This is a genomic window from Mycolicibacterium gilvum (assembly GCF_900454025.1).
In the GTDB taxonomy this organism is placed as follows: domain Bacteria; phylum Actinomycetota; class Actinomycetes; order Mycobacteriales; family Mycobacteriaceae; genus Mycobacterium; species Mycobacterium gilvum.
Window position 1 is genome coordinate 1,555,074 of record NZ_UGQM01000001.1, and the last position, 56,986, is coordinate 1,612,059.

At 68.1% G+C, this 56,986-nt stretch carries 57 protein-coding genes (1 of these 57 running past the window's edge); 38 read left to right on the forward strand and 19 right to left on the reverse strand.

Features of this window, described 5'->3' with window-relative positions:
* Nucleotides 1–273: 273 nt before the first annotated feature.
* The 3 genes from DYE23_RS07360 to DYE23_RS07370 all read right to left on the reverse strand — a co-directional run bounded on the left by DYE23_RS07360 (nt 274) and on the right by DYE23_RS07370 (nt 2,913).
* Nucleotides 274–597 carry a hypothetical protein gene (locus tag DYE23_RS07360; protein ID WP_115326890.1) on the reverse strand — a complete coding sequence of 108 codons (324 nt, stop codon included), beginning with the start codon at nt 595–597 and terminating at the stop codon, nt 274–276.
* 122 nt (nt 598–719) lie between these two features.
* Nucleotides 720–1,430 carry a TIGR03089 family protein gene (locus DYE23_RS07365; protein WP_172527726.1) on the reverse strand — a complete coding sequence of 237 codons (711 nt, stop codon included), beginning with the start codon at nt 1,428–1,430 and terminating at the stop codon, nt 720–722.
* Nucleotide 1,431: 1 nt separating this feature from the next.
* Nucleotides 1,432–2,913 carry an LCP family protein gene (locus DYE23_RS07370; protein ID WP_115326892.1) on the reverse strand — a complete coding sequence of 494 codons (1,482 nt, stop codon included), beginning with the start codon at nt 2,911–2,913 and terminating at the stop codon, nt 1,432–1,434.
* A gap of 66 nt (nt 2,914–2,979) precedes the next feature.
* On the opposite strand from DYE23_RS07370, the gene rfbD reads away from it, so the two are divergent.
* From rfbD to manB, 3 genes are read left to right on the forward strand one after another with little or no spacing between them, the layout of a single operon-like run.
* Nucleotides 2,980–3,840 (forward strand): dTDP-4-dehydrorhamnose reductase, encoded by an 861-nt coding sequence (gene rfbD, locus DYE23_RS07375; RefSeq protein ID WP_115326893.1) that lies wholly within the window; start codon nt 2,980–2,982, stop codon nt 3,838–3,840.
* A 19-nt stretch (nt 3,841–3,859) separates the two neighbouring features.
* On the forward strand, nt 3,860–4,735 hold the full coding sequence (locus DYE23_RS07380) for a glycosyltransferase family 2 protein (protein ID WP_115326894.1): 876 nt from the start codon (nt 3,860–3,862) through the stop codon (nt 4,733–4,735).
* Nucleotides 4,736–4,750: 15 nt separating this feature from the next.
* Nucleotides 4,751–5,830 (forward strand): mannose-1-phosphate guanylyltransferase ManB, encoded by a 1,080-nt coding sequence (manB, locus tag DYE23_RS07385; RefSeq protein ID WP_115326895.1) that lies wholly within the window; start codon nt 4,751–4,753, stop codon nt 5,828–5,830.
* A 34-nt stretch (nt 5,831–5,864) separates the two neighbouring features.
* Here manB and DYE23_RS07390 read toward each other — a convergent pair whose 3' ends face one another.
* From DYE23_RS07390 to cofD, 4 genes are all read right to left on the reverse strand, one after another.
* Entirely contained in the window at nt 5,865–6,734 is an 870-nt protein-coding gene (locus tag DYE23_RS07390; RefSeq protein ID WP_115326896.1) for a hypothetical protein, read from the reverse strand.
* A 69-nt stretch (nt 6,735–6,803) separates the two neighbouring features.
* Entirely contained in the window at nt 6,804–7,370 is a 567-nt protein-coding gene (locus DYE23_RS07395; RefSeq protein ID WP_115326897.1) for an NUDIX hydrolase, read from the reverse strand.
* Nucleotides 7,367–8,707, reverse strand: coding sequence for a coenzyme F420-0:L-glutamate ligase (locus tag DYE23_RS07400; RefSeq protein ID WP_115326898.1), 1,341 nt, complete (start codon nt 8,705–8,707; stop codon nt 7,367–7,369). Before DYE23_RS07400 ends, DYE23_RS07395 begins: the two co-directional genes overlap by 4 nt.
* Nucleotides 8,704–9,690 carry a 2-phospho-L-lactate transferase gene (gene cofD, locus DYE23_RS07405; protein WP_172527727.1) on the reverse strand — a complete coding sequence of 329 codons (987 nt, stop codon included), beginning with the start codon at nt 9,688–9,690 and terminating at the stop codon, nt 8,704–8,706. Before cofD ends, DYE23_RS07400 begins: the two co-directional genes overlap by 4 nt.
* Before the next feature lie 422 nt (nt 9,691–10,112).
* On the opposite strand from cofD, the gene DYE23_RS07410 reads away from it, so the two are divergent.
* A complete protein-coding gene (locus DYE23_RS07410) occupies nt 10,113–10,382 on the forward strand; it encodes a WhiB family transcriptional regulator (protein WP_172527893.1) in 270 nt (89 codons plus the stop codon).
* Nucleotides 10,383–10,406: 24 nt separating this feature from the next.
* Here DYE23_RS07410 and DYE23_RS07415 read toward each other — a convergent pair whose 3' ends face one another.
* Nucleotides 10,407–10,829, reverse strand: a complete 423-nt coding sequence (locus DYE23_RS07415; RefSeq protein WP_011895563.1) for a metallopeptidase family protein — start codon at nt 10,827–10,829, stop codon at nt 10,407–10,409.
* Nucleotides 10,830–10,961: 132 nt separating this feature from the next.
* Here DYE23_RS07415 and DYE23_RS07420 point away from each other — a divergent pair, with 132 nt between their 5' ends.
* The 4 genes from DYE23_RS07420 (at nt 10,962) to manA (ending at nt 15,227) form a co-directional block, all read left to right on the forward strand.
* Entirely contained in the window at nt 10,962–11,393 is a 432-nt protein-coding gene (locus DYE23_RS07420) for a DUF3499 domain-containing protein (RefSeq protein WP_115328893.1), read from the forward strand.
* 98 nt (nt 11,394–11,491) lie between these two features.
* A complete protein-coding gene (locus DYE23_RS07425) occupies nt 11,492–12,889 on the forward strand; it encodes a phosphomannomutase/phosphoglucomutase (RefSeq protein ID WP_115326900.1) in 1,398 nt (465 codons plus the stop codon).
* The gene (locus DYE23_RS07430) at nt 12,886–13,995 is read left to right on the forward strand and encodes a TobH protein (protein WP_115326901.1); all 1,110 of its coding nucleotides are present in this window, start codon (nt 12,886–12,888) and stop codon (nt 13,993–13,995) included. The genes DYE23_RS07425 and DYE23_RS07430 overlap by 4 nt, the downstream gene beginning before the upstream one ends.
* Nucleotides 13,996–14,000: 5 nt before the next feature.
* A complete protein-coding gene (gene manA, locus DYE23_RS07435) occupies nt 14,001–15,227 on the forward strand; it encodes a mannose-6-phosphate isomerase, class I (RefSeq protein ID WP_115326902.1) in 1,227 nt (408 codons plus the stop codon).
* Here the strand turns inward: manA and DYE23_RS07440 are convergent.
* Entirely contained in the window at nt 15,205–16,527 is a 1,323-nt protein-coding gene (locus tag DYE23_RS07440) for an FAD-dependent oxidoreductase (protein WP_115326903.1), read from the reverse strand. The genes manA and DYE23_RS07440 overlap by 23 nt on opposite strands.
* Nucleotides 16,528–16,585: 58 nt before the next feature.
* On the opposite strand from DYE23_RS07440, the gene DYE23_RS07445 reads away from it, so the two are divergent.
* From DYE23_RS07445 to DYE23_RS07475, 7 genes are all read left to right on the forward strand, one after another.
* Complete coding sequence (locus tag DYE23_RS07445; RefSeq protein WP_115326904.1) at nt 16,586–18,097, forward strand: APC family permease; 1,512 nt, start codon at nt 16,586–16,588, stop codon at nt 18,095–18,097.
* 178 nt (nt 18,098–18,275) lie between these two features.
* Nucleotides 18,276–19,493, forward strand: coding sequence for an alkane 1-monooxygenase (locus tag DYE23_RS07450; RefSeq protein ID WP_115328894.1), 1,218 nt, complete (start codon nt 18,276–18,278; stop codon nt 19,491–19,493).
* Nucleotides 19,490–19,663, forward strand: coding sequence for a rubredoxin (locus DYE23_RS07455; protein ID WP_011895555.1), 174 nt, complete (start codon nt 19,490–19,492; stop codon nt 19,661–19,663). The genes DYE23_RS07450 and DYE23_RS07455 overlap by 4 nt, the downstream gene beginning before the upstream one ends.
* A complete protein-coding gene (locus tag DYE23_RS07460) occupies nt 19,663–19,845 on the forward strand; it encodes a rubredoxin (RefSeq protein ID WP_011895554.1) in 183 nt (60 codons plus the stop codon). The genes DYE23_RS07455 and DYE23_RS07460 overlap by 1 nt, the downstream gene beginning before the upstream one ends.
* A 122-nt stretch (nt 19,846–19,967) precedes the next feature.
* Nucleotides 19,968–20,624 (forward strand): TetR family transcriptional regulator AlkX, encoded by a 657-nt coding sequence (gene alkX, locus DYE23_RS07465; RefSeq protein ID WP_115326905.1) that lies wholly within the window; start codon nt 19,968–19,970, stop codon nt 20,622–20,624.
* A gap of 168 nt (nt 20,625–20,792) precedes the next feature.
* Nucleotides 20,793–22,253 (forward strand): adenosylhomocysteinase, encoded by a 1,461-nt coding sequence (gene ahcY, locus DYE23_RS07470; protein ID WP_115326906.1) that lies wholly within the window; start codon nt 20,793–20,795, stop codon nt 22,251–22,253.
* Nucleotide 22,254: 1 nt separating this feature from the next.
* On the forward strand, nt 22,255–22,749 hold the full coding sequence (locus DYE23_RS07475) for a hypothetical protein (protein WP_115326907.1): 495 nt from the start codon (nt 22,255–22,257) through the stop codon (nt 22,747–22,749).
* Between the two features lie 13 nt (nt 22,750–22,762).
* Here the strand turns inward: DYE23_RS07475 and DYE23_RS31295 are convergent, their stop codons facing one another.
* Both DYE23_RS31295 and DYE23_RS31300 read right to left on the reverse strand, forming a co-directional pair.
* Nucleotides 22,763–23,584 carry an alpha/beta hydrolase fold domain-containing protein gene (locus tag DYE23_RS31295; RefSeq protein ID WP_235660347.1) on the reverse strand — a complete coding sequence of 274 codons (822 nt, stop codon included), beginning with the start codon at nt 23,582–23,584 and terminating at the stop codon, nt 22,763–22,765.
* Nucleotides 23,585–23,677: 93 nt separating this feature from the next.
* Nucleotides 23,678–25,156, reverse strand: coding sequence for an alpha/beta hydrolase fold domain-containing protein (locus tag DYE23_RS31300; protein WP_235660348.1), 1,479 nt, complete (start codon nt 25,154–25,156; stop codon nt 23,678–23,680).
* 82 nt (nt 25,157–25,238) lie between these two features.
* Here DYE23_RS31300 and DYE23_RS07485 point away from each other — a divergent pair, with 82 nt between their 5' ends.
* The 11 genes from DYE23_RS07485 to secA all read left to right on the forward strand — a co-directional run bounded on the left by DYE23_RS07485 (nt 25,239) and on the right by secA (nt 38,371).
* Complete coding sequence (locus tag DYE23_RS07485) at nt 25,239–25,868, forward strand: dTMP kinase (RefSeq protein ID WP_115326908.1); 630 nt, start codon at nt 25,239–25,241, stop codon at nt 25,866–25,868.
* A gap of 119 nt (nt 25,869–25,987) precedes the next feature.
* Nucleotides 25,988–26,647 (forward strand): hypothetical protein, encoded by a 660-nt coding sequence (locus DYE23_RS07490; RefSeq protein WP_115326909.1) that lies wholly within the window; start codon nt 25,988–25,990, stop codon nt 26,645–26,647.
* Between the two features lie 76 nt (nt 26,648–26,723).
* Nucleotides 26,724–27,410 carry a two-component system response regulator MtrA gene (gene mtrA / locus DYE23_RS07495; protein WP_011895547.1) on the forward strand — a complete coding sequence of 229 codons (687 nt, stop codon included), beginning with the start codon at nt 26,724–26,726 and terminating at the stop codon, nt 27,408–27,410.
* A 49-nt stretch (nt 27,411–27,459) separates the two neighbouring features.
* Nucleotides 27,460–29,115 (forward strand): MtrAB system histidine kinase MtrB, encoded by a 1,656-nt coding sequence (mtrB, locus tag DYE23_RS07500; RefSeq protein WP_115326910.1) that lies wholly within the window; start codon nt 27,460–27,462, stop codon nt 29,113–29,115.
* A complete protein-coding gene (gene lpqB / locus DYE23_RS07505) occupies nt 29,112–30,872 on the forward strand; it encodes an MtrAB system accessory lipoprotein LpqB (protein ID WP_115326911.1) in 1,761 nt (586 codons plus the stop codon). Before mtrB ends, lpqB begins: the two co-directional genes overlap by 4 nt.
* Before the next feature lie 60 nt (nt 30,873–30,932).
* Nucleotides 30,933–31,334, forward strand: a complete 402-nt coding sequence (locus DYE23_RS07510; protein ID WP_099961087.1) for a QcrA and Rieske domain-containing protein — start codon at nt 30,933–30,935, stop codon at nt 31,332–31,334.
* Between the two features lie 110 nt (nt 31,335–31,444).
* Nucleotides 31,445–32,350, forward strand: coding sequence for a type IV toxin-antitoxin system AbiEi family antitoxin (locus DYE23_RS07515; RefSeq protein ID WP_099961088.1), 906 nt, complete (start codon nt 31,445–31,447; stop codon nt 32,348–32,350).
* A 4-nt stretch (nt 32,351–32,354) separates the two neighbouring features.
* Complete coding sequence (locus DYE23_RS07520) at nt 32,355–32,981, forward strand: ComF family protein (protein WP_115326912.1); 627 nt, start codon at nt 32,355–32,357, stop codon at nt 32,979–32,981.
* Between the two features lie 290 nt (nt 32,982–33,271).
* The gene (gene hpf, locus DYE23_RS07525; protein WP_013472476.1) at nt 33,272–33,955 is read left to right on the forward strand and encodes a ribosome hibernation-promoting factor, HPF/YfiA family; all 684 of its coding nucleotides are present in this window, start codon (nt 33,272–33,274) and stop codon (nt 33,953–33,955) included.
* 76 nt (nt 33,956–34,031) lie between these two features.
* Nucleotides 34,032–35,360 carry an IS701 family transposase gene (locus tag DYE23_RS07530; RefSeq protein WP_435404778.1) on the forward strand — a complete coding sequence of 443 codons (1,329 nt, stop codon included), beginning with the start codon at nt 34,032–34,034 and terminating at the stop codon, nt 35,358–35,360.
* A 209-nt stretch (nt 35,361–35,569) separates the two neighbouring features.
* A complete protein-coding gene (gene secA, locus DYE23_RS07535; RefSeq protein WP_013472475.1) occupies nt 35,570–38,371 on the forward strand; it encodes a preprotein translocase subunit SecA in 2,802 nt (933 codons plus the stop codon).
* Between the two features lies 1 nt (nt 38,372).
* On the opposite strand, the gene DYE23_RS07540 is transcribed toward secA, so the two are convergent.
* The gene (locus DYE23_RS07540) at nt 38,373–38,894 is read right to left on the reverse strand and encodes an Rv3235 family protein (RefSeq protein ID WP_011895539.1); all 522 of its coding nucleotides are present in this window, start codon (nt 38,892–38,894) and stop codon (nt 38,373–38,375) included.
* Between the two features lie 168 nt (nt 38,895–39,062).
* Between DYE23_RS07540 and DYE23_RS07545 the strand changes: the two genes are divergently transcribed.
* From DYE23_RS07545 to DYE23_RS07570, 6 genes are all read left to right on the forward strand, one after another.
* A complete protein-coding gene (locus DYE23_RS07545; protein ID WP_099961091.1) occupies nt 39,063–40,472 on the forward strand; it encodes a WS/DGAT/MGAT family O-acyltransferase in 1,410 nt (469 codons plus the stop codon).
* A gap of 60 nt (nt 40,473–40,532) precedes the next feature.
* Nucleotides 40,533–42,284: a BCCT family transporter gene (locus DYE23_RS07550; protein WP_115326913.1), complete on the forward strand. Its 1,752-nt coding sequence runs from the start codon at nt 40,533–40,535 to the stop codon at nt 42,282–42,284.
* Nucleotides 42,259–43,149 (forward strand): polyphosphate kinase 2, encoded by an 891-nt coding sequence (gene ppk2, locus DYE23_RS07555; protein WP_235660350.1) that lies wholly within the window; start codon nt 42,259–42,261, stop codon nt 43,147–43,149. Before DYE23_RS07550 ends, ppk2 begins: the two co-directional genes overlap by 26 nt.
* A gap of 19 nt (nt 43,150–43,168) precedes the next feature.
* Nucleotides 43,169–43,681 carry a DUF6912 family protein gene (locus DYE23_RS07560; protein ID WP_372516207.1) on the forward strand — a complete coding sequence of 171 codons (513 nt, stop codon included), beginning with the start codon at nt 43,169–43,171 and terminating at the stop codon, nt 43,679–43,681.
* Nucleotides 43,682–43,778: 97 nt separating this feature from the next.
* Entirely contained in the window at nt 43,779–44,936 is a 1,158-nt protein-coding gene (locus tag DYE23_RS07565) for a ferredoxin reductase (protein ID WP_115326914.1), read from the forward strand.
* Between the two features lie 78 nt (nt 44,937–45,014).
* Nucleotides 45,015–46,271, forward strand: coding sequence for a fatty acid desaturase family protein (locus DYE23_RS07570; protein ID WP_011895533.1), 1,257 nt, complete (start codon nt 45,015–45,017; stop codon nt 46,269–46,271).
* Nucleotides 46,272–46,406: 135 nt separating this feature from the next.
* On the opposite strand, the gene DYE23_RS07575 is transcribed toward DYE23_RS07570, so the two are convergent.
* The 3 genes from DYE23_RS07575 to aroA form a co-directional block, all read right to left on the reverse strand.
* Nucleotides 46,407–47,255: an aldo/keto reductase gene (locus DYE23_RS07575; protein ID WP_011895532.1), complete on the reverse strand. Its 849-nt coding sequence runs from the start codon at nt 47,253–47,255 to the stop codon at nt 46,407–46,409.
* A 71-nt stretch (nt 47,256–47,326) separates the two neighbouring features.
* Nucleotides 47,327–48,307, reverse strand: coding sequence for a ribosome small subunit-dependent GTPase A (rsgA, locus tag DYE23_RS07580; protein ID WP_011895531.1), 981 nt, complete (start codon nt 48,305–48,307; stop codon nt 47,327–47,329).
* Nucleotides 48,304–49,644, reverse strand: a complete 1,341-nt coding sequence (gene aroA / locus DYE23_RS07585; protein ID WP_115326915.1) for a 3-phosphoshikimate 1-carboxyvinyltransferase — start codon at nt 49,642–49,644, stop codon at nt 48,304–48,306. Before aroA ends, rsgA begins: the two co-directional genes overlap by 4 nt.
* 36 nt (nt 49,645–49,680) lie before the next feature.
* Between aroA and DYE23_RS07590 the strand changes: the two genes are divergently transcribed.
* Nucleotides 49,681–50,466 (forward strand): SOS response-associated peptidase, encoded by a 786-nt coding sequence (locus tag DYE23_RS07590; protein ID WP_099962643.1) that lies wholly within the window; start codon nt 49,681–49,683, stop codon nt 50,464–50,466.
* A gap of 47 nt (nt 50,467–50,513) precedes the next feature.
* Nucleotides 50,514–51,971, forward strand: a complete 1,458-nt coding sequence (locus DYE23_RS07595) for a DUF7782 domain-containing protein (RefSeq protein ID WP_276051470.1) — start codon at nt 50,514–50,516, stop codon at nt 51,969–51,971.
* Nucleotides 51,972–51,975: 4 nt separating this feature from the next.
* Here the strand turns inward: DYE23_RS07595 and DYE23_RS07600 are convergent, their stop codons facing one another.
* From DYE23_RS07600 to DYE23_RS07610, 3 genes are read right to left on the reverse strand one after another with little or no spacing between them, the layout of a single operon-like run.
* Complete coding sequence (locus tag DYE23_RS07600) at nt 51,976–52,755, reverse strand: class I SAM-dependent methyltransferase (protein ID WP_115326917.1); 780 nt, start codon at nt 52,753–52,755, stop codon at nt 51,976–51,978.
* 33 nt (nt 52,756–52,788) lie between these two features.
* Nucleotides 52,789–53,634, reverse strand: coding sequence for an SDR family oxidoreductase (locus DYE23_RS07605; protein ID WP_115326918.1), 846 nt, complete (start codon nt 53,632–53,634; stop codon nt 52,789–52,791).
* Between the two features lie 9 nt (nt 53,635–53,643).
* Nucleotides 53,644–54,135: a YbaK/EbsC family protein gene (locus DYE23_RS07610; RefSeq protein WP_115326919.1), complete on the reverse strand. Its 492-nt coding sequence runs from the start codon at nt 54,133–54,135 to the stop codon at nt 53,644–53,646.
* A gap of 229 nt (nt 54,136–54,364) precedes the next feature.
* Here DYE23_RS07610 and DYE23_RS07615 point away from each other — a divergent pair, with 229 nt between their 5' ends.
* Both DYE23_RS07615 and rsrA read left to right on the forward strand, forming a co-directional pair.
* Nucleotides 54,365–55,027 carry a sigma-70 family RNA polymerase sigma factor gene (locus tag DYE23_RS07615; protein WP_085978071.1) on the forward strand — a complete coding sequence of 221 codons (663 nt, stop codon included), beginning with the start codon at nt 54,365–54,367 and terminating at the stop codon, nt 55,025–55,027.
* Nucleotides 55,024–55,353 carry a mycothiol system anti-sigma-R factor gene (rsrA, locus tag DYE23_RS07620; RefSeq protein WP_115326920.1) on the forward strand — a complete coding sequence of 110 codons (330 nt, stop codon included), beginning with the start codon at nt 55,024–55,026 and terminating at the stop codon, nt 55,351–55,353. Before DYE23_RS07615 ends, rsrA begins: the two co-directional genes overlap by 4 nt.
* A 66-nt stretch (nt 55,354–55,419) precedes the next feature.
* Here rsrA and DYE23_RS32010 read toward each other — a convergent pair whose 3' ends face one another.
* The gene (locus DYE23_RS32010) at nt 55,420–55,515 is read right to left on the reverse strand and encodes a 50S ribosomal protein bL37 (RefSeq protein WP_006245863.1); all 96 of its coding nucleotides are present in this window, start codon (nt 55,513–55,515) and stop codon (nt 55,420–55,422) included.
* Nucleotides 55,516–55,690: 175 nt separating this feature from the next.
* Here DYE23_RS32010 and DYE23_RS07630 point away from each other — a divergent pair, with 175 nt between their 5' ends.
* Both DYE23_RS07630 and DYE23_RS07635 read left to right on the forward strand, forming a co-directional pair.
* Nucleotides 55,691–55,906, forward strand: a complete 216-nt coding sequence (locus DYE23_RS07630; RefSeq protein ID WP_006245864.1) for a biotin/lipoyl-binding carrier protein — start codon at nt 55,691–55,693, stop codon at nt 55,904–55,906.
* A 53-nt stretch (nt 55,907–55,959) separates the two neighbouring features.
* Nucleotides 55,960–56,986: the 5' portion of a two-component system sensor histidine kinase PdtaS gene (locus DYE23_RS07635; protein WP_115326921.1), read on the forward strand. Its footprint extends 464 nt past the window's final position; the window shows 1,027 of its 1,491 coding nt (coding positions 1–1,027); the start codon lies at nt 55,960–55,962; the stop codon falls past the right edge of the window.

Here is a 56,986-nt window from a genome sequence, read left to right on the forward strand (position 1 = left end):
AAGAACAGGCCCCGGACGCCTGGTTGTCAGGAGCTCTGCTTTGCCAAACCTTAATCAGATGTGGCGCTGAACGAAGTCCGCGGCATCAGAACAATGGTTAGACTTCGCAAAGCATAAGGTCAGCGTGACTTTCTCGTCAACATTTGGAAAAACGTGCGTGGCGATGCTTGCAGCTTCACAAATTCGCTGAGAAGTCAATTGTGAGAGTGCTTTGCCAGACGGACTGCTGTGACGGTTGGGGAAACCTGTGTGGTTCGTGGGGGAGTTGAGAACTCAGGAGCGCAGAGCGCCCGTTGCGGGTCCGATCGTCTCCAGGGCAACCGAGCGGGCGGCGTGTTCGACGGTCACGCGGCGAAGCGCCGCGAACCCGGCCGCCAAGCATGCCGCGGCAGCCAGCGCCCATCCGACGCCGAGCATCCACTCCCAGCCCGTCGATGCCGTCGTCAGCCAGTACGCCGCAACGGCTGAGGCCGGATAACCGAGGAGCATCAGGAAACGTCCCCGCGCGCTCGCGGTCCATCCCGCGTGCCGGCGGACGCGCACGTGCACCGCGCACAACCCGATGATGACGGCGATGGCAACGATGGTCGACGACATCGGCGGACCTCCTCAGGCTGAGCCCCGGGTGCGGGCCCAGGTTCGCCACCACGGCGATCACCTGTTCAGTCCAGTGTGACCGCGTTTCCTTAAATGAGCGTGAGGCCACGGAAACAAAATGGTCACGGTGTCGAGCGGGTGATCTTCTCCGTCTCGGTCCGGCGTGCCATCGAGGCCGGATCAGGATTTGCCACCTGTACCAGGGATGCACCGACGACGTACAACGCCACCAGGCGGTCGACGATGTCGTCGGCCGTGTCCCACGCCGTCGTCGACAGCACCCGGTCGGTGCCCGAGAGGCCCTGCGCGGCCGCCGATGCCCGTGCCGCGGCAAGCACATCGTCGGCCGAGCGGCCTTCCAGTGCCGGACCGGGGGAGCGCTCCGGCACGATCTGATCGCCGTGAACCCGCACTGCCGTCGCGTAGTCCGTCAGCCCGACGGGCAGATCCGCCACCGGCTTGCCGAACGGATCCAGCGACAGCACCGCGACCTCTCCCACACCCACGGCAGCATCGGCCTCGTCGATCCGGTCGGCCGTACACAGCGCGATGTCGGCGTCGCCGGACAGCACGACTTCCGCACCGATCCACCAGATGCCGAACAGCACTGCCGCCGTCTGCCAGTGCGCGGGCAGCAGCACACCCACCCGACTGCCCGGCGTCGCACCGAGTTCATCACGCAGCAGGTTGCCGGTCTTGGCCGCCCAGTTGGCCAGCGTCGCCGTCGACAACTCGATGCGCTCACCGGTCGCATCGTCGTAATAGGTGATCCGCGGACCCGCAGGGTTGGCGGCCATCAACGGATCGAGGACCGCCGAGCTGACGTTCGTCACCTCAGTTGACGCACTTCGGGTCATCCGAACCGGCGGTGATGATCGGCGACGGCGCCGGCACGGCCGCGCCGGTGTCCGACACGACACCCGACGTCGACGGGTCGGCGCCCATCAGCGTCACGTCCGAACCGTCCAGTCCCGCACCGGGTCCGGTGTAGTCGTCGGCGAGCACCACACGCACCGTGTCCGGCGGCACCGACGAATCTTCGACCACCTCAAGACCGCCCAGATCCAGCGCGACGGCCTGCGCGCCCATGTCATCGACCTTCGCGGCGCGGACCTGGCTACCGGTGACCTTCGGGCCCTCGTTGTTGCCGACGTTGCCCTGCGTGAACCCCTTGCCGGCCAACACATGTGCGACCGCCGCCGCCAGACCGTTGACGTCGGAGTCGTTGTAGACCTCGACGGTGGTCTTGTCGTTGCTGTAGGCCAGTTCCTCGGTCTTGCCCTGATCCTGGTCGTTCAGCAGGCTGGTCACCCAGTCCTTGACCTCTTTCGGGTCCACCCGCACGACGCTCTGCATGCCGTCGTCGCTCCAGCCGGCTTCCTCGAGGATCGGGATGGTCGCGAACGCGACATTGCCGGCCGCCAGCTTCTGCAGCTGCTCGACGAAATCCATGATGTCCCAACCCTCGGAGAGCACCACCGAACGCTGCACCGCGGACTCCAGAGCACTCAACGTCGACGGGCTCGACAACGTCTTGCTCGAAATCACCTCGTGGGCCATCGACGCCATCGCCGCCTGCTGGCGCGCCACCCGGTCCAGGTCGCCGCGCGGCAGATCATGGCGCTGACGCACGAAGCTCAACGCCTGCGTGCCGTTGAGCTTCTGCCAGCCCGCCGGGAAATCGGCACCCGAAAGCGGTTCGTACACAGGCGCGTTGAGACACACATCGACCCCACCGAGCGCATCGGTGATCAACGCGAAACCGAGCAGTCCGATCTCGGCGTAATGGTCGACCGTGACACCGGTCAGGTTGGCGACGGTCTTGATCAGCTCCTCGCGGCCGGCGGCCTGCGCCTCGGGCTCGGCCTCCGCGGGTTCGACGCCCTGCTGCTCGACGAGTTCCTTCATCTCCTCGAGATGCACCGAGCCGTACACACCGTTGATCTTCATCTTCCCGATACCCGGCGCCTCGACGTAGCTGTCGCGGGGAATCGAGATGGCTGTCGCCGACTCCCCGTTGTTCGGGATGCGGATCAGGATGATCGTGTCCGTGTTGGTCGACACCTCGTCGCCGGCGCGCAGCATCGCGCGCTCCTGGTCACTCAGCGGGTTGCCGTGCGCGTCGGTGCGACTGTCGGAGCCGACCAGCAGAATGTCGATCGCGCCGTCCTCGCCCTCGCCGCCGAGTGCGATCGGGTTGATGTGGTTGATGCCCGCCTCGAACGAGCGGATCTTGCCCCACGCAACCCCGGTGCCGATGACGATGGCCACCGCCAACGCCACGGAAACGGCGCGGAGCATGTGAGCAGCAGGCATCGCCCAAGGCTACTGGCGAGCGGCCCGCAATCCGAGGAGCCCGGACCGGCGTGCCAAACTCGTGATGTGAGCGGCCGAATCGTCATAGCCGGGGCCGGTGGCCTGGTCGGACGTGTGTTGGCAGGTCAGGCCCGCAGCCGGGGCCGCGACGTGGTGGCGCTCACATCGAAGGACTGGGACATCACCGAACAGGGGTCCGAACCGCGCCTCGCGGCCGGCGACATCGTCGTCAACTGCGCCGCCATCACCAACGTCGACCTGGCCGAAGCCGTGCCCGAGCGCTCGCACGCCGTCAACGCCGTCGGCGCAGGCAACGTCGCACTGGCCTGTGCGCGGGCCGGCGCGACGCTGATCCACCTCTCCACCGACTACGTGTTCAGCGGTTCGGCGTCTGAGCCCTACGACATCGACGACGAGCCCGCACCGCTGTCCGTATACGGGCGGACCAAGCTGGCCGGCGAACACGCCGTGCTCGAGGCACTGCCCGACGCCTATGTCGTCCGCACCTCCTGGATCTTCGAAGGTGGCAACGGCACCGACTTCGCCGCGGTGATGCGTCGCGCCGCCGCCGAACCCGGAGACGTCGAGATGGTCGCCGACCAGATCGGGTCGCCGACCTACGTCGGCGACCTGTGCGGGACACTGCTTCAGATCGCCGACGGTGGGGTGCGCGGGCCGCTGCTGCACGCCGCCAACGCCGGTTCGGCCAGCCGGTTCGACCAGGCGCAGGCCGTATTCGCCGAGCTCGGAGCCGACCCCCGACGGGTGCATCCGATCAGCGGCGACCGTCATCGCCGGCCGGCTCCGCGGCCGGCGTATTCGGCACTGGCGGCAACGAAATCCACCGCGGCCGGCCTGACACCGCTGCGGCCGTGGCGCGAAGCACTGGCTGAGGCGCTCGCCACAATGGGCGGGTCGCTACTCTGATCGCCGTGGTGATGCCGGCGTGAACGACGAGTTGTTTGTCGTGACGGTGACGTACTCGCCGGGCCCGCACCTGGAACGTTTCCTCGCCACCCTCACGCACGCGACCGAGCGGCCGGTGACCGTGATCATCGCCGACAACGGGTCCACCGACGGCGCCCCCGAAGAGGCCGTCGAGCGTCACCCGAACGCCAAGCTGTTCCGCACCGGAGGCAACCTCGGGTACGGCACCGCCGTCAACCGCGCCGTCGCCGAATACGGGCTGGCGTCGTCCACCGACTACTTCATCGTCGCCAACCCGGACGTGCAATGGGGACCGCACAGCATCGACCTGCTGCTGGAAGCCACCCGGCGGTGGCCGCAGGCCGGATCGCTCGGGCCGCTGATCCGTGACCCCGACGGCGCGATCTACCCGTCGGCGCGTCATCAGCCGTCGATCATCCGCGGCGGCATGCACGCCGTCGTCGCGCCGGTGTGGCCGTCCAACCCGTGGACCGCCGCGTACCGCCAGGACCGCGCCGAGCCCAGCGAACGCACCGTCGGCTGGCTGTCGGGCTCCTGCCTGCTGCTGCGGAGCGCCGCGTTCACGCAGATCGCCGGGTTCAACGAGCGCTACTTCATGTACATGGAGGACGTCGACCTCGGAGATCGTCTTGAAACAGCGGGCTGGCAGAACGTCTACGTCCCGTCGGCAGAGGTCCTGCACGCCAAAGGCCATGCCACCGGTCGCGACCCGGCCCGCAACCTCGCTGCCCATCACGTGAGCACCTACACTTTCCTCGCAGATCGGTATCCCAAGTGGTGGCAGGCGCCGCTACGCTGGGCTTTCCGGGGAGCATTGGGGGCGCGGGCGAGCCTGGTGGTTCGTAGTTCCCGTCGCAAATCTCGTCAGAGCTAGGCGAAAGGGACAACGATGGTCAATCCGGCTCAGGTGGACGCGGTCGTTCTGGTCGGCGGGATGGGCACGCGGCTGCGACCGCTGACTTTGTCGGCGCCCAAGCCGATGCTGCCGACCGCCGGTCTGCCGTTCCTGACCCACCTGCTGTCGCGCATCGCCGAGGCGGGCATCGAACACGTCGTGATGGGCACGTCCTACAAGGCGGCGGTGTTCGAGTCGGAGTTCGGTGACGGTTCCAAACTCGGTCTGCAGATCGACTACGTCGTCGAGGACGAGGCGCTGGGCACCGGCGGCGGCATCGCGAACGTCGCGTCCAAGCTGCGTCACGACACCGCGGTGGTGTTCAACGGCGACGTGCTGTCGGGATGCGACCTGCGGGCACTGCTGGACTCGCACGAGGAGCGTGACGCGGACGTCACCCTGCACCTGGTCCGCGTCGGCGACCCGCGCGCATTCGGCTGTGTGCCAACGGATTCCGACGGCGTGGTGACGGCGTTCCTGGAGAAGACGCAGGACCCACCGACCGATCAGATCAATGCTGGCTGTTATGTGTTCAAGCGGTCGATCATCGACGACATCCCCAAGGGCCGAGCGCTTTCGGTCGAACGCGAGGTTTTCCCGCAGCTGCTCTCCGACGGTAAGCGGGTGTGCGGCTATGTCGACGCGACCTACTGGCGCGACATGGGAACGCCCGAGGACTTCGTCCGCGGCTCGGCCGACCTGGTGCGCGGCATCGCCCCATCGCCGGCGCTGACGCATCAGCGCGGCGAGAAACTGGTGCACGACGGGGCCTCCGTCGCGCCCGGTGCGCTGCTGATCGGCGGCACGGTGGTCGGTCGCGGGGCCGAGGTCTCCGGCGGTGCGCGCCTCGACGGCGCGGTGATCTTCGACGGCGTGAAAATCGGTGCGGGAGCGGTGATCGAGCGGTCGATCATCGGCTTCGGGGCACATATCGGGCCACGCGCCCTGATCCGCGACGGCGTCATCGGCGACGGCGCCGACATCGGCGCGCGCTGCGAATTGCTGCGCGGCGCCCGCGTCTGGCCGGGCATCACGATCCCCGACGGCGGCATCCGCTTCTCGACGGACATCTAGGGCCGGGGTCTCGCGAAATATCATTCCGGGCTGTTCACGCCGGGACTTTCGCGACCATGGCTTCACTCTCGCGAGTCTGGAAGGCGCGTTTCACCCACGCCGCGATCTCGTAGGGTTTGTCACCCTTCATCACCCGAATGACGATCCAGTCGAGTGCCTCGAGCCGCCGTAGACGGTTCGCGTCCCAGCGATACTGCGCATCACTGGTGCGGTGATGCTCTCCGTCGTATTCCACGGCGATCTTGAGTTTCTCCCAACCCATATCGAGATAGGCGAACGCGTAGCCGGCGTCGTCCATCACCGGGATCTGGGTTTCGGGCCGGGGAAACCCACTGTCGATGAGTGACAATCGCAGCTTCGTTTCTTGCGGCGATTGAGCGCCGGCGTCCATCAGCCCGACAGCTTCTCGGCATCGGCGCACGCCCTTGGTTCCTCGGTACCGCTCGGTGAGCTCGAGGATGGCAGGTGCCTCTACACCTGTGGCGCGCGACAATGCGTCGAGATGCGCTACGGCCTGGCCGCGGGGCAACCTGCGACCGAGGTCGAGTGCGGTGCGAGGTGGTGTCGTGACGAACATTCCGCCGATGCGTGTGATTTCACCGGCGGGAATGCGCTCTCGCCGCGACAGGATGCCGTTCGGAGGATTGCTGTTCGACCACAGGATCTCAACAGGTGCACCGTCGTCGACCCACAGCGCGCCGTGAAGCGCCGCCGCCGCACGACCGGTGATGACTCCACGTCTGTGCGACCACAGCCATGCAGACTCGGCGCGGAGGGCCAGCGTCGGCTCCAGGTGCTTCGGCAGGTAGATGCCGGGATACACGGAGCGGTAGTTCCACCGAAGCTGACCCCGGGTCAGGAAACCCGACCGCAGAGCCTCCGAACCAACAATTGCCTCCCCCATGGGAAGAGCATGCCGATGAAGTCCGGTGGTCTCGCGAGTGTTAATCCAGGGCTGTGGATAACCCCTAGATCACGGCCCGGAATGATATTTCGCGGGCGTCGCGAGGCGGCGTGCGGCGGCGGCGAGTTGGGTGAGGCCGAAGTCGACGTCCTCGGGCAGTTTGTCGAGCGGCCACCACCTCAGATCGAGTGACTCGTCACTGCGCACGAACTCGGCTCCCTCGGGTGCGCGCACCACGAACTGCACGTCGAGGTGGCGGGTCGGCACGCCGAGCGAGCAGGTCACCGGATGCACGTGCAGCGCTGCCGGTTCCGGGTCGATCGTCAGACCCGAGATCCCCGACTCCTCGGTCGCTTCCCGCAGCGCCGCCGCGACGATCGTCTCGTCGGACGGCTCGCAGTGCCCTCCGAGCTGCAGCCACCGGCCGACGCGGGGGTGCAGAGTCAGCAGAGCCTGCTCGCCGCGATGGTCGACCACCAACGCCGATCCGGTGATGTGGCCCGGTGCACACTCCCTCAGACACGCGTCCTCGCGTGCCGCCAGAAAAGCCAGCACCCCGTGGCGCAGCGAATCCTGGGCAGGGTCAGGCGGATTCCATGCCGTCAGGACGTCGACCGTTGATTGATGCAAGCTCATCGTCTGACCAGCAGGCCGTCCGTCGGCACCGGCTCGCGCGGGGCCACCGGGTCGGCCCCGTACCCGATCGCGATGGCGCCCAACGGCTCCCAGTCGTCGGGTAGATCGAGCATCGAGCGCACCAATTCCGGCGCGAAGATCGTCGACCCGATCCAGCAGCTGCCCACCCCGCGCACCGCGAGCCCGACCAGCAGACCCTGCACGGCCGCACCCGCCGCGACCGTGAACATCGTGTGCTCGGCGGCGGTTCGCCGCTCGTCGGGGTAGGTGTGGGCGCCGTCGGGAACCATGAACGGGATGACGAGTTCGGGAGCGTCGTAGAGGATCTGCCCGCGCGAGACCCGGCGCTCGACCGACTCGGCGTCGCGGCCGTCGGCGAGAAGGTCGCTGCGCCACCGCTCCTTCATCGCGTCGAGCAGGCCGACCCGCAGCGCTCCGTCCTGCACCCACACGAACCGCACCGGGCGGGTGTGGTGCGGCGCCGGGGCGGTCAGCGCCTCGCCGACCGCTGCCTCGATCAAAGCCCCGTCCACCGGCTCGGGGCCGAAGTGCCGGACCGATCTGCGCAGCAGTTGCGCCTGCGAGCGTCCCAGTGCCAGCGCCTCTTCGGTGCCGAGCCAGAACAGGTCCTCCTCGCCGGCCCGCACCAGGTTGCGCGCCGAGGATCCGTCGTCGCGCACCGGCAGGCCGCGCACCACCGCGACGGGGACGGCGGTCAGCTTGCCCTTCACCAGATCGGCTGCCGCGGCGATCTCGTCGGCCACCGCGATCTCGGTGACGATCAACTCGTTGCCGTGCTGATCGTGTTCACCGGCGTAGGCGTGCAACACCGCGAGCCCGGCCGCACCGATCGCGACGTCGGTCTGCCCGGTGCGCCACGCGCGTCCCATCGTGTCGGTGACGACGACGGCGACCCGCACCCCGAGCCGTTCCCGCAGTGCGTCGACCAACGCGGCCGCGCTGCCGTCGGGATCGACCGGCAGCAACGCCAATTCGTCGGAGTCGACGTTCGAGCCGTCGACCCCGGCCGCCGCCTGCACGAGGCCCAGCGCGTTCTCGGTGATCAACGTCCGGCCCTTGCGCGCCAGCACCCGCACAGCCTCGCCGTCGATCAGCCTCCGTCGCAGCGCGTCCCGCTCGTCGGGGTCGGTCGGCGCGGCCACCATGCGTCCCTCGGTCTTGGACAACACCTTGCTCGTCACGACGACCACGTCATCGTCGCGCAGCCACGGCGCCGCGTCGGCGATCGCCGACGCGAGATCGTCGCCCGGCCGGAACTCCGGCAGCCCCGGCACCGGCAGCACTTCCACCCGTGCCGACGTGCCGTGGTCGGTCACGGCGCGACCCCGGCCAGTTCCAATCCGGCGCGCACCATCTGCGCGGTCACCGACGGTTCGGACATCAGCAGCGGGACGGCTTTCACGTTCACGCCCTCGATGTCGGCGTGGTCACCCTCGTGGATGAGCCAGCCGTCGAGGATGCCGGTCGCCGAGCGCGCACCGTAGTGGCGGCCGACCGCTTCGGAGGTGCTGTCCACCCCGATCACGGACAGGCACGCATCCGCCATGCCGCGCAACGGCTTTCCGGCGATGATCGGGGAGTAGCCGATCACCGGCGCTTTCGTCGAGCGCAGCGCGCCACGGATGCCGCCGACATTGAGGATCGCGCCGACGCTCACGACCGGGTTCGACGGGGCGATGAGCACCACGTCGGCGCCCTCGATCGCGTCGACGACACCCGGTGCGGCGGTGGCGTTGTCGGCGCCGACGAACGCGAAGCTGTCGGTGGGGACCTGCGCGCGGTGCCGGACCCACCACTCCTGGAAGTGGACGGCGCGCTTCTCGCCGTCATCGGGATCGGTGATCACGACGTGGGTTTCGCACCGGTCGTCGGAGGCGGGCAGCAGTCGCAGTCCGGGGGACCAGCGCCGGCACAGCGCCTCGGTCACGTCCGACAGGGGATAGCCGGCGCGCAGCATCTGGGTGCGGACCAGATGGGTGGCGAGGTCGCGGTCGCCGAGGCCGAACCAGTCGGGCTGCACACCGTAGGCCGCGAGTTCCTCTTTGGCATTCCAGGTTTCGTTCTTGTGCCCCCACCCGCGTTCGGGATCGATGCCGCCGCCGAGGGTGTACATGCAGGTGTCGAGGTCGGGGCAGATGCGCACCCCGAACATCCAGGCATCATCACCAACATTCACCACAGCGGTCACTTCATTCTCATTGGTATCGTCAGTGCCGTACTGCCCCAAGCCCAAGAGATGTTGGACACCGAGCAGGAACCGCGCACCGCCGACTCCGCCGACCAGAACCGTGACCTTCACATCGAACGAGAGTAGGCGGTGGACCAAGCGATCGGGACGGCCGGTCGGAGCGTGATAGACACGCCACAGCGCGACGCGCCGAATTGAAGTCACGGAATGGTATGAATTCCTGTTCTAGCGCTTGACCAGGGCCCCCCGCGCGTGTGTAATCACACCAGTGTCATTTCGCGGTTCTTCGGCCGGTTCCGGTGTCGCAGACCGAGATTCGATCACTTGTTCGAATTGGGATGGTCTCGCGGTCTTTTCGCGAGGCTGGCAGATACGGAACTACGAGACCTGGAGGAGGGGAAATGGCATTTGAACAGGCTGATTTCGGTGATTCCATTCGGTTCGACAGCAGGCTCCTCGGCTCGGTGGGAAGTGCGCCGCACATCCAGACCGGACCGGCACCGAGTGGAACAAATGGACGGCCCCAGCTGAGCCTGGTGCCCGAACGCATCGATTCTTTCGGCGACGACTCCGGCGTCCTCGACGAGGATCAGTGGCAGGAGCGCGCGCTGTGCGCTCAGACCGATCCCGAGGCGTTCTTCCCCGAGAAGGGCGGCTCGACTCGTGAGGCCAAGCGGATCTGCCTGGGCTGCGAGGTCAAGGACGCCTGCCTGGAGTACGCCCTCGCCAACGACGAGCGCTTCGGAATCTGGGGCGGCCTGTCGGAGCGCGAGCGCCGGCGCCTCAAGCGCGGGATCATCTGACCCGCGCGCTCGCACACGCGAACCTCAGTCGTCGTCCAGGGTCGGGTCGATCACTGAAGGTTCCACGCCCAGATACGTGGCTACCTGAGCCACCAGTAATTCGTGGAGCAGCTCGGTCAGCTCGTCGGTGTCCTTAGCCCGACGTTCGATCGGCTTGCGGAACAACACAATTCGCGCGCGCGTCGAGTTTCCCCGAACATCCACCCCCGCCGGGATCAACCGCGCCAGCGCAATGGGGCCGTCCGCCACCACCTCCGGCGGCCACTGCACACTCTCGGGGTCCTTCGGCGCCAGCCGCGGAATCTCGTCCACCGCCACATCGAGTGTGGCCACCCGCTCGTGCCAGCGCCGCTCGATCGGCTCGTAGGCTTCCAGCACCGCCATGTCGAATCGTTCCGCGCGGCTGCGCCACCCCGGAACCGTCGGCGGAAGTAGCGGTCCGCGCATGTCCCGGCCCCGCCGCGACCCCCGATGCCGGCGTCTGGTCACGGACAAGATCGTAACGGTTGGGCTTCGGCCGCCCCGTGGCTGCGCGTGTCCGGCGTGATGCAGGCGATCGTGCACGCTAACCTCCTGCTTGTGAATGTTCCCCGTCGCTGCTGCCGGCCTGGGTGCCCGCACTATGCGGTCGCGACGCTCACCTTCGTCTATGCGGACTCGACGGCTGTCGTCGGCCCGCTGGCCACTGTGTCCGAGCCACATTCGTGGGACCTGTGCGTCATGCACGCCGGTCGCATCACCGCTCCCCGCGGTTGGGAGCTCGTCCGCCACGCCGGCCCGCTGCCGTCGCACCCCGATGACGACGACTTGGTGGCGTTGGCAGACGCAGTACGAGAAGGTCGCGAAAATGCCGTCCCCGGCACCGGCGTCACTGCCGGCTTCACCACGGGGTTCACCGACCCGGTCTCCGGAGCGCACGGCGGCGCGCTGATGGCTCCGCCTGCCCGCCGGCCCGAGACCAACGGCCGGCGCCGCGGACACCTGCGCGTCCTGCCCGACCCCGCCGAATAGCACTGACGAACGGGCGCCACCCCCGCCCCGAGTTCGCGTGCAGACCCCGCGCGACGGCTAGGCTGAACATCACACAGTCTCTTCGTCCAAGGAGTCCCATGTCTCGTCCCGCCGAGGCGGTCCAGCGCGTCATCAAGGCCTATGACGTGCGCGGACTCGTCGGCGAGGAAATCGACGAGGCGTTCGTCGCCGACGTCGGCGCCGCGTTCGCCCGCCTGGTGCGCGACAGCCCCGACCAGCCCGCCACCCAGGTCGTCATCGGCCACGACATGCGGGCCAGCTCGCCCGCACTGTCCAAGGCGTTCGCCGACGGAGTCCTCGCGCAGGGCCTCGACGTCGTGCACATCGGCCTCGCATCGACCGATCAGCTGTACTTCGCCTCCGGCATGCTCGACTGCCCCGGCGCGATGTTCACCGCGAGTCACAACCCGGCCGCCTACAACGGCATCAAACTCTGCCGCGCCGGCGCCAAGCCCGTCGGGCGCGAAACGGGTCTGGCAACGGTCGCTCAAGAGGTGATCGCCGGCGTTCCGGCCTACGACGGTCCGCGCGGCTCGGTGTCCGAACGCGACGTGCTCGCCGACTACGGCGACTTCCTGCGGTCGCTGGTCGACATCGGCGGCGCGCGTCCGCTGCGGGTGGCTGTCGACGCCGGCAACGGCATGGCCGGGCACACCACCCCCGCGGTGCTGGGGCCGATCCCGTCGATCACCCTGTCGCCGCTGTACTTCGAGCTCGACGGCAACTTCCCCAACCATGAAGCCAACCCACTCGACCCGGCCAACCTCGTCGACCTGCAGGCCTACGTGCTGGAGACCGGCGCAGACATCGGGCTGGCCTTCGACGGCGACGCCGACCGCTGCTTCGTCGTCGACGAACGGGGCCAGGCCGTCTCCCCGTCGGCGGTCACCGCGCTGGTCGCCGCCCGCGAACTCACCCGCGAGATCGGCGCGACGATCATCCACAACCTGATCACGTCGCGCGCCGTGCCGGAACTGGTCGGCGAGCGCGGCGGCACCGCGGTGCGCTCGCGCGTCGGCCACTCCTACATCAAAGGCCTGATGGCCGAGACCGGGGCGATTTTCGGCGGTGAGCACTCCGCGCACTACTACTTCCGCGACTTCTGGGGCGCCGACTCCGGCATGCTCGCCGCGCTGCACGTGCTGGCCGCCCTCGGAGAACAGGACCGCCCGCTCTCGGAGATGATGGCCGACTACCAGCGCTACGAGGCGTCCGGCGAGATCAACTACACCGTCACCGATGCTCCCGCGATCGTCGACTCGGTGCTGGCCTCCCTCGGCAGCCGCATCCACGCGATCGACCACCTCGACGGCGTCACCGTCGACCTCGGCGACGGTCGCTGGTTCAACATCCGCATGTCGAACACCGAACCGCTGCTGCGGCTCAACGTGGAGGCGCGCACCGCCGAAGAGGTCACCGAGATCGTCGACGAGATCGGGGGCCACATCACCTCCGGTGCCAGGGCATCCACGTGACCAGCCCACCGTCGGCTGCCGAAGTCGACCTCGACGACGCCGACGGCCTGCTGGCCGCCGACCGTCACGGGCTGCTGCGGGCGGCGTCGATGGCCGGCGCGCAGGTGCGAGCCACCGCGGCCGCGCTGGCCGAAGGCGACCTCGAGTCCGTCCGGTCCGATGCCCCGCCGCGCACCATTGTGTGGGTGGCCGGGCCCGGCAACGCCGAGGCGGCCGGGACGATGCTCGCCGCGCTGCTCGGCGGCTCGATCGGCACGCCCATCGTGGTCGCCGCCGACGCACCGCCGTGGATCGGTGCGCTCGACGTGGTGGTGCTCGCCGGCGACGACCCCGCCCAGCCGGCGTTGGTCAACACCGCGGCGACCGCGGTGCGCCGCGGGGCGCGGATCGTCGTGGTGGCCCCGTACGAAGGCCCGCTGCGGGACGCGACCGCGGGACGTTCGGTGTCACTACCGCCGCGCATGCCCGTCCCTGACGACTTCACCCTGGCGCGCTATCTGGCCGCCGGCCTGGCGGTGCTGGACGTCGTCGTACCCGGATTCTCCGTCGACCTGGCGACACTGGCCGACGACCTCGACGCGGAGGCCGTCCGAAACAGCGCCGGCCGTGACCTTTTCACCAACCCGGCCAAGGTGCTCGCCGACCGCATGCGTGACCGCGACGTCGTCCTCGCCGGTGACTCGGCGGCGACGGTCGCGCTGGCGCGCCACGCGTGCGCGGTGATGTTGCGGGTCGGTCATCACGTGATGGCGCCGGTCGGGCTGTCCGATGCGCTGGTCGCGATCGGTACCGGATGGGGACGCCCCGGCGGTGGCACGTCGTCGATATTCCACGACGAGGAACTCGACGGACCGCTGCCGCAGCAGGGCCGCACCATCGTGCTGACCACCGACGCCGAACGGCACACCGTGTCCGCGCGGCTGCGCGGATTCGACGACGTGTACGTTGTCAACGCCAACGACGTCCCCGACGTCGCGGCACCAGGGGGGAACAGCGAGCCGGGCTCAGCCACGACGCCCGGATCTGCGCGTCCCGAACAACAATTGGCGCTGTTGGCCGTTCGCCTGGAGATGGCGGCGGTCTACCGGCGGCTGGTTCGAGGTTGAGACGAGTGCATCTGCTCAGAGGCGCGGTGCGGACCTACGCATGGGGTTCGCGCACCGCAATCGCCGAATTCGTCGGCGCGCCGAGTCCCACACCGCATCCCGAGGCCGAGCTGTGGTTCGGTGCGCATCCCGGTGACCCGGCATGGTTGCAGACCGAAGACGGGGAGCGCTCCCTGCTCGACGCGCTGCGCGCCGACCCGGAGGGTGAACTCGGATCCGCGGTCCGCGGGCGGTTCGGCGACACGCTGCCGTTCCTGGTCAAGGTGCTCGCCGCCGACGAGCCACTCTCGCTGCAGGCGCACCCGAGCACCGAACAGGCCGTCGAGGGTTTCGCGCGCGAGGACAGGATGGGCATCCCGGTCACCGCCCCCGACCGCAACTACCGCGACCCCAGCCACAAGCCCGAGATCATCGTGGCGCTCAGCCGGTTCGAGGCACTCGCCGGATTCCGTCCCGCCGCGCGCTCGGTCGAGCTGATGCAGGCCCTCGGTGTCGCCGACCTCGACCAGTACATCGGCCTGCTGTCCGGTCAGCGCGACGAGGACGGTCTGCGGGCCCTGTTCACCACGTGGATCACCTGTCCGCAGCCCGACCTCGACGTGCTGGTGCCCGCTGTCATCGACGGCGCGATCAACTACGTGCGTTCGGGGCAGCAGGAATTCGCCCGTGAGGCCAAGACCATCCTCGAACTGGGTGAGCGCTACCCCGGAGACGCCGGCGTGCTCGCGTCGATGCTGCTCAACCGGCTGTCGCTGGCGCCGGGGGAGGCGCTGTACCTGCCTGCCGGAAACCTGCACGCCTACCTGGAGGGTGTCGGCGTCGAGGTGATGGCCAACTCCGACAATGTGCTTCGCGGCGGTCTGACCCCAAAGCACGTCGACGTGCCGGAACTGCTGCGGGTGCTGGACTTCACCCCCGCCGAGGACGTCCTCGTGGTTCCGGAGACGATCCGCGGCGGAGCCGAGATCGTCTACCCGACGCCGGCGCCCGAGTTCGCGGTGTCGATCCTGCACCTCGACGGTGACTCCCTCGGGCACGAGATCGACGCGCCGACCCAGCACGACGGTCCGCAGATCCTGCTCTGCACCCAGGGTGCAGCGACGGTGCAGGCCAAGGGATCCGCGGTGGCGCTCAAGCGTGGCGCCGCAGCGTGGGTCGGGGCCGACGACGGCCCGATCAGGCTCAGCGCTCAGGAGCCGACGCGGCTCTTTAGGGTGACCGTCGGGATCTAGCCCACAGCGTCATGTTGTGCGCGACGGTGCGTCCGACCAGCCGCGCCGACGGCACCATGTAGAGGCTGTCGAGCAGGCTGAAGCGACGCAGAAACCATTCCGCCAGAACAGGATCGGTTTCCGCGGCGCCGAGGAACTGATCGAAGAGCGCCCCCACCGGCCGATACCACCACGGCGCGGGTCCGTCGGCGCCGTGCATGGTCAGATCCCCGATCGCGTTCATCGTCCAGACCGGCCAGGTCGTCTTCGTCGTCGCCTTCAGGAACGTCGACTCGGGTTCCGGCTCCTGCAGTGCCCGTCGAAGGTGACCGGCCTGCAGCGACGTCATCGTCATGCCCTGCCCGAACGTCGGGTTGAAGCTCGCCACCGCGTCGCCGAACGGCAGGATGCCGCGCGGATACCGGTCGAGCTGATCGAACCGCCGCCACCGGCTGGTCGGATACTTGTGCAGCGCGATGTCACCCAACGGCTGCGCCTGATACAGCGCTGCGCTGATGTGCGGGGGCAGGATCTCCTCGGCGAGCGCGCGCATCTCGGTGAAATCTGTTGGCGGAGAAACCTTTCCGACACCGAAGGTGGTGAGTCCCCAGGTGCCGTCCTCGTAGTGGAGCATGCCGAGTCCGCGCGGCTGGGTGCGCGAGGCGCCGACCACGATGACCTTCTCGTCGACGAGTCCGTCGGGAATGCGGAGCTGATGCGTCGCATACGAGATGCCCACGTCGACGGTCTCTTCCCGGGGGCGCTCGAACCCCCACTGCGACAACCACGTCGGCAACCGGGTACCCCGCCCGGTCGCGTCCACGACGAGGTCGGCCTCGACCATCGCACCGTCGGCTGTCCGCACCCCGGTGACCCGGTGGCCGTCGAAGACGGGTTCGTCCACACCGTGGTTGACCAGCGCCACATGGTCGAGAGCGAGGACGCGGCGCCGGATCTGCCACTCCAGGTGCGGTCTGCTCGGCACATACGCGGTGAACTCGTCCTGCAACCGGTGCTGCGTGCCGAGCAGGTGACCGGCGGCGCCGAAATGGATGCAGTCAGGCCGGTTCTCCAACATCTTGACTCCGCAGGCGACCATGTCGTCGAGCAGGCCGGGAAACAGCGTCTCGAATTCGGCGGCGCCGCGGGCCATCAGCAGGTGGACGTGCCGGCCCTGCGGGACGGCGGGCCGGTGCGCGGGACCGTCCGGAAGCGGATCGCGCTCGAACAGCGTGACTTCGTCGAAAGCCGACGACAGGACCCGGGCTGCGCACAACCCGCCCAGACTCGCCCCGATCACGATCGCGTGCTTTCGACCCATTGGATCCAACGGTAGTGGGTACATTCCGCTCACACGATGACGAGAAGAGGACGGATCTATGACGCAGGAACCCGTCGCGCAGCCAGCGGGCCGGCTGCGGTTGAAGTCGGTGGAACAGTCGATCGCCGACACCGACGAGCCCGGCTCCAAGCTGCGCAAGGACCTCAATTGGTGGGACCTGACCGTCTTCGGCGTCTCGGTGGTGATCGGCGCCGGCATTTTCACGATCACCGCGTCCACCGCGGCCAACATCACCGGCCCGGCGATCTCGCTGTCGTTCATCCTCGCCGCGATCGCCTGCGGTCTCGCGGCACTGTGCTACGCCGAGTTCGCCTCCACGGTGCCGGTCGCAGGCAGTGCGTACACGTTCTCGTACGCCACCTTCGGCGAGTTCGTCGCGTGGATCATCGGCTGGGACCTGATCCTTGAGTTCGCCGTCGCCGCAGCCGTTGTCGCGAAGGGCTGGTCGAGCTATCTGGGCACCGTGTTCGGCTTCGCCGGCGGGATCACCGAGGTGGCCGGGTTCGCGCTGGACTGGGGAGCGCTGGTCATCATCGCAATCGTCACCGCGATCCTGGCGATGGGCACCAAGCTCTCGGCGAGCGTCAGCCTGGCGATCACCGCGCTCAAGGTGTCGGTGGTGCTGCTGGTCGTGATCGTCGGCGCGTTCTACATCAAGATGGAGAACTTCTCGCCGTTCATCCCGGCACCCGAACCGGGCGAAGCCGGTGGCACGGGCGCCGAGCAGTCCCTGTTCTCGTTGATGACCGGCGCCGAGGGCAGCCACTACGGCTGGTACGGCCTGCTCGCCGGCGCGTCGATCGTGTTCTTCGCGTTCATCGGATTCGACATCGTCGCGACCACCGCCGAAGAGACCAAGGTGCCCCAGCGTGACGTCCCGCGCGGCATCCTCGCCTCCCTCGGCATCGTGACCGTCCTGTACGTCGCGGTCGCGATCGTGCTCTCGGGCATGGTCAGCTACAAGGACCTCCGCGACGCCGAGTCACCGAATCTGGCGACGGCGTTCTCGCTCAACGGAGTGGACTGGGCGGCCAAGGTGATCTCGATCGGCGCGCTCGCCGGGCTGACGACCGTGGTGATCGTGCTGGTGCTCGGCCAGACCCGCGTGTTGTTCGCGATGTCGCGCGACGGGCTGCTGCCGCGTCAGCTCGCCAAGACCGGTGAGCACGGGACCCCGGTCCGCATCACGCTGCTCGTCGGCGCCGTCGTCGCGGTGACCGCGACGGTGTTCCCGATCGACAAGCTCGAAGAGATGGTGAACATCGGGACGCTCTTCGCGTTCGTGCTGGTCTCCGCCGGAGTGATCGTGCTGCGTCGGACCCGGCCCGACCTCAAGCGCGGCTTCCGCACCCCGTGGGTGCCGGTGCTGCCGATCCTGTCGATCATCGCGTGCGTGTGGCTGATGCTGAACCTGACCGGGCTGACGTGGATCCGGTTCTCGGTGTGGATGGCCATCGGCGTGCTCCTCTACTTCGTCTACGGCCGCCGGCACTCCTTGGTGGCCCGCCGTCAGCGCGAGCGCGCGGGTCTGCACACCGACACGCCGTAATTCCTGGCACGAACGCCGCGCTCGCTGCCCGCGAGCGCGGCGTTTTTGCTGTGCCCGAAGAGGTGTTTTGTACAAAATCGGCGTGTATGTCTAGACACACGACAAAACCGTGCATATAGTCAACGGCAACCGGTGATGGCACTCACAGCGAGGAGGCAACGACGTGACCACGCACGACATGCTCGACAAGCCCGACGCCCTGCAATGGCGCGACAGGAAGCGCTACCTGTGGCTGATGGGGCTCATCGCCCCGACAGCGCTGTTCGTGGTGCTGCCGCTGGTGTGGGCGCTCAACGCGCTGGGCTGGCACGCCGCCGCGCAGGTGCCGCTGTGGATCGGCCCGATCCTGCTCTACGTCCTGCTGCCCACGCTGGACCGGTTCTTCGGGCCCGACGGGCAGAACCCGCCCGACGAGGTGATGGAGCGACTGGAGAACGACAAGTACTACCGCTACTGCACCTATCTCTACATCCCGTTCCAGTACGCGAGCGTCATCTTCGGCGCGTACCTGTTCACCGCGTCCGACCTGGGCTGGCTCGGGTTCGACGGGGCGCTGCCCTGGCCGGCGAAGATCGGGCTCGCGCTGTCGGTCGGTCTGCTCGGTGGCGTCGGCATCAACACCGCGCACGAAATGGGCCACAAGAAGGAGTCTTTGGAGCGGTGGTTGGCGAAAATCACACTCGCGCAGACTCTGTACGGTCACTTCTACATCGAGCACAACCGCGGCCATCACGTCCGCGTCGCCACCCCGGAGGACCCCGCGTCGGCCCGCTTCGGCGAAACCTTCTGGGAGTTCCTGCCGCGCAGCGTATTCGGGAGCCTGAAGTCGGCATGGGAGCTGGAAGCCAAGCGGCTCGAGCGCGCGGGAAAGCCCACCTGGCACTGGTCCAATGACGTGCTCAACGCGTGGGCGATGTCGGTGGTGTTCTACGGGGCGCTGATCGCGGTCTTCGGCTGGGCACTGGTTCCGTACATCCTGATCTCGGCGATCTTCGGCTTCACGTTGCTCGAAACTGTGAACTACCTGGAGCATTACGGGCTACTGCGCCAGAAGCTGCCGAGCGGTCGCTACGAGCGGTGCGCACCGGTGCACAGCTGGAACTCCGACCACATCGTCACGAACCTGTTCCTGTACCACCTGCAGCGCCACAGCGACCACCACGCCAACCCGACGCGCCGCTATCAGACGCTGCGCAGCATGGAGGGCGCGCCGAACCTGCCGAGCGGATACGCCTCGATGATCGCGCTGACGTACTTCCCCCCGGTGTGGCGCAAGGTGATGGACCACCGCGTCGTCGACCACTACGACGGCGACCTCACGCGCATCAACATCCATCCCCGCGTGCGCGACAAGGTGCTGGCACGGTACGGCGTCCGGGGCGGGGTGGACGCGTGACCGCGTACCGCTGCCCCGGGTGTGACTACACCTACGACGAATCCAAAGGTGAACCCCGCGAAGGTTTTCCGGCAGGCACCCGCTGGGCCGACGTGCCCGACGAGTGGTGCTGCCCGGACTGTGCGGTGCGGGAGAAGGTCGACTTCGAAGAGATGGGAGTGAAAAGCTGATGAGCGACTACAAGCTGTTCGTGTGTGTGCAGTGCGGCTTCGAGTACGACGAGGCCAAGGGCTGGCCCGAGGACGGGATCGCCCCGGGCACCCGGTGGGACGACATCCCCGAGGACTGGAGTTGCCCCGACTGCGGCGCGGCCAAGACCGACTTCGAGATGGTCGAGGTGGCCCGGCCGTGACCGCACAGCCGATCGCGACGAGCGCGCGTGTAGCGACGCGGCACGCCGACCAGCGACGTGCAGACACGCGCGCTCGCGGTGCAAGTCTTGGCCCTGTGCGCGCAACCGTTATTGTCGCGCCTGTGGGTGGGGGCAACGACAAGCGCATCAGCTACGCCGAGGCGTCGCGGGTGCTGCTGCGCGACTCGATCCTCGACGGCATGCGCGAGATGCTGCTCGCCCGCGACTGGTCACAGATCACGCTGTCGGACGTGGCGAAGGCCGCCGGCATCAGCCGGCAGACCATCTACAACGAGTTCGGCTCGCGGCAGGGCCTCGCGCAGGGCTACGCGATGCGCCTCGCCGACCGCCTGGTCGACCAGATCCACGCCGCGATCGACAACAACGTCGGCGACATGTACGCCGCGTTCCTGCAGGGGTTCCGCGACTTCTTCGTCGAATCGGCCGCCGACCCGCTGGTGATCTCGCTGCTCACCGGCTCCTCGAAGCCCGACCTGCTGCAGCTGATCACCACCGATAGCGCCCCGATCATCAACCACTGCTCGTCGCGGCTCACCGAATCGCTCATGGGCAGCTGGGTGCGCTGCAGCGAAGAGGACGCCGGCGTGCTGTCCCGCGCGATCGTGCGGCTGGCGATGAGCTACATCTCGATGCCGCCGGAGGCCGACCACGACGTCGCCCGAGACCTCGCCCGGCTGATGACGCCGTTCGCCGAACGCTACGGCGTGGCGGCGGACCCTGTCGAGGACGGAAACAGCCAGGTAACCCGACGTCCGTGACCTCACATCGAAGCCGAGGCGCTACGGTGTCATAGACGCCCCTGGCCGGCAGAGCGATTCACCGCCTGTCCCGCGAGCCCGCAGGCCCATGGGTGTCTAGCGCATGCGTTGTCGCTACACGCGTGCGCTCTCACAGGTAACTGACGAACCACTAAGGGGCTCTACTACATGACTGCTCTGACCGCCGATGTCCGCAACGGCATCGACTACAAGGTCGCCGATCTGTCGCTGGCCGAGTTCGGCCGCAAGGAGATCCGCCTGGCCGAACACGAGATGCCCGGCCTGATGGAACTCCGCCGCGAGTACCACGACGTCCAGCCGCTCAAGGGCGCGCGCATCTCCGGCTCACTGCACATGACCGTGCAGACCGCGGTGCTGATCGAGACGCTGACCGCGCTCGGCGCCGAAGTCCGCTGGGCGAGCTGCAACATCTTCTCCACCCAGGACCACGCCGCCGCCGCCGTCGTCGTCGGCCCCAACGGCACCCCGGAGGAGCCCAAGGGCACCCCGGTCTTCGCCTGGAAGGGCGAGACGCTGGAGGAGTACTGGTGGGCCGCCGAGCAGATGCTCACCTGGCCCGGCGAACCGGCCAACATGATCCTCGACGACGGCGGTGACGCCACCATGCTGGTGCTGCGCGGCGCCCAGTACGAGAAGGCCGGCGTCGTGCCGCCCGCCGAGGACGACGACTCCGCCGAATGGAAGGTCTTCCTGGAGCTGGTCCGCAAGGGCTACGAGCAGAGCAAGGACAAGTGGACCAAGATCGCCGAGTCGGTCCAGGGCGTCACCGAGGAGACCACCACCGGCGTGCTGCGCCTCTACCAGTTCGCCGCCGCCGGCGAACTCGCCTTCCCGGCCATCAACGTCAACGACTCCGTCACCAAGAGCAAGTTCGACAACAAGTACGGCACCCGGCACTCGCTGATCGACGGCATCAACCGCGGCACCGACGCCCTCATCGGCGGCAAGAAGGTGCTGATCTGCGGTTACGGCGACGTCGGCAAGGGCTGCGCCGAGTCGCTGGCCGGCCAGGGCGCGCGCGTCCAGGTCACCGAGATCGACCCGATCAACGCCCTTCAGGCGCTGATGGACGGCTACGACGTGGTCACCGTCGAGCAGGCGATCGGCGACGCCGACATCGTCATCACCTCGACCGGCAACAAGGACATCATCACCCTCGACCACATGAAGGCGATGAAGGACCACTCGATCCTGGGCAACATCGGCCACTTCGACAACGAGATCGACATCGCCGCCCTCGAGCGCTCCGGCGCCACCCGGATCAACATCAAGCCGCAGGTCGACGAGTGGACCTTCGGTGAGACCGGCAAGTCGATCATCCTGCTGTCCGAGGGACGCCTGCTGAACCTGGGCAACGCGACCGGCCACCCGTCGTTCGTGATGAGCAACAGCTTCTCCAACCAAGTGATCGCCCAGATCGAGCTGTGGACCAAGAACGACGAGTACGACAACGAGGTCTACCGCCTCGCCAAGCACCTCGACGAGAAGGTCGCCAAGATCCACGTCGAGGCACTCGGCGGCACGCTGACCCGGCTCACCAAGGATCAGGCGGAATACATCGGCGTCGACGTCGAGGGCCCGTACAAGCCGGAGCACTACCGCTACTGACGTGGCACACCGTTTCACCGCACTACTCTTCGGAGTCGCGCTGGCCCTGACGGCATGTCAGGGCCAGCCGGCCTCCGAGGACGGGTTCACCGACACGAGCGCCACCACGTCCCGGCCGGCACCCGAGATTCGCCACGACACCGAAGAGCTCGCCGTGACGTTCCCCGCGCTCGGCACCCCGGTGTCGGCGTCGTGGATCACCTGGGACAACAGCGGCGGCAGCGAGCCGTCCCGGTTGTCGCTGCGGTGGATCGACGCCGTGGTCCGGGTCAGCCCCGAGACGATGACCGGGCTGGTCGACCGCTACCACGCCGAGGACGTCGGCAACCGCCCCGCGGTGCAGAAGGTGCTGGAGCCCGAACTGCCGCCCGGTCCGTTCCTGACCGGCGTCGAGCTGAACATGTTCTTCGGCGGCCCGCGCAGGAGCACCCGGGTGTTCCTCGACCCGCCGCGCGACACCGTCGTGCTGCAGTCGAGCGTCGCCGGCCGGGCCTGATCGATCCGGCGCGTCATGCCACCGTGAGCGTCACATACCGCGCCGAATTCGTCGGGAGCAGCCCCAGCTGCCGGTAGACGTTGGGGCGCCACATCTGAGCCTGGGAGTTCACGACCATGCCGCCCAGTGCCCAGCCGTGCAGCTGGCCGTCACCGATGACGACCGTCAGATCTGCCGCCGGGTCCTGCGCCAACACCTTGTCGCGGAACGCGATCGCGCCGGGGTAGAGCTTCTCCTGAGTTCCGATGTACACCGTCGTCGGGGGTAGCCCGGACAGGTCGTCGCCGGCAATCGGGTTGACACGCGGATCATCCAGACTCCAGTCCCCGTTGAACCGCGGCCCCTCGCCCGGTGCGTGCCGGGGCAGGATCGGATCGTCGATGGCGTCGACCCCGTGTCCGCGCAACGTCAGATGCAGAGCGGGGGAGATGAGCACCATCCGCGACGGCCCCGCCTGGGACGGCACGCAGGCCACCTCGATCGCGCAGCGGCGCAACAACTCTCGGACGACGAGTACCGCATACGAGCCTCCCGACGAGTCACCGTAGAGGCTGACGTTGTCCACCCCGTGCTCGGCGATCATCTGCGAGACGTAGTCGGCCATCGGCGGCACCAGGGTGGCCGCGGTACCCGTGTTCTTGGGCGGGGCAAGGGGGTAGATCGGCACCAGCACCGTCGCGGCGGTATCGCGAGCCATCTGCGCATAGTCCGACCAGTGCAGGATGTTGGCCTCGGACTCGAACCCGCCCCCGTGCAGTGCGACCACGTACTCGCCCGAGCGGCGCGGCGCGGCGATCTCCCACACCGTCCAGCCGTTGAACTCGCGCTCCGTCACCGTCAGCCCGTACATGAGCAGAGGCGGGGGGTCGGTGATGATCGACGCGCCCGCCAGCCCACTGAGGATCGTGATGCCGGTCGTCTCGTTGAGTCAGCGCAGTGTGCGCAGGATGTCCGCGACGAGTCGGTCGCTGTAGGTCGGCGGGCCGGTCGTGATCGTATCCGGCCCCGACGCAACGTCATTGAGCCCGAGCTGGCGGTAGACGGCGGGACGCACCTTCGGTGCCTGCGAGTTGACCGGCAGGCCGCCCAGAGCCCAGTCGTGGAACTGCCCGACACCGACCACCGTCGACACCACACCGCCGGCAGCCGACCACTTCTCGTGCAGCAGCAGTGTGTCGGGCAGCGCGTACTCGAGTTCGCCGACATAGATCGTCGACGGTGGGAGTGCGGCCAACACCGCGTCCTCGAAGAACAACGGGCTCAGCAGCGGGTCCTGCGGATCCAGGCCGTCGCCCCAATGGTTCTCCCGCGTATAGAAATCGAGATTGCGGACATCAATGATCGGATCTCTGACGTCGCAGATCGCCGGGTTCGACAAGGACGCGTCCGGCGCGAACGACAGCAGCACCATGCTCGCGGGCACAGGCCTGTCGGCGAGAACGAGCTCGCGCACCGCCGCCATCGCGAGCGACGGACCGGCCGAGTCGGCATAGATGCTGACGTTCTCGGCGCCGTGGGCAGCGATCTGGTCGGCGATGAACTGCGCCATCACCGGCACCACCTTGACCGCCGTCCCCGCGGTCGTCGTGGCCAGCGGGTACATCGGCACCAGGACCGTCGCGCCGGTGGTGCGTGCCATCTGCGCATAGTCGAGCCAATGGGTGACCAGGGGTTCGACGATGAACCCGCCTCCGTGCACGGCAATCACCGTCTTGCCGGTCGGGTTGGGTGGCCGGAATTCCCAGACATCCCAGGGCTTCTCGCCCGATGACGGGTACTCGGTGCGGCGCACGTCGAGACCGGCCCTGACGAACCACGGTGGGTCGTCGTTCTCCAGGATCTTGCCGATGACGCCGTACAGGTCGATGCCGAGGGCGGTCGAGACTGCGCGCATCACGTACAGACTGCCGACGACGACCTGATCGAAGAGCGTGGGCTCGTCGGTGAAGACCACGGCGTTCTGCGCGGCGGCGTCGTAGCGGTGTCGAGGTGCGTCGGCCATCGGGGCCGCGGCCGGCGGCGCGGGCGATGGGTCGGGGACGACCTCCTCGACGACCTCCTCGACGTCCTCCTGAGCATCCCGGTCGGCGACGGCCTCGCGGGGCTCCCGTTGGGTGTCGTCTCCGTCGCGACCTCGGATGCGCGTGAGGGGCGAGGACGAAACGTCGGCCGACTCGTCGGACGTGGAGTTCTCATCTCCCACACCGTCCGGCGCATCGGATCGCGCCGGCGCCGGCTTCGCGGAGACGCGGGCCTCGGTCTTCGATGTGGTCACCGATCCGGAGCCGGTGCTCTCGGAATCGTCGGCGGAGGCCACCGGGCATCCCAGGACCAGGAATCCCGCTACGCCCAACCCGGCGGCACCGACGAGGACAGCGCCTTTGCTCGAACAGCTTCCATCCGGCATTTTGGAAACTATCGTCGGCCTTCTCGCAATCGTCAACGTTTGCCATAGCGAGGCAAACGAACTACTGGTCTAGGCTCGCCGCGTGCTCATCGTGATCGAAGGCGTGGACGGCGCGGGCAAACGGACCCTCACCAACGGCCTGCGTGCCGCATTCGAGTCCGGCGGCCGGTCCGTGGCGACGCTGGCGTTCCCGCGCTACGGGGTATCCGTGCCGGCCGACGTCGCCGCCGAGGCGCTGCACGGTCAGCACGGCGACCTCGCCGACTCGGTGTACGCGATGGCGATGCTGTTCGCCATGGACCGTGCCGGCGCACGCGACGAGATCGGCCACCTGACGTCGGCCTACTCGGTCGTCATCCTCGACCGCTACGTCGCGTCCAACGCCGCCTACAGCGCGGCGCGCCTGCACCAGGGGGCCGACGGTGACGTCGTGGCGTGGGTCCGCGACCTCGAGTACGGACGGCTGAAACTGCCGGTGCCGACGTGGCAGGTGCTGCTCGACGTCCCGACCGAGCTCGCCGCCCAGCGGGCCGTCAACCGGGCCGCCGAGGACGCCGCCCGCGCCCGCGATGCCTACGAACGCGACGACGGACTACAACGCCGGACCGGCGCCGTCTACGCAGAGTTGGCGGCCGCCCAGTGGGGCGGACCGTGGGTCGTCATCCCGCCCGACGTCGACGCCGCCGAGCTCGCCGCCCGCCTCCTCGGATGAGACCCGCCGCGGCTGTCCGCTGCGGTACCGAGTTGCCGTTACGGCGCGCGCGGTCGCTCACACGGTTAAGCTCCGGTCCTGGGGAAGTCGCTCCGGCGACAGGTCATCTAGGGGGAGCCGTGCTCGTTGAATCTCGTACCCGTTCCACATCCCTGCCCACGCTCGATCAGCTGCTCGCCCGCATCGCCGCGGCGAACCAGAGCTTCGACCAGGGCAGGCACACCGAGGCCACGGTGCTGGCGGGCTACCTGCGCGCCGTGCTGTACGGCAGCGGCGGGTCCGACGCGCTTCACGGCATGAAAGAAACCCTGACCTGGGTCGACACCGCCGGTGTGCCGAACCCGAAGACCACGGCGTGCCTGACGGCCGGGCTGACCCTGATGCGGATCCGCAGCCGCCACCACGGCTGCGGCGAGTACGTCCCCAAGCTCGCGATGTACCCCCCGGCTCCGATCCGCACCCGCAGCGGGGAGCAGATCCTCAGCGGATCCCGCATTCCGTTCCAGGACTGGTGGACCAACCCGGTCATCCAGGACGTCGACGGCACCCACTTCTCCCGCAAGCAGCTCGTGCTCGCGCTGGCGCCAGGTGAGGATCGCGAAGCGAGGGCTGCGCGCCGCGCACTGGCGCGCAGCAGGTCGCTCGGTGAGGTCGTCGGCGGCGCGATGCCCGCCGACAGGCTGTGTGCGAGCCCGGTGATCGCCAGCGTCCGCCAGATCGGCTACGAGGTGCTGCAATCGATCGCCGAGCAACGCGACATTCTCGAAGCCGCCGCATGACCCCGGCGCGGTAACCGCCTCAAACACGCAAAACACGCCGCGTGGTAGCCGCGCTTTATCGCATTCTGGTGACACCATGGACTCCATGAGGCAAAGGATCCTGGTAGTCGACGACGACCCTTCGCTCGCCGAGATGCTCACCATCGTGCTGCGGGGGGAGGGTTTCGACACCGCGGTCATCGGTGACGGCACCCAGGCGCTGACCGCCGTGCGCGAACTGCGGCCCGACCTGGTGCTGCTCGACCTCATGCTGCCAGGCATGAACGGCATCGACGTGTGCCGTGTGCTGCGCGCCGACTCCGGCGTGCCGATCGTGATGCTGACCGCCAAGACCGACACCGTCGACGTGGTGCTCGGCCTGGAATCCGGCGCCGACGACTACGTGATGAAGCCGTTCAAGCCCAAGGAGCTCGTCGCGCGCGTGCGCGCCCGGCTGCGGCGCAACGAGGACGAGCCCGCCGAAATGCTCTCGATCGCCGACGTCGACATCGACGTGCCGGCCCACAAGGTCACCCGGCAGGGTGAACAGATCTCGCTGACGCCGCTGGAGTTCGACCTGCTGGTGGCGCTGGCACGCAAACCGCGCCAGGTGTTTACTCGTGATGTGCTGCTCGAACAGGTGTGGGGCTACCGTCACCCCGCCGACACCCGTCTGGTGAACGTGCATGTGCAGCGTCTGCGGGCCAAGGTCGAGAAGGACCCGGAGAACCCGCAGGTGGTGCTGACCGTTCGAGGAGTGGGATACAAAGCCGGACCGCCGTGATTGGACGGCTCGCCGTCGTCGTGATCGGTCCGCTCGCCAGGCGGTCGTCGTGATCTTCGGTTCACGTCGGCGCATCCACAGGCGGTCAGCCCCGCTGATCCGTGGACTCGCCGCGCTGGGTCGGGCGTTGAGCCTGGCGTGGCGCCGCTCCCTGCAGCTGCGCGTGGTCACGCTGACGCTGGGTCTGTCGCTGGCGGTGATCCTCGTGCTCGGTTTCGTGCTGACCAGCCAGATCACCGACCGCATCCTCGAGGTCAAGGTGGGCGCGGCCACCGAGGAGATCGAGCGGGCCCGCACCACCGTCAGCGGCATCGTCGGCGGGGAGGAGACCCGCTCGCTCGACAGCAGCCTGCAGCTCGCGCGCAATACGCTGATCGACCGCAAGGCCGACGCCGGAGCGGGACTCGCCGGGACCTTCGACGCGGTGCTCGTCGTGGCGGGGGACGGACCGCGCGCGGCCACCGCCGCCGGTCCCGCCGACCAGGTGCCGGCCGCGCTGCGCGACTTCGTCAAAGCCGGCCAGGTCAGCTACCAGTACGCCACCGTGCACACCGACGGGTTCTCCGGACCGGCGCTGATCGTCGGCAGCCCCACGTCGTCCCCGGTGACGAATCTTGAGCTCTACCTGATCTTTCCGCTCAACAGCGAGGACTCCACCATCGCGCTGGTACGCGGGACGATGGCCACCGGCGGCGTGGTGCTGCTCGGTCTGCTGGCCGCGATCGCGCTCCTGGTGGCGCGCCAGATCGTGCTCCCGGTGCGCTCGGCGTCGCGCATCGCCGAGCGGTTCGCCGAGGGGCACCTGACCGAACGGATGCCGGTGCGCGGCGAGGACGACATGGCCCGCCTCGCGGTGTCGTTCAACGACATGGCCGAGAGCCTGCACCGTCAGATCACCCAGCTCGAAGAGTTCGGAAACCTGCAGCGCCGCTTCACCTCTGACGTCAGCCACGAACTGCGCACCCCGCTGACCACCGTGCGGATGGCCGCCGACCTGATCCACGACCACATCCACGATTCGCCTGACGACCTCGACCCCGCGCTGCGCCGCTCCACCGAGCTGATGGTCAACGAACTCGACCGCTTCGAATCACTGCTCAACGATCTGCTCGAGATCTCCCGCCATGACGCCGGCGTCGCCGAACTCGCCGTCGAGGCCGTCGATCTGCGGTCGATCGTGCAGCGCGCGCTCGACAACGTCGGGCATCTCGCCGAAGGCGCCAACGTCGAGATGGACGTCGAGATGCCGCCCGACGACGTCATCGCCGAGGTCGACCCGCGGCGCGTGGAACGGATCCTGCGCAACCTGATCGCCAACGCCATCGACCACGCCGAGCACAAGCCCGTGCAGATCCGGATGGCCGCCGACGTCGACACCGTGGCCGTCACCGTGCGTGACTTCGGTGTCGGCCTGCGCCCCGGCGAGGAGAAACTCGTGTTCAGCCGATTCTGGCGCGCCGACCCGTCCCGCGTACGACGTTCCGGCGGAACAGGATTGGGCCTCGCCATCAGCATCGAGGACGCGCGGCTGCACCAGGGGCGGCTCGAAGCGTGGGGTGAACCCGGCAAGGGCGCATGCTTCCGGCTGACGCTGCCGCTGGTGCGCGGGCACAAGGTCACCAGTAGTCCGCTGCCGGTGAAACCGATCGAGACCGCCGCGGGCGCCGGCCGCCGGGTACGCGAACCGGCAGGGGAGAGCGTGTGACGCGCACGCGCTTCGCCGCACTGGTGACGGCGCTGGTGCTCGCCGTGGCTGGCTGTGCGGGAGTCCCGACGTCGTCGTCCCCGCAGGCCATCGGCACCGTGGACCGTCCGGCACCGCCGAGCCTGCCGACACCGACGCCCGGGATGGACCCCGACATCCTGTTACGCGAATTCCTCAAGGCCACTGCCGATCCCTCGAACCGGCACCTCGCCGCGCGGCAATTCCTGACCGAATCGGCGTCCAGTACCTGGGACGACGCGGGCAGCGCGCTGCTCATCGACAACGTCGTGTTCGTCGAAACCCGGACCCCCGAACGGGTTTCGGTGACCATGCGCGCCGACATCCTCGGATCCCTCTCGGACATGGGCGTTTTCGAGACCGGCGCGGGCGCGCTACCCGACCCGGGCCCGATCGAGCTCGTCAAGACGGCAGGCGGATGGCGTATCGACCGTCTGCCCAACGGCGTCTTCCTGGACTGGCAGCAGTTCCAGGCCACCTACAAGCGGCACACCCTGTACTTCGCCGACCCGACCGGCAAGACCGTGGTGCCCGACCCGCGCTACGTCGCGGTGTCCGAACCGGACCAACTTGCCACCGAACTGGTCAGCAAGCTGATCACCGGCCCGCGGCCCGAGATGGACAAGACGGTGCGCAACCTGCTGAGCCCGCCGCTGGGGCTGCGGGGTCCCGTCACGCGTGCCGACGGCGGCAAGACCGGGATCGGGCGGGGCTACGGCGGGGCGCGCATCGACCTGGAGAACCTGTCGACGACCGACCCGCACAGCAGACAACTGCTTGCCGCCCAACTCATCTGGACGCTCTCCCGCTCGGGCATCAACGGCCCGTACGTGATCAACGCCGACGGTGCCGCCCTCGACGACCGGTTCGCCCAAGGCTGGGACACCGGCGCGGTGGCGGCCACCGACCCGGGAGCCGCCGACGGTGCCGCCGCAGGCCTGCACGCGCTCGTCGGCGGGACCCTGGTCCGCCTCGACGGAGACCGCGCACCGCGTGTCGCGGGGCCGTTCGGGCAGATGCCGGGACAGACCGGCGCGGCGCTGTCGCGGTCCGGCCAGGAGGTCGCCTCGGTCGTCACGATGCGGCCCGGCGCGCCCGACATGGCCTCGTCGCTGTGGGTGGGTCCGCTGGGCGGCAACGCCGCACAGGTGATGGACGGCCGCAGCCTGACCCGGCCCAGCTGGTCGCTCGACGACGCGATCTGGGTCGTCGTCGACGGCAACAACGTCGTGCGCGTCATCCAGGACGCGTCGGGGCAACCCGCCCGCATCCCCGTCGACGCGACGGCGGTGCTGACGCGGTTCCCCGGAGGCATCGCCGAGCTGCAGCTCTCCCGCGACGGCACCCGCGCGGCGATGGTGATCGGCGGCAAGGTGATCCTGGCCGGCGTCGAGCAGACACCCGGGGGAGGGTATGCGCTGACCTATCCGCGCCGGCTCGGCTACGGCCTCGGTGAGAACGCGCTGTCGCTGTCCTGGCGCACCGGCGACGACATCGTCGTCACCCGCACCGACCCCCAGCATCCGGTGTCCTACGTCAACCTCGACGGCGTCGACTCCGACGGCCCGAGCCGCAACCTGCTGATGCCCGTGCGGTCGGTCGCGGCGAACCCGTCGGCGGTCTACGTGTCCGACGGGCGCGGCGTGCTGCAGCTGTCCGGCTCGGCGGCCGAGGACCCGTCGTGGGTCGAGGTGCGCCCGCTGATGGTGGCCGGCGCCCTGCCCGTGCTGCCCGGCTGAGACGAAGGATCCGTCGGCACAGCCCCGCCGGCGGCGAAGCCCGACGAAAGAGGTGTGGCGATGGAGATCCCCAGGAAGACAGTGCTCGTCGGTGCGAGCGTCGGCGTCGCCGCGATCGCGGTGGCGGCATGCTCGCGAGGTTCGGAGTCGCCGGGATCGTCGCCGGGGACATCTGCGCCGTCGGGCGAGAAGTTGGCGTCGACGTCCGACGTGCCGGTCGGGTCGGGGACCATCGTCGGCGAGGTCGTGGTGACCCAGCCGGTCGCCGGGGAGTTCAAGGCGTTCTCCGCGGTGTGCACACACACCGGCTGCCTGCTCAACAAAGTCGCCGACGGCACCATTGACTGCCCCTGCCACGGCAGCAGATTCAGCCTCGACGGAGCGGTGGTCAACGGTCCCGCCGAGAAGCCGCTGCAGCCGGTGGCCGTGCGCGTGCAGGGCGATTCGATCGTCGCCGACTGACACCTCTCGCGAACGTGCGCGCAGGGCGATCAATCGGGCTTTCGGCCGCCCTGAACGCACGCTCGGTGTGAGGTCTGCCGCGTGTCAGTGTCGGTGGGCAGACTGCCGCCATGGGGGAACCTTTCATCGGCAGCGAGGCGCTACGGGCAGGACGACTCACCCGGCACCAGCTTCGAACCGCCCACATCGCCGTGTATCCGGATGTCTACGTGCCCGTCGCGACCACGCTGACCGCCGTCGCGAAAGCCAAGGCCGCCTCGCTGTGGACCGGACGCGAGGGCATCATCGCCGGCCAGTCCGCCGCTGCGCTACACGGAGCCCGCTGGGTCGACGCCCGTCGGCCGGCTGAAGTGTTGTGGCACAACAGAAGAGCCCCGCGCGGTGTCCTCGTGTGGTCGGACCGTGTCGCCGACGACGAAGTGACCACAGTCCGCGGTGTGCGGGTCACGACACCCGAGCGCACAGCACTCGATATCGCGTGCCGCTACCCACAGCGACGGGCAGTGGCGGCGATCGATGCGCTGGCGCGAGCCGCGCATATGAAGCTTGCCGATGTGGAACTGCTGGTCGATCGGCACACGGGTCGCCGAGGCATCCGTGCGGCACGCGCGGCGCTCAACCTCGTCGATCCCGGCGCGGAATCGCCGCAAGAGACGTATTTGCGACTGACAGTGATCGGCAACCACTTCCCACCACCGCAGACCCAGATCCCGGTGTGGGATTGCGGGGCACTCGTCGCCGAACTCGACATGGGATGGGAGCACATGATGATCGGTCTCGATTACGAAGGCGATCACCACCGGACGACTCGGGAAGCGTTCAACAAGGGCATCCGGCGACACGACGCCGTGACCGAACTGGGCTGGACCGATATCCGGGTGACGTGCAACGACACCGAGGGCGCGATTATCGCGCGGTTGACCACGGCGTGGCGTCAGCGACTGTGCGCTCTGGGCGAGAATCCGGACGCTGGGCCGCCCTGGACGCACGTTCGGCGGCAGCGGCCCGGGCAGTAGCGGCATGCTCGACCTGATCCTGCCGAAGCAGTGCGGAGGATGCGGCGCGGTCGCGACCGGGTGGTGCGACGCCTGCGCCGACGACCTCACCGTCGCCGACGACCAGCCGCACCTGATCACCCCGCGGCTGGACCCCGGCGTCCCGGTGCTCTCCCTCGGCCGGTACGCGGGCGCCCGCCGCAACGCGATCGTCGCCGTCAAGGAACACGGCCGCACCGACCTACGGCGTCCGCTGGCAGACGCGCTGCGCGCCGGCTTGGACCATCTGCTGACCTGGGGCGTGCTCGCGGCACCGCTGACCCTCGTCCCCGCGCCCACCCGCCGCACGGCGGCCAGACGCCGCGGCGGCGACCCCGTCACCCACATCGCCACGCAGGCCGCACGGCCACCCGACCAGAGCGTCGCGACCGTCCTGCGCTTCAGGGCGTTCACCCGGGATTCGGTCGGGCTCTCCAGTGCGGCCCGGCAGCGCAACGTGGCCGGCCGGGTCGTCCTCACGCGGCCCGTGGCCGGACCCGTGGTCGTCGTCGACGACGTGGTGACCACCGGCGCCACCGTCACCGAGTCGGTGCGCGTTCTGCAAACGGCCGGGATCGACGTGGTTGCTGTACTGGCGCTGGCGAACGCGTGAGCCTTCGGCGACCGCATTACCCGCACATCAAGGCACCGTGAAGAACTGCAAACAGGTGGTCGAATTAGTGGCACGTCCGGTGAACACCGACTACCGTCGGCACCAACCAACCGTGAACAACTCACGGCGGCGCTCAGGACGCGAGGGCCGGTGTCGCGACAGCGATAGGAGGTGAGTAGTCGACACCTTGCACCGGCGAGCGGCGCGACAAAGACAGCCCCGTCGGTGCGTTTTCTTATCAGCCGGGCACGCAGTGCGTGCGCATGCGAAAGAGAATCGAGTTGCCAAGTATGTCAAGTAATTCCGTGGACTCCGACAGCACGATGGTCATGGACGGGGAACAGCACGACGCCCAATCGTCCGACCTGCCCAGCGCTGAGGTGGTGGTCAAGGGTCGCAACGTCGAAGTTCCCGACCACTTCCGCCTCTACGTCGCCGAGAAGCTGGCACGCCTGGAACGATTCGACCGCACCATCTACCTCTTCGACGTCGAGCTCGATCACGAGAAGAACCGGCGTCAACGCAAGAACTGCCAGCACGTCGAGATCACCGCGCGGGGCCGCGGCCCCGTCGTTCGAGGGGAAGCCTGCGCCGACAGTTTCTACGGCGCCTTCGAAGCCGCCGCGAGCAAACTCGAAGCCCGGCTGCGCAAGAGCAAGGACCGCCGCAAGATCCACTACGGCGACAAGACCCCGGTGTCACTGCACGAGGCGACGGCTCTGGACCGTCTCGACGCCGCGTTCGCCAAGCCGACGGAGACATCTGCGGTCGAGGCGCCCGTCGACGACCACGAACCGGGCCGGATCGTGCGGACCAAGGAGCATCCCGCGACGCCGATGACCGTCGACGACGCGCTCTACGAGATGGAACTGGTCGGCCACGACTTCTTCCTGTTCCACGACAAGGAGAGCGATCGCCCCTGCGTGGTCTACCGCCGGCACGCCTACGACTACGGATTGATCAAGCTCGCCTAGTACTACAGCCGTAGATCGTTGCTCGTCGGCGTGTTTGCCTTGCTGGATTGGGTGACCGCGGCATCGTTCGGAGTTTGTGAGAACTAACGATGATGCCGCGGTCGCCGCGGCTTACAGGGTAGACGTTGATCGGTGGCGAAGTGGCTTTGATGAGGTGCTGGATCGGGTCGCGTCACGGTTCGCTCGGTGCGAGCCGCTGCGCAACGCCGGCGCGTTGATGCTCGGGTTGGTCTGTGACATTGACCGTAAGAACTGTTGGACGCTGGCCGAGCGTTGCGGCCACAGCAGCCCGGACCGGATGCAGCATCTGCTGGCGCGGGCGAAGTGGGACGCCGAGGGAGTGCGTGATGATCTTCGCGCCTACGTGGTCGACCACCTCGGCGATGACGAGGCGATCCTGATCGTCGATGAGACTGGAGACGTGAAGAAGGGCACTCATACCGTCGGGACTCAGCGCCAGTACACCGGTACCGCGGGCAGGATCGAAAACGCCCAAGTCGCTGTGTATTTGGCCTATGCGGGGCCCAACAGTCACGCACTGGTGGACCGCGAGCTATACCTGCCGAAGTCGTGGATCGACGACTCGGAACGCCGTCAGTGCGCCGGGGTGCCCACCGATGTCGAGTTCGCCACCAAACCTGCGCTGGCCGAGCGGATGATCACTCGTGCTGTGGCCGCCGGAGTCCCTGCGCGATGGGCCACCGGCGACGAGGTCTACGGCGCCGACCCCGACCTGCGCGCCGCGATCGCCGCCCAGGGGCTGGGCTATGTGCTGGCCGTCGGGTCCAATCGCACCGTCACCACCAGTACGGGCAGCCAGCGAGTAGACGAGCTTGCCCGGTCTCTGCCGCGGCGGGCCTGGCGGCGCGTCAGCGCCGGAACCGGCGCCAAGGGCCAACGCTGGTACTCCTGGACGTTGGTCGAAATCACCGACGCCGAGCCCGGCCACCATCACCTGCTGGTGCGCCGCAACGACAAGACCGCTGAATTGGCCTATTACCGCTGCTACAGCCCCAATCCGGTCACCCTGGCCGACTACGTACGGGTCGCCGGGCGGCGCTGGAAGGTCGAGGAATCGTTTCAAGCCGGCAAGGGCCTGGCCGGGCTCGACGAGCACCAGGTACGGACCTGGACCTCTTGGCACCGCTGGGTCACCCTATCCATGCTTGCCCATGCCTTCCTCGTCGTCACGACCGCCGCTCAACGGCGCAGCGACGAACCCGACGACCAGACCGGCCAGACACTGATCACGTTGACAGTCAATGAATTCCGCAGACTCTTCATCGCCCTGGTATTGCAGCCGCTACACGCGGTTGCCGACGTCCTCGCCTGGTCCACCTGGCGGCGACGACATCAAACGAGAGCCCGCACCTACCATTACCGCAAACAACATCAACAACAATGAACGCTATCTACGGCTGTAGTACTAGCGTCCCTGATCGCGAGGAATCCCCCGGAGCCGACGGTTCCGGGGGATTCTGTTTCACTCCGGGCACTCTTCACGGCTCGCCGTGGCGGCGTCCAACCTGCGTTTTCGATGCGTCCCCTACGATGGTCTGCGTCTGTCGTGATGCCGCATCCGACTGGAACAGACGAGGAAAAAGGGTTACCAGCGTGCTGTCGAAGTTGCTCCGTATCGGTGAAGGCCGCATGGTCAAGCGCCTCAAGGGGGTGTCTGACTATGTCAACACCCTGTCCGACGACATGGAGAAGCTCTCCGACGCCGACCTGCGCGCCAAGACCGACGAGTTCCGTCGTCGCCTGGCCGACGGTAAAGAGGACCTCGACGACCTGATGCCCGAGGCGTTCGCGGTCGCCCGCGAGGCCGCTTGGCGGGTGCTCAACCAGAAGCACTTCGACGTCCAGGTCATGGGCGGCGCGGCGCTGCACTTCGGCAACGTCGCCGAGATGAAGACCGGTGAGGGCAAGACCCTGACCTCGGTGCTTCCTGCCTACCTGAACGCGTTGACCGGAAAAGGCGTGCACATCGTCACGGTCAACGAATACCTCGCCAAGCGCGACGCCGAGCAGATGGGCCGCGTGCACCGCTTCCTCGGCCTCGACGTCGACGTCATCCTCGGAACCCTCACCCCCGACCAGCGCCGCGCGGCCTACAACGCCGACATCACCTACGGCACCAACTGGGAACTCGGCTTCGACTACCTGCGCGACAACATGGCGCTGCGGCTCGAGGACTGTGTGCAGCGCGGCCACAACTTCGCGATCGTCGACGAGGTCGACTCCATCCTGATCGACGAGGCCCGCACCCCGCTGATCATCTCCGGCCCCGCCGACGGTGGGTCGAACTGGTACACCGAGTTCGCCCGGCTGGCCCCGCTGATGGAGAAGGACGTCCACTACGAGGTCGACATCAAGAAGCGTGTCGTCGGCATCAACGAGATCGGCGTCGAGTTCGTCGAGGACCAGCTCGGCATCGAGAACCTCTACGAGGCCGCCAACTCGCCGCTGATCAGCTACCTCAACAACGCGATCAAGGCCAAGGAGCTCTTCGAGCGCGACAAGCACTACATCGTCCGCAACGGTGAGGTGTTCATCGTCGACGAGTTCACCGGCCGCATGCTGGTCGGCCGCCGCTACAACGAGGGTCTGCACCAGGCGATCGAGGCCAAAGAGCACGTCGAGATCAAGGCCGAGAACCAGACGGTCGCCCAGATCACGCTGCAGAACTACTTCCGTATGTACAACAAGCTGGCCGGCATGACGGGCACCGCCGAGACCGAGGCCGCCGAGCTGCACGAGATCTACAAGCTCGGTGTGGTGCCGATCCCGACCAACCGGCCGATGATCCGCGCCGACCAGTCCGACCTGATCTACAAGACCGAAGAGGCGAAGTACATCGCCGTGGTCGACGACGTCGTCGAGCGCTACGAGAAGGGCCAGCCGGTCCTGATCGGCACGACGAGCGTGGAGCGTTCCGAGTTCCTGTCGCGTCAGTTCGAGAAGCGCCGCATCCCGCACAACGTGCTCAACGCGAAGTTCCACGAGCAGGAGGCCGGCATCATCGCCGAGGCCGGCCGGCTCGGCGCGATCACCGTGGCCACCAACATGGCCGGCCGCGGTACCGACATCGTGCTCGGCGGCAACGTCGACTACCTGCTGGACCGCCGTCTGCGTCAGCGCGGCCTCGACCCGATCGAGACCCCCGACGAGTACGAGAAGGGCTGGCACGAGGAACTGCCCCACATCAAGGAGCAGGTCGCCGAAGAGGCCAAGGACGTCATCGCCGCGGGCGGGCTCTACGTGCTCGGCACCGAACGCCACGAGTCACGCCGTATCGACAACCAGCTGCGCGGCCGGTCCGGCCGTCAGGGTGACCCGGGCGAGTCCCGTTTCTACCTGTCGCTGGCCGACGAGCTGATGCGGCGGTTCAACGGCGCGACGCTGGAGACCCTGCTGACCCGCCTGAACCTGCCCGACGACGTGCCGATCGAGGCCAAGATGGTCTCGCGCGCGATCAAGAGCGCCCAGACCCAGGTCGAGCAGCAGAACTTCGACATCCGCAAGGAAGTTCTCAAGTACGACGAGGTGATGAACCAGCAGCGCAAGGTCATCTACGCCGAGCGCCGCCGCATCCTCGAAGGTGAGAACCTGCGCGACCAGGCCGAGCAGATGCTGGTCGACGTCGTCACCGCCTACGTCGACGGTGCGACCTCAGAGGGCTACTCGGAGGACTGGGACCTCGAGAAGCTGTGGGAGGGTCTGCGCCAGCTCTACCCGGTCGGCATCGACCACCGCGACCTGATCGACTCCGACGCGATCGGCGAACCGGGGGAGCTCACCCGCGCCGAATTGCTCGACGCGCTGGTCAACGACGCCAAGTCGGCCTATGCCGTCCGCGAAGCCGAGATCGAGCAGATCGCCGGCGAGGGTGCGATGCGCCAGCTCGAGCGCAACGTGCTTCTCAACGTGCTCGACCGCAAGTGGCGTGAGCATCTCTACGAGATGGACTACCTGCGTGAGGGCATCGGTCTGCGCGGGCTCGCCCAGCAGCGCCCCGAGGTCGAGTACGCGCGCGAGGGCTACGACATGTTCATCGGCATGCTCGACGGCATGAAGGAGGAGTCCGTCGGATTCCTGTTCAACGTGCAGGTCGAGCCGGTGGCGGCACCGACGGTGTCCGCCCAGGCCGCCCCGTCGGGCCTCGCCGAGTTTGCTGCCGCCGCGGCGCAGCAGGGTTCGGTGGCCACCAAGGAGCGCCCCACCGGCGGGCTGCGCGCCAAGGGGATCGACGACCAGAGCCGTCCGCTGACCTACACCGGACCGTCCGAGGACGGCACACCGGAGGTCAAGCGGTCGGAGAACGCGCCTGCCGCCTCGACCGGGATGACCCGCAAGGAACGCCGCGAGGCCGCCCGCCAGCAGCAGAAGGCCGGCCGGCACGCCAAGCGCGGCTGACTCAGCCGATCTGCAGCGCGACCAGTCGCCAGCTGTCCCGGTGGCGTTCGATGCGACCGGCGATGGCGTGGACGCGACCGGCCCGGGTGAACGACGCGAACACCTCGGCGGCGCCCACCTCGGTGCCGGTATCTACGGAGCGCACGCGGACCTTGCGCAGCGTCGCGCTTCCGGTGCGCGGCGCCTCGGCGCAGGCGATGACGCAGTCGATCAGGAACGGCGTCATCAACGGCCGCAGCTGAGAGACGGGACGGCGCCGGTCGATCACCTCGATCACGCGGCGCAGGGACGCCTCGGCGAACACCACCGCCGACCGGGGAGGGGGTGTCTCTCTCACCGGCGTTCGCTGCGGGGGACGCAGCGGCCGCAACGACGCACGGTGCAGGGCGCTGCCCGACGGCATCGGGCACGGCCGCTCGGCGATCGGCTGCGGGACGGGCTCGTAGTCGATGACCGGCGAGGTCACCCACGCCCCGCAACCCTGAGAAGACGACGGGACGGACGGAATCGGGTATGAGGGCATGCATGATCTCCAGCGTTCGACGGGCCGCTGCTGGAGAGTCGCAGACCGCTCAATGATTGCACGCGGGTCAGACCCCCGAGCGCACCCGTTGAGGCGGCATCCGGAAACTCCCGATAACGTGACAGCGTCTGACTTTTCCACGGGGACCGAAGGGAGACAGCGCCGCACATGGTGACCAGGTTGTCGGCGTCCGACGCGTCCTTCTACCGGCTGGAGAACTCGTCCACGCCCATGTACGTGGGCTCCCTGCAGATCCTGCGCCGACCGCGCAGCGGGCTGAGCTACGAGACGCTGCTGGCCACCGTCGAGCAGCGGCTGCCCCAGATCCCGAGGTACCGCCAGAAAGTGCGGGAGGTGACACTGGGCCTCGCACGGCCGGTGTGGGTGGACGACCGCGATTTCGACATCACCTACCACATCCGTCGTTCGGCGCTGCCGTCCCCGGGCAGCGACACCCAGCTGCACGACCTCGTCGCACGCCTCGGCTCGCGGCCACTCGACAAGACCAGGCCGCTGTGGGAGATGTACCTCGTCGAGGGTCTGGCCAAGAACCGCGTCGCGATCTACACGAAGTCCCATCAGGCTCTCGTCAACGGCATGGCGGCCCTCGAGATCGGCCACGTGATCGCCGACCGGACCCAGAAGCCGCCCGAGTTCGGCGAGGACATCTGGATTCCCGGCCGTGAACCCAGCGACCGTCAGCTGTTGCTCGGCGCCGTCGGGGAGTGGATCACGCGGCCCACCCAGCAGGCGGCCGCGGTCCGGTCCGCGGTCACCGAGACCGTGTCGAGCACCGCGCAGATCGTCGACCTGGGCCGCCGCGTCGCCGACGTGGCCCGCACCGTCGCCCGTGGCACCGCCCCGAGCAGCCCGCTGAACACCACCGTGTCCCGCAACCGACGGTTCTCGGTCGCGTCCGGCAGTCTCGACGAATTCCGCGTCGTACGTGCCCGTTACGACTGCGACGTCAACGACGTCGTGCTGGCCATGGTGGCCGGAGCGTTACGGAACTGGCTGTTGTCGCGGGGCGAGCCGGTGAGGGCGACGACGACGGTGCGCGCGATGGCGCCGATGTCGGTGTATCCCGACGCCGAGATCGACTCCACCGGCCCCGGGCAGGCGATCAGCGAGGTCGCCCCGTTCCTCGTCGATCTACCTGTGGGAGAATCCAATCCGGTGGTCCGGCTCTCGCAGATCTCGCATGCCACCGAATCCCACCCGACCGCGCCCAGCCTGGTCGACGCCAGGACCATCGTGACGCTGTCAGGGTTCGCGCCGCCGACCTTGCACGCGATGGGCATTCGCGTCGCGACGAGCTTCTCGGCCCGACAGTTCAACCTCCTGATCACGAATGTGCCGGGCGCACAGAGCCAGATGTACATCGCGGGCACCAAGCTGCTGGAGACCTATTCGGTGCCCCCGCTGCTGCACAACCAGACACTGGCCATCGGCGTCACCTCCTACAACGGCATGCTGTACTTCGGCATCAACGCCGACCGCGACGCGATGAGCGACGTCGACATGCTGCCGAGTCTTCTGCGCGAAGCCCTCGACGAACTGGTGGAAGCCGCACGGTGACCGGCCCGTAGCCACATCGAGAGTTGACGCGGGCCCCTCGGCAAGGGCTGAATTGATCGGATGGCTGGCATTTCTGAACACGAGGCACGTGCTCACGCAGACACATCGGCCCGTTCCGGCACCTCGACGGAGGAACCGGCGCTGCACCCGGTGCTCGACCGTCCGCTCGACGAGGACAGGATCACCAGATCCCGCGGTATCGACTGGGTCGTGTTCGGGGTCACCGCCGTGTTCGCCGTGGGTTTCCTGGTGTGGGGGTTCCTGAGCACCGAATCGCTGGCCGACGCGTCCGGCAACGCGCTGACATGGGTGATGAACAACACCGGTTGGTTGTTCGTGCTGACCAGCACCGGGTTCGTCGTCTTCGTCCTCTATCTCGCGCTCGGTAGGTACGGCGCCATCCCGCTGGGCCGCGACGACGAGACGCCCGAGTTCAACGGGGTGTCGTGGGTGGCGATGATGTTCAGCGCGGGCATGGGCATCGGCCTGATGTTCTTCGTTGTCGCCGAACCGCTCTCGCACTTCACCACCCCGCCGCCGGGCACCGGTGCCGACGGTGATTCCGAAGCCGTGCAGAACGCCATGGCCACCACGTTGTTCCACTGGACCCTGCACCCGTGGGCAATCTACGCCGTCGTCGGTCTGGCCATCGCCTACGGCGTCTACCGCAAGGGCCGTCTCCAGCTGATCAGCTCGGCGTTCGAACCGCTGCTGGGATCACGGGCCAACGGCTCCTGGGGCAAGGTCATCGACATGCTGGCGATCTTCGCGACGCTGTTCGGATCGGCAGCCTCACTGGGCCTGGGTGCGTTGCAGATTCGCAGCGGGCTGCAGATCGTCGCGGGTATCGGCGAGACCGGCAACGCGATCCTGGTCGTGATCATCTCGGCGCTCACCGTGTGCTTCGTGCTCTCCGCCGTCTCGGGTGTCGCGCGCGGCATCCAGTGGTTGTCGAACATCAACATGGTGCTGGCCATCTCGCTGGCGTTCTTCGTGTTCGTGGTCGGCCCAACGGTTTTCATCCTCAACCTGCTGCCGACGGCGCTTGGCAGCTATTTCGCCGACCTGAACATGATGTCGGCGCGCACCGCCGCCGAGGGTTCCGACGTCAACGAGTGGCTTCAGTCGTGGACGATCTTCTACTGGGCGTGGTGGGTGTCGTGGACGCCGTTCGTCGGCATGTTCATCGCCCGAATCTCGCGGGGCCGCACCATCCGTCAGTTCGTCGGCGGCGTCCTGCTGGTTCCCAGCCTGGTCTCGCTGGTGTGGTTCGCGGTGTTCGGCGGCGCGGCGATCAACGTGCAGCAGAGCGGAACCGATCTCGCGGGCGAAGGCGGCGTCGAGGCGCAGTTGTTCTCGCTGCTCGACCAGTATCCGATCGCGACGATCGCGAGTGTGGTCGTGATGGTGCTCGTCGCGATCTTCTTCGTGTCGGGGGCCGACGCCGCGTCGGTGGTGATGGGATCGCTGTCGCAGAAGGGCACCATCCACCCGAGTCGCGGCACCGTGGTGTTCTGGGGTGTGGCCACCGGAGCGGTCGCCGCGGTGATGCTGCTGGTCGGCGGCGAGGACGCGCTCACCGGTCTGCAGACCATCACGATCATCGCGGCGCTGCCGTTCGTGCTGGTGATGATCGGCTTGGCCGTGTCGCTGGTGAAAGACCTGCGCAACGATCCGATGGTGGTGCGCCGCAAGTATGCGGTCGAGGCCGTCGAGAGTGCCGTCATCTCCGGCGTCACCCAGCACGGCGACGACTTCATCATCTCGGTGGAGAAGGATCCGCACTGTGACGGCGGGAAACCGGGTGGCTGACAAGGCGCAGCGCAAGGCCGACAAGACGGAAAAGAAGACCGGCAAGAAGTCCAACGGGAAGTCCAAGCTGCCCGGCGACGTCTACGAGGCCGAATTGTTCCGCCTCCAAACGGAACTGGTCAAGCTTCAGGAGTGGGTCCGAGCGACCGGCGCGCGGGTCGTCGTCGTCTTCGAAGGGCGCGACGCCGCGGGCAAGGGCGGTGCGATCAAACGCGTCACCGAGTACCTCAGTCCACGCGTCGCGAACATCGCCGCGTTGCCGGCGCCGACGGAACGCGAACGCGGACAATGGTATTTCCAGCGCTACATCCAGCATCTGCCCACCGGTGGCGAGATCGTGTTGTTCGACCGGTCCTGGTACAACCGCGCCGGCGTCGAGAAGGTGATGGGATTCTGCACGCCCGCCGAGCACGCGCTGTTTTTGCGGCAGGCCCCGATCTTCGAGCAGATGCTGATCGAGGACGGCATCATCCTGCGCAAGTACTGGTTCTCGGTGTCCGGCGAGGAGCAGCTGCGACGGTTCAAGTCACGCCACAGCGACCCGGTCCGGCGCTGGAAGCTCTCGCCGATGGACCTCGAGTCGGTGTACCGCTGGGAGGACTACTCCCGGGCCAAAGACGAGATGATGGCGCACACCGACACCCCGCTGAGCCCCTGGTACGTGGTGGAGTCCGACATCAAGAAGCATGCGCGGCTCAACATGATCGCGCACCTGCTCTCGACCATCGACTACTACGACGTCGAGGCGCCGAAGGTGACGCTGCCCAAGAAGGTGGTGTGCAGCGCCGACTACCAGCGTCCGCCGCGGGAGGCGTCGACCTACGTCGACGATCACGTCGCGTCGCTGATGGGTGACAGGGAGTAGCGCCGCCGGCGGCTACCCTCTGGTCGTGCGCGTATACGTCCCCGCCACTCTGGCGATGTTGCAGCGGTTGGTCGCCGACGGATCTCTGCGTCCGGTCAACGGCACCGCGTTCGCCGTCACGCCCACGTTGCGGGAGTCCTATTCCGAGGGCGACGACGAGGAACTGGCCGAGGTCGCCCGCAGGGAGGCCGCGCTCGCGTCGCTGCGCCTGCTCGGTCACGAGGACACCGGCGAGCTGCCGCCGCGGCGTGTGGTGGTCGAGACCGACATCGATGAAGCGGACGGGCTCACCCTGCGGCCCGACCTCGATGACGCCGTGGTGCGGCTGTCGGGGGAGATCGACTTGGGCCGGGTCATCGCCGCGTACGTGGACAATCAGGCTGCCGAGGCGGCGGTCCGGGCCGCGGTCGAGGTGATCGACGCCGCCGATCTGGGTAATGAAGACGCAGAGTTGACCGTCGGCGACGCACAGGATCACGACCTCGCGTGGTATGCGCCACAAGAGCTACCGTTCCTGCTTGACCTGCTCTGAGGCTGGATACGCCACCGTAAGTTACGGTACCGTAGGTAAGCGCGCCGACCGTATCGAGGTCGCGCCGCGATACGTGTAGATCCCGTCAGGAGCCGTCATGGCGAAGAGCACCATCAAGAACACCGCCAAAGTCGCCGACACCGTGCGGCCGGTGATTGCCGGAGCGAAAGAGCGGCCCCTCTGGCACGCGCTGCGGACCGTCGCCGGGCGCATCACCACGCCGCTGCTGCCCGACGACTACCTGCAGCTCGCGAACCCGCTCTGGTCCGCACGCGAGCTCCGCGGCCGCATCCTGGAGGTGCGCCGTGAGACCGTCGACTCGGCCACGCTCGTCATCAAACCCGGCTGGGGGTTCTCGTTCGACTACGAGGCCGGCCAGTACATCGGCATCGGCCTGCTCGTCGAGGGTCGCTGGCGCTGGCGCTCGTACTCGTTGACCAGCCCGCCGGCCGAGCGCCCCGCGAGAAGCGCGCGCACCATCACGATCACCGTCAAGGCGATGCCGGAAGGCTTCCTGTCGACCCACCTCGTCGGGGGTGTGGAGCCCGGCACCATCGTGAGGCTGGCCGCGCCGCAGGGCAACTTCGTGATGCCCGACCCCGCGCCGGCGTCGGTGCTGTTCCTGACCGCCGGATCGGGCATCACCCCGGTGATGTCGATGCTGCGCACGCTGGTGCGACGGGATGCGATCGGCGCCCCGGGCCACATCGTGCACGTGCACTCGGCGCCGACCGAGGCCGACATCATGTTCGCCGCCGAACTGGCCGAGCTGGCCCGGTCCCATGAGGGCTATCGGTTGGAGCTACGGGCGACCCGTACCCAGGGCAGGCTCGATGTGGGACGACTCGACGACGTGGTGCCCGACTGGCGGGACCGTCAGACGTGGGCGTGTGGACCCGAGGCGATGCTGGAGGACGCCGAGCGCACGTGGAAGTCCGCGGGCGTGGGTGAGCGGCTGCACCAGGAACGGTTCGCGGTGTCGCGGGCGCCCGTGCACGGCAGCGGCGGCACGGTGACCTTCGCGCGGTCTGACCGGACCGTGACCGTGGACGCCGCGACCTCGCTGATGGACGCCGGGGAGGACGCCGGTGTGCAGATGCCGTTCGGGTGCCGCATGGGCATCTGCCAGTCGTGTGTCGTCGGGCTGGTCGAAGGGCACGTACGCGACCTGCGCACCGGCATCGAACACGAGCCCGGAAGCCGGGTGCAGACCTGTGTGACGGCCGCGTCGGGCGACTGCGTGCTCGACGTCTAAGGTTTACTGACCAGTAACCTACGGGTACGTAGGTTACGATAGCGTAGGCACGGATTCCGAGTGAGAGGAGGCTGAACCATGGCGATCACTGACGTTCCCGAATTCGCGCATCTGACCGATGCGGACATCGAGAACCTGGGACGCGAATTAGACGCGATCCGCCAGGACATCGAGGACTCCCGAGGCGCGCAGGACGCGCGGTACATCCGTCGCACCATCGCGATCCAACGCGGGCTGGAAGTGGCCGGCCGTCTGATGCTGGCCGGCAGTGCCAAGCGTTCGTACTGGTGGGCAGGCACGGCGACATTGGGCGTGGCCAAGATCATCGAGAACATGGAGATCGGCCACAACGTCATGCACGGCCAGTGGGATTGGATGAACGATCCCGAGATCCACTCCTCGTCGTGGGAGTGGGACATGAGCGGCGCCTCCAAGCACTGGCGCTTCACTCACAACTTCATGCACCACAAGTACACCAACATTCTCGGCATGGACGACGACGTGGGCTACGGCGTCATCCGGGTCACCCGCGACCAGCGCTGGACCCCGATGAATCTGGGCAACCTGTTCTTCAACACGCTGCTCTGCGTTGCGTTCGAGTGGGGCGTCGGTCTCCAGCACTTGGAGCTCGGCAAGATCTTCAAGGGCCGCGACGACCGCAAGGCCACGATGGGCCGGGTCAAGGAGTTCGGCGTGAAGGCCGGCCAGCAGGTGGTCAAGGACTACGTCGCCTACCCGGCGATCACGTCCCTGTCCCCGCGCGCGACGTTCAAGTCGACGCTGACGGCCAACGCGGTCGCCAACGTCATCCGCAACGTCTGGGCCAACGCGGTGATCTTCTGCGGTCACTTCCCGGACGGCGCCGAGAAGTTCACCAAGACCGACATGATCGGCGAGTCGCGGGGCCAGTGGTATCTGCGGCAGATGCTCGGCAGCGCGAACTTTGAGGGTGGCCCGCTGCTGCGGTTCATGAGCGGCAACCTCAGTCAGCAGATCGAGCACCACCTGTTCCCGGACCTTCCGAGCAACCGGTACTACGAGATCTCGCTGCGCGTGCGCGAGCTGTGCGACAAGTACGACCTGCCCTACACCACCGGGAACTTCCTGGTGCAGTACGGCAAGTCCTGGCGCACCATCGCGAAACTGTCACTGCCGGACCGGTTCCTCAGCGACACCCGCGACGATGCGCCGGAGACGCGCAGCGAGCGGATGTTCGACGGGCTGGAGCCGACCGAGCGCAGCGGGCTGAAGTCCGCCATCGCCGCGGTGCGCAGCCGTCGTCGCGCCAAGCGCGCGCAGAAGGCAGCCGTGAAGGGTCAGGATCTCGCGGCCTAGAAGTACTTTGAGGCTGCGCTGAGGGTCGGTTCCGCTTTCCGACCTTCGGCGCAGCCTCAATTTCTTTCGCGATTCGGGTGTAGTTCGTCAACGTCAGACTGACCAACTACACCCGAATCGCGTGGTGTGCTGGCGCTAGCTCGGCACGTAGTCGAACGTGTCGGGATTCGGGCCGATCCGCCCGGCCTCACCCTTGTCCAGGCCTGAGACGGCGTCGAAGTCCTCCGCGCCGAGCTCGAAGTCGAACAGTGCGAAGTTGTCCTTGATCCGTTGCAGCGTCACCGATTTCGGGAAGACGATGTCGCCGCGCTGGATGTGCCACCGCAGCACCACCTGCGCCGGCGTCTTGCCGGTCGCCTCGGCGATGCGGGTGACGACCGGATCGTCGAGAACCTTGCCCTGCGCGATGGGGGACCACGCCTCGGTCGCGATGCCGTGCTCCGTGCCGTAGGCGCGCACCTCGTCGTTGGCGAAGTACGGGTGCACCTCGATCTGGTTGACCGCGGGCACCGTGTCGGTCTCGTCGGCCAGCCGCTGCAGGTGAGCCACCTGGAAGTTCGACACCCCGATGCTGCGGGCGCGCCCGTCCTTCGTGAACTCCTCCAAGGTCTTCCACGTCGAGACGAAGTCGCCGTCATACAGCGTGGGCAGCGGCCAGTGGATCAGAAACAGGTCGACGTAGTCGAATTCGAGCGCCTTGAGGGTTTCGTCGAAGGCACGGCGGGCGTCCTCCGGCGTGTGGAAACCGTTGTTCAGCTTGCTCGTAACGAAGACATCGCCCCGGTCGATGCCGGAGTTGCGGATGCCCTGACCGACACCCTTCTCGTTCTGGTACATCTGCGCGGTGTCGATGTGGCGGTAGCCCACCTCCAGCGCCTGCCGCACCACATCGGCGGTGTCCTCGGGCGAGATCTGGTACACACCGAATCCCAGCTGCGGGATGCTCGCGCCGTCGTTCAGTTCGATCGCGGGTACGTGTGTCAACTTGTTCCTCCTTGTCGTCGGCGACAGCGTGCCCTTCCGGTCACCGCTGCAAACCCGTTGTGACGCCGATGTCAGCTCTCCCGCAGCGCAGCCAGGAGTCGGCGGGCTGCGTGCACGCGGCCCTCGGCCGCGCCGGTCAGCGCATCGAGTGCGCAGCCCGGGTCCGCCGGCGGGCCCATGTGGCCGCAGCCGCGCGGACAGCCGTCGATCGCGTCGGCGAGATCGGAGAAGGCCATCACCACGTCGTCGGGTGCGATGTGCGCCAGGCCGAACGACCGGATACCCGGCGTGTCGACCACCCACCCGCCGTGGAGCAGGGGCAACGCCACCGACTGCGTCGAGGTGTGCCGACCCCGGCCGATGTCGGTCACCGCACCCGTGGCCCGATCAGCCTCGGGGACAAGACGATTGACCAAGGTCGACTTTCCGACACCGGAGTGGCCCAGTAGTGCGGTGACCTTGTTGGCCAGCAGCGCGTCCACCGTCTCCAGCGCATCGTCGCGGCCCGCGGTGAGGACCGTCAGGTCGAGGTCGCGGAACTGCTCGGCGAACGGTTCGGCGGGTGCCAGGTCGGTCTTGGTGAGGCACAGGATCGGGACGAGCCCGCCGGCGTAGGCCGCGATCAGCGCCCGCTCGACCAGGCCGGTGCGCGGTGGCGGGTCGGCCAGGGCCACCACGATCAACAGCTGATCGGCGTTGGCGACGACGACGCGCTCGGTCGGATCGGTGTCATCGGCGGTGCGCCGCAGGACAGTTCGTCGTTCACCGCGGCGCACGATGCGCGCCAGCGTGTCGGTGCGGCCGGACAGGTCGCCGACGATGTCGACGTCGTCGCCGACGACGATCGGGGTGCGGCCGAGCTCGCGGGCCCGCATCGCCGTGACGCGGCGCCCGGGATCGTTGCCGAGCACGCATCCCCACCGGCCCCGATCGACCGTGACCACCATCGCGTGTTCGGCGTCGGCGTGCACGGGGCGGGTCTTGGTCCGCGGACGCGAGCCGCGTCCGGGGCGCACCCGGACATCGGTCTCGTCGTACTCGCGGGGACTCAACGGCCCGGGGTCTCCCTCGCCGAGGGGCCCTGCTGCAGGTCGTCGGTCTGCCCGCCGAGCATGTCGGCCCACAGCTGCGGAAAGTCCGGGAGGGTCTTGGCGGTCGTGCCGATGTCCTCGACCTCGATCCCGGGTACCCGCAGCCCGATGATCGCGCCCGCGGTGGCCATCCGGTGGTCGGCGTAGGAGGACCAGGTGCCGCCGTGCATCTCGCGCGCCGTGATCACCAGACCGTCCTCGGTCTCTTCGCACTGGCCGCCGATGCCGTTGATCTCGGTGCTCAGCGCCGCCAACCGGTCGGTCTCGTGCCCTCGCAGATGGGCGATGCCGCGCAGCCGCGACACCGAGCCGGGATCGGAGAGCGCGGCCATCGCCGCGACCGACGGGGCGAGCTCGCCGACATCACGCAGATCCACGTCGATGCCACCGTAGTTCGTCGCACCCTGGACTTCGAGGTACGAACTACCCTTGCGCACTTCGCCATTGAGGCCGGCGAGGATTTTCAGGATGGTGTCGGCGGGCTGGATGCTCACCGTCGGCCACCCGGTGATGCGCACCGCGCCCCCGCTCACCACGGCGGCCGCCAGGAACGGGACCGAATTCGACAGGTCCGGCTCGATGACCCAGTCCCGCGCCCCGATGGGGCCCGGCGACACCCGCCACCGGTCCGGCGCCGAGTCGTCGACCTCCACTCCGGCGTCGCGCAGCATCGACACCGTCATCGCGATGTGCGGGGCCGAGGGCACGGAGTCGCCGGTGTGCACGATCGTCAGGCCGTCGGTGAACGCGGCGCCGGACAGCAACAGCCCGGACACGAACTGCGACGAACCCGACGCGTCGATCTCGACCGTCCCGCCCGCGACCGTTCCCGTGCCGCGCACCGCGAACGGCAACCCGTCGCCGTCGATGTCGACGCCGAGCGTGCGCAGGCCGTCCAACAGAGGGGCGATCGGGCGGGACCGCGCCTGCTCGTCGCCGTCGAAGGTGACGGTCTGTGCGCTCAGCGCGGCGATCGGCGGCACGAACCTCAGCACGGTCCCGGCGAGCCCGCAGTCCACCCGGGCCTCGGCCGCTGGGGCGAGCGTCCCGCTGACCGTGAGGTCGGCGGGATCGCTGTCGGAGGCCGCGACCGACAGGCCGAGCGTCTCCAGCGCGCCGATCATCAGGTCGGTGTCGCGGCTGCGCAACGCACCGCTGATGCGCGACGAGCCTTCCCGCGCGGCCAGCGCCGCGAGCACCAGCGCGCGGTTGGTCTGCGATTTCGAGCCGGGCACGGTGACGGTCGCGTGGACGGGGGTCGCGGTCGACGGGGCCGGCCAGTTGCTCACACCGACCATTCTGGCCTGTCGGGACTTTCTGCCACCATGGGGTTCATGTGCGGGCGATTCGCGGTGACCACCGATCCGGCGTTACTGGCCGAAAAGATCAAGGCCATCGACGAGAGCACGGCGGCGTCGAAGGACCGGCCGACGGCCGACTACCCGACGGCCAACTACCCCACTGCCAACTACAACGTCGCGCCGACCACCACGGTCGCCACGGTGGTCAAACGGCACAGCGAGCCGGAGGACGAGTCGACGCGCCGGGTGCGGTTGATGCGCTGGGGTCTGGTGCCGCCGTGGGTAAAGGCCGGCGAGGACGGTGGGCCCGACACCAAGAGCGGCCCCCTGCTCATCAACGCGCGATCGGACAAGGTGACCTCGTCGCCGGCGTTCCGCAGCTCCGCGAAGACGAAGCGCTGCCTGGTGCCGATGGACGGCTGGTACGAGTGGAAGGGCACCAAGGGCGCGAAGACGCCGTACTACATGTATGCGGGCGACGGGGAACCGCTGTTCATGGCGGGGCTGTGGACCACCTGGCGCCCCAAGGACGCGCCGAAAGGTGCCAAGCCGCTGTTGAGCTGCACGATCATCACCACCGACGCGGCCGCGCAGCTCGCCGACATCCACGACCGGATGCCGTTGACGATCAGCGAGCCCGACTGGGACCGCTGGCTCGACCCCGATGCGCCGATCGATGAGGGGCTGCTGCGCGGGCACGGCGACCTGGACCGCATCGAGATCCGCGAGGTGTCGAGGCTGGTGAACAGTGTCCGCAACAACGGGCCCGAGCTCATCGAGCCGGTCACGCCGCAGGCCGAACAGGGCACGTTGCTGTGACCGGACCGCTGCACGCGGGCTCCGTCGTCGACGCGATCGCGGCCGACATGCGGTCGGCGAACTACACCACCGACGGCGTCGCTGATCTTCTCGGCGCCGACGCGGGCGCGGCGTTCAGCCGGGGGCTGTGGTGGTCGGCGTTGCGCGCCACCGACCGGGCCGCGGCGGACCGGGAACGCCTCGCCACGCTGATCCGGTTGTTCCTGCTCGGCACCGAGGAGGCCCAGGACCGGGTGGCGCTCGCCGTCCCCACTTCCGACGTCGACGCGCTGATCGACAACGGGGTGCTGGAGCAGACCCCCGACGGTGCGTTGCGGGCCGCGTTGGACATCCGCCCGACCAGCGACGGAGCCGCCGACTTTCTGGTGGTCTCCGACCAGGACGCCGCGCTGCGCGCCGGCCCGGTGCGGCGCGACCACGTCCTGGGCATCGGGGGAGCGTCGGTCTCACTCGCCCACGCCGTGGTCCGCGATCCGGTCGGGCGTGCCCTCGATCTCGGCATTGGCTGCGGGATCCAGGCGCTGCACCTCGAGGCGCACTGCGACGAGATCGTCGCGACCGACACCAACCCGAGGGCGCTGGCGCTGGCCGCCGCGACCGCGCGGCTCAACGGGATGTCGTGGGATCTGCGGTGCGGCAGCATGTTCGAGCCCGTCGCCGGGGAACGCTTCGACCTCATCGTGTCCAATCCGCCGTTCGTGGTGGGCACCGGGTCACTGGACTACATCTACCGCGACTCGGGCATGGCCGGAGACGGCCTGTGCCAGAACCTGATCGCACAGGTCCGCGATCACCTCCGTCCCGGCGGCACTGCTCAGATCATGGCGAACTGGATCGTGCGCGACCCGCAGAACTGGCAGGAGCGTGTCCACGGGTGGCTGGCGGACACCGGTCTGCACGCCTGGGTGGTGCAGCGCGAGTTCGCCGATCCGGTCAGCTACGTGTCGTTGTGGACCTCGGATGCGGGGGAGTCGCCGGAACAGGCCGCGCGCCGTGGGGGCGAGTGGCTGGACTGGTTCGACGCCGAGGGCATCGCCGGGGTCGGAATGGGCATGATCACCCTGCGCGCCCCGCGCGACGGCGAAACCCGTTCGCCCGACCAGGTCGTCGAGGAGATCACCGGCGCCGGCGAGGCGCTGACCGGTCCTGAGGTCGGCGCGTTCTTCGCTCGCCGCGAGTATCTGGACCGCACCGGCGACGAGCAGCTTCTCGCTGCGAAGCTGTCTACAGCCCCGGTCTTCCTGGAGGAGCAGTCGCTCCCGGGCCCGGACGGGTGGCAGGTGGTCGGGTCCGCGGTTCGCCGCCCCGGCGGCCCAGCGGCGGTGATCGGCGTCGACGAGGTGTCGCGCGCACTGTTCGCGGGCTGCCGCGGCGAGGTGCCGCTCGGAACATTGATCGAGCTGCTGGCCGGCTACCACGGGGTCGATGCGGACGCGCTGGCCGACGCGGCCATGCCGGTGGTCCGCGAGGCGATCGGACGCGGCATCCTTTATGAGGCCGGGTGAGTTCTCAGCCACGCAGCGTCGCGGTGACCACGACGTAGGGCGACAGGAACGCGACGGACCCGGACGGCTCCAGGTGGGGCCGCAGCGCATCCTCGAATTCCGCTGCGAGACGCGCACGTTGCGATGAATCCGCCCGACGGAAGGTCTCGACGTGCATCGGTGATTCCGAGGTGAGGAAGCGCATCGCCGCGGTCATCGATTCGAACTCCCACCGATGATCGCCGCGGCGGACGTCGACACCGTCGAACTGCGAGCCCAGTCGCTCGGTCAGGACGGCTTCGTCACCCCACTGATCGGGGGAGAACGTCGAGGTCGCCGGCGGTCCGAGCACAGCGAGCACCGGGTCGAACAGGGGGTTGCTCACGCTGCGGACCCACGACGAAAAGGCGAACACGCCACCGGGTTTGAGCAACCGGGCGACCTCGGCGACCTGCCGTGCGGGTTCGACGAAGATGATGCCCATGTTGGACACCGCCGCGTCGAACGACGTCGCGGGCAGGCCGGTGTCCGAGGCGTCGCCGGTGCGCCAGCGCACCGCGGCGGCGCCGTCGCGTTCGGCGGCGATGGCGATCAGCTCCGGTGTGATGTCGACGCCCGTCACCCGGGCGCCGCGCGCCGCGGCGTCGAGAGCCGCGCTGCCGGTGCCGCACGCGAGGTCGACGACGGCCGCATCGCGCAGCGGTCGGCGAGCGTCGGCGGCGTCGACGACCTCACGGGCGATCGGGGCGATGCGGTCGCCGACCGCGTCGTAGCGTCCGGCGGACCAGAATGTCGAGGAGGTCACGGGCCCAGCGTGCCACGGCCGGCGCGCACCGGGCTAGGGGCCGGTGTAGCCCGGGGGATTGGCGGAGTCGACCCAGAAGTCCACTCCGAGTTCGGAACCCGGCACGCAGTCGTACACCGACAGGTCCGTCACCCCGGCCTCCAGCAGCACGTCCTCGCACAACAGCGTGTTGCCGGTGAAGCTCGAGGGTTTGGTCAGGATCGCGTAGGCCGCATCGGAGTACACCTCGGGCTTGCGGGAGCGCGCCATCGACTCGTCACCGCCGAGCAGGTTCTGCACGGCCGCCGTCGCCACCATGGTCCGGGGCCACAGCGTGTTCGACGCGATGCCCGCATCGCGCAATTCTTCAGCAATCCCCAACGCGCACAAGGTCATTCCGAACTTCGCCATCATGTACGGCGTCGGGCGCAGCCACTTGGACTCCAGCAGGATGGGCGGTGAGAGGGTCAGGATATGCGGGTTGTCGCGGCCCTTCATGTGCGGAATGCACGCCTGCGACACCGCGTAGGTCCCGCGCACCTGGATGCCGTTCATCAGGTCGAAGCGTTTGAGCGGAACGTCTTCGATCGAGCCGAGATTGATCGCCGAGGCGTTGTTCACGCAGATGTCGATGCCACCGAACTTCTCGACGGCCTGTGCCACCGCGGCGGCCACCGAGTCGCCGTCGCGGACGTCGCCGACGATGGGAAGCGCCTGCCCACCGGCCTCCTCGATCTCCTCGGCCGCGGTGTAGACGGTGCCCGGCAGCTTCGGATGAGGTTCGGCCGTCTTGGCGACCAGCGCGATGTTGGCGCCGTCCGCGGCGGCCCGCTTGGCGATCGCGAGGCCGATACCGCGGCTCGCGCCCGAGATGAACATGGTCTTACCCGCAAGAGACATGCGCCCACCCTAGAGCGCGCAGATGTCGTCGGTCACGGCATTGGTGAGCCGTACCAGGTCCCGCGGATCCAGCGAGACGTCCCATCCACGCTTGCCCGCGCTGCACAGGATCCGGTCCCAGTTCAGCGCCGACGCGTCGACGACGGTGGGCAGTGCCTTGCGTTGACCGAGCGGTGAGATGCCGCCGACGACGTATCCGGACGATCGCTGCGCAGCGGCCGGATCGGCCATCGTGGCCTTCGCGGCGCCCAGCGCCGCGGCGGCCGCCTTCAGGGAGAGCTTCGACGGCACGGGCAGGACCGCCACACCCAGACCTCCGGGGAGCGACACCACCAGCGTCTTGAAGATCTGCTCGGGTGCGAGGCCGCCGGCGCCCGCAAGCTCGCTGACGGCCTCGTCGCCGAACGACTCGGTGCGCGGGTCGTGGTGGTACTGCACGACGTCGTGGGCAACGCCCGCCGCGACCAGAGCTGCGATCGCCGGTGTCGCTGCACGTGCCACCGGGACAGCGTAGGCCGCCGCGGCGCGGGAACAAGCTCGCCCGCGCGCGCTGTTGTTCTGACCGGCTGAGCGGGAATCAGAGCCGGTCACCGGTGGTCGTCGGTGTCAGCCTCTAGGATCTGGAGAGGAATCAATGGTGCCAGTGATGGCCATGAAAGCCCCATCGCGTTCGGTGTTCGTGCTGGACGTGATCGGCGGCGCCGCTACAGAAGGGACGGTGTTCCCCACGATGACCGACACCAACGGGCTGGCCGCCTCACCCGCGCCGGCCGACGCGGGCGAGGCGCGGGAGGAGACCGACGCCGAGCTGACCGCGCGATTCGAGCGTGACGCCATCCCGCTGCTCGACCAGCTCTACGGCGGCGCGCTGCGGATGACGCGCAATCCGGCCGACGCCGAGGACCTGCTCCAGGAGACGATGGTCAAGGCCTATTCGGGGTTCCGTTCGTTCCGGGAGGGAACCAACCTCAAGGCGTGGCTGTACCGGATCCTGACGAACACCTACATCAACAGCTATCGCAAGAAGCAGCGTCAGCCTGCGGAGTATCCGACCGAGGAGATCACCGACTGGCAGCTGGCCGCCAACGCCGAGCACACCTCGACGGGGCTGCGCTCGGCCGAGGTCGAGGCGCTCGAGCTGCTTCCCGACAGCGAGATCAAGGAAGCTCTGCAGGCGCTGCCGGAAGACTTCCGGATGGCGGTGTACTACGCCGACGTCGAGGGCTTCCCGTACAAGGAGATCGCCGAGATCATGGAGACGCCGATCGGCACGGTGATGTCGCGTCTGCATCGCGGGAGACGCCAGCTGCGCGAACTGCTGGCCGGGGTCGCCCGGGATCGCGGATTCATTCGCGGCGAGCAGCTTGAGGCACCCGAGGAGGTCACGTCATGAGCGGTATCGAGGGCGGCGGGGGCGTCACGGACAACCCGGAGGAACGCTGGACTCCGCCGGTGGGCCCGATCGACCCCGAGCATCCCGAATGCGCCGCGGTGATCGCCGAGGTGTGGACGCTGCTCGACGGTGAGTGCACCGTCGAGACGCGCGACAAACTCCGGCAGCATCTCGAAGAGTGCCCTGCCTGCCTACGGCATTACGGCGTCGAGGAGAAGATCAAACGCCTGATCGCGGCCAAGTGCAGCGGCGAGCGCGCACCCGAGGGCTTCCGGGAGCGGCTGCGCATCCAGATCAGCCAGACCACGATCATCCGTCAGGGCTGACTCCCGAACACGAAACCGCCCGGCCTCGCGACGAGGCCGGGCGGTTTCGTTGCTGTCAGCGAGAGGTCAGCGACCTACGGACTTCGAGCCGGCGTTGGGCCGCTTGCCGTGGTTGGCCTTGGAGTGCTTGCGGTCACGCTTCTTACGGCCACGCTTGGCCATGGGGTACCTCCGAGTAGTCGATGGGAACTGCCCCGCGCGGGGGTGGGTTGCGCTCATTGTCGCATGTCCGCTGTGCGACACCAATTTGCCCGCGGACCGTCACCGGCGACAGCGGCACCGACGGTGTGGTTCGATGGGACGCGTCCAGCACCGGAGTTGAGGGAGTGGGGTGAAGATGGCCGAGGATGTTCGCGCGGAAATCGTGGCCAGTGTGCTCGAGGTCGTGGTTCACGAAGGCGATCAGATCGGTGAAGGCGACACCCTGGTGCTGCTCGAATCGATGAAGATGGAGATCCCCGTCCTCGCCGAGGTCGCCGGAACCGTCAGCAAGGTCAGCGTGTCGGTCGGCGACGTGATCCAGGCCGGCGATCTGATCGCGGTCATCAGTTAGCTCTGACCTCGTACAACACCGCGACCACGTTCTCTTCCTAGACTTCTCAGGCCATGTCGACCCTCGGTGATCTGCTCGCCGAGCACACGATTCTGCCCGGCAACGCCGTCGACCACCTTCATGCGGTGGTCGGCGAGTGGCAGCTGCTCGCCGACCTATCCTTCGCGGACTACCTGATGTGGGTGCGCCGCGACGACGGCCACCTCGTGTGCGTGGCCCAGGTGCGTCCCAACACCGCTCCGACGGTGCTGCTGGCCGACGCGGTGGGCACCCTCGCCGAAGCCGACGACATCCCGATCGTGGCCGCCGCGTTCCGTTCCGGCGACATCGGTCGGGCCACCGTCGACGGTGAGTTCGGTTCGCCCGGGCTCAACGTCGAGGCGGTTCCGGTGCGCCACGGCAGCGACGTCGTCGCGGTGCTGACCCACCAGACATCGCTGGCGCCGCGTCAGGCCAGCCCGCTGGAGGCCGCCTATGTCGACTGCGCCGGCGATCTGCTGCACATGCTGTCGGAGGGCACGTTCCCCAACGTTGGGGACCTGGCGATGTCACGGTCGAGCCCGCGCGTCGGTGACGGCTTCATCCGGCTCGACGAGGCCGGCGTGGTCACCTTCGCCAGCCCGAACGCGATCTCGGCGTACCACCGCATGGGGCTGTCCGCCGAGCTGGAGGGCCACAACCTCGTCACCGTCACCAGGCCGTTGATCGCGGATACCTTCGAGGCGCAGGAACTGGCCAATCACGTCCGTGATTCGCTCGCGGGCGGATCGAGCATGCGCATGGAGGTGGACGCCGGCGGGGCGACCGTTCTGCTGCGTACGTTGCCGCTGGGGGTGCACGGCGTGGGCGTGGGGGCTGCGGTGCTGATCCGCGACGTCACCGAGGTGAAGCGGCGTGACCGTGCGCTGCTGTCGAAGGATGCGACGATCCGCGAGATTCATCACCGGGTGAAGAACAACCTGCAGACCGTCGCCGCGCTGCTGCGCCTGCAGGCGCGCCGGACCAACAACCCGGAAGGTCGCGAGGCGCTGATGGAGTCGGTGCGCCGGGTGTCGTCGATCGCGCTCGTCCACGACGCGC

Bases quoted from the DNA above. Each gene is read 5' to 3' on its own strand.
- DYE23_RS07425 (WP_115326900.1), top strand. From the start codon at position 11,492: ATGTCTCGTCCCGCCGAGGCGGTCCAGCGCGTCATCAAGGCCTATGAC.
- DYE23_RS07395 (WP_115326897.1), bottom strand. From the start codon at position 7,370: ATGAGCTTGCATCAATCAACGGTCGACGTCCTGACGGCATGGAATCCG.
- DYE23_RS07445 (WP_115326904.1), top strand. From the start codon at position 16,586: ATGACGCAGGAACCCGTCGCGCAGCCAGCGGGCCGGCTGCGGTTGAAG.
- DYE23_RS07370 (WP_115326892.1), bottom strand. From the start codon at position 2,913: ATGCCTGCTGCTCACATGCTCCGCGCCGTTTCCGTGGCGTTGGCGGTG.
- manB (WP_115326895.1), top strand. From the start codon at position 4,751: ATGGTCAATCCGGCTCAGGTGGACGCGGTCGTTCTGGTCGGCGGGATG.
- DYE23_RS07550 (WP_115326913.1), top strand. From the start codon at position 40,533: ATGGCTGGCATTTCTGAACACGAGGCACGTGCTCACGCAGACACATCG.
- DYE23_RS07360 (WP_115326890.1), bottom strand. From the start codon at position 597: ATGTCGTCGACCATCGTTGCCATCGCCGTCATCATCGGGTTGTGCGCG.
- DYE23_RS07630 (WP_006245864.1), top strand. From the start codon at position 55,691: ATGGCCGAGGATGTTCGCGCGGAAATCGTGGCCAGTGTGCTCGAGGTC.
- DYE23_RS32010 (WP_006245863.1), bottom strand. From the start codon at position 55,515: ATGGCCAAGCGTGGCCGTAAGAAGCGTGACCGCAAGCACTCCAAGGCC.
- DYE23_RS07545 (WP_099961091.1), top strand. From the start codon at position 39,063: ATGGTGACCAGGTTGTCGGCGTCCGACGCGTCCTTCTACCGGCTGGAG.
- DYE23_RS07595 (WP_276051470.1), top strand. From the start codon at position 50,514: ATGCGGTCGGCGAACTACACCACCGACGGCGTCGCTGATCTTCTCGGC.
- DYE23_RS07570 (WP_011895533.1), top strand. From the start codon at position 45,015: ATGGCGATCACTGACGTTCCCGAATTCGCGCATCTGACCGATGCGGAC.
- ahcY (WP_115326906.1), top strand. From the start codon at position 20,793: ATGACTGCTCTGACCGCCGATGTCCGCAACGGCATCGACTACAAGGTC.
- DYE23_RS07440 (WP_115326903.1), bottom strand. From the start codon at position 16,527: ATGGGTCGAAAGCACGCGATCGTGATCGGGGCGAGTCTGGGCGGGTTG.
- DYE23_RS07565 (WP_115326914.1), top strand. From the start codon at position 43,779: ATGGCGAAGAGCACCATCAAGAACACCGCCAAAGTCGCCGACACCGTG.
- rsrA (WP_115326920.1), top strand. From the start codon at position 55,024: ATGAGCGGTATCGAGGGCGGCGGGGGCGTCACGGACAACCCGGAGGAA.
- aroA (WP_115326915.1), bottom strand. From the start codon at position 49,644: ATGGTCGGTGTGAGCAACTGGCCGGCCCCGTCGACCGCGACCCCCGTC.
- DYE23_RS07510 (WP_099961087.1), top strand. From the start codon at position 30,933: ATGGAGATCCCCAGGAAGACAGTGCTCGTCGGTGCGAGCGTCGGCGTC.
- DYE23_RS07450 (WP_115328894.1), top strand. From the start codon at position 18,276: ATGCTCGACAAGCCCGACGCCCTGCAATGGCGCGACAGGAAGCGCTAC.
- DYE23_RS07605 (WP_115326918.1), bottom strand. From the start codon at position 53,634: ATGTCTCTTGCGGGTAAGACCATGTTCATCTCGGGCGCGAGCCGCGGT.
- DYE23_RS07540 (WP_011895539.1), bottom strand. From the start codon at position 38,894: ATGCCCTCATACCCGATTCCGTCCGTCCCGTCGTCTTCTCAGGGTTGC.
- DYE23_RS07390 (WP_115326896.1), bottom strand. From the start codon at position 6,734: ATGGGGGAGGCAATTGTTGGTTCGGAGGCTCTGCGGTCGGGTTTCCTG.
- mtrA (WP_011895547.1), top strand. From the start codon at position 26,724: ATGGACTCCATGAGGCAAAGGATCCTGGTAGTCGACGACGACCCTTCG.
- DYE23_RS07460 (WP_011895554.1), top strand. From the start codon at position 19,663: ATGAGCGACTACAAGCTGTTCGTGTGTGTGCAGTGCGGCTTCGAGTAC.
- DYE23_RS07615 (WP_085978071.1), top strand. From the start codon at position 54,365: ATGACCGACACCAACGGGCTGGCCGCCTCACCCGCGCCGGCCGACGCG.
- DYE23_RS07415 (WP_011895563.1), bottom strand. From the start codon at position 10,829: ATGCGCGGACCGCTACTTCCGCCGACGGTTCCGGGGTGGCGCAGCCGC.
- DYE23_RS31300 (WP_235660348.1), bottom strand. From the start codon at position 25,156: ATGCCGGATGGAAGCTGTTCGAGCAAAGGCGCTGTCCTCGTCGGTGCC.
- DYE23_RS07515 (WP_099961088.1), top strand. From the start codon at position 31,445: ATGGGGGAACCTTTCATCGGCAGCGAGGCGCTACGGGCAGGACGACTC.
- DYE23_RS07520 (WP_115326912.1), top strand. From the start codon at position 32,355: ATGCTCGACCTGATCCTGCCGAAGCAGTGCGGAGGATGCGGCGCGGTC.
- hpf (WP_013472476.1), top strand. From the start codon at position 33,272: ATGTCAAGTAATTCCGTGGACTCCGACAGCACGATGGTCATGGACGGG.
- DYE23_RS07590 (WP_099962643.1), top strand. From the start codon at position 49,681: ATGTGCGGGCGATTCGCGGTGACCACCGATCCGGCGTTACTGGCCGAA.